Raw genomic sequence first — 57,382 nt, 5'->3', positions numbered from 1 at the left:
GCGTTGAGTCGCGGCCGCGATAACCACCGGCTGAACGGGCATGACATGAGCAAGGTGAGCTTTCTGGGGCACGACTTGTTCAAGTCATGGGGTAAGGTCAAAAGCATGGGGCCTTACGATCTGGTCATCATTGATCCGCCTTCCTTCCAGAAGGGCAGTTTTTTGCTGACCAAGGATTACCAGCGTGTGGTACGCCGCTTGCCTGAGCTGCTCAGTGAGAACGGCACGGTATTGGCGTGCATGAATGATCCGTCATTGGGGGCGGATTTTCTGATTGACGGCGTCACCCTGGATGCCCCCAGCCTGCGTTTTGAGCGGCGATTGGATAACCCGCCGGAGTTCCCGGACGCTGATGCTGAGTGCGGTTTGAAAGCCCTGGTGTTCAAGCAAGGCGTTTGATGGGCGAAAAAAAGCCCGCGGGGGAGAGTGCGGGCAAAGGGTTCATTGAATGAGCGCGGCCAATATACAAGTCGCTGTCTGTTATGAGGGTGAAAAAAAATTCATGTGTGGGAGCTTGCTTTTGTGTGTCAAGCGCGACATGTGACTATTTGGTGCGCGAGGACTCAAACAGGAACCAGACGCGACGTTCGGCTTCGTCGATCCAGTTTTCCAGAAGGCTGGTGGTCGCTACGTCGCCCAGTTCAGAGCACATGTCGTGGGTGGTGCGCATGTAGGCCGCCAGCTGGATGTTGTCTTCTCGCAGCTCTGCCAGCATGTCCTCCGGCGTCACGAAGTCAGCATCGTTGTCCAGCAGGCGCTGCAGCTTCTTGATGTGGCCGATCGAACGAATGGTGGTGCGCCCCAGCTTGCGTACGCGTTCGGCAATCGCATCGGTGGTGGCAAAAATCTGATCGGATTGTTCGTCCAGCAGCAGGTGGAAGTCGCGGAAGTGCGGACCGGACATGTGCCAGTGGAAGTTCTTGGTTTTGATGTAAATGGCAAATGTGTCTGCCAGCAGTGCATTCACTTCTGCCGCAATGTTGTTGCAAGCTTCTTCGCTCAGCGCCGAAGGTGTCCGCAGATCGGCCTTTCTGCTTTCCTTGGCGGATTTCAGATCTTTCATGATCGTTCCTCGTGTTGGCTGTGGATGGGCTAAAACGAATGAATTCTGGGGCTGACTAAAGACCACGATCGGTGCTCCGTCAAACCCGACGAGTCGCTCAACAGGGCGGCTAATAGTTGCGACCGGGAGAAGAGCAAGATCGTTCAAGACATTTCCCGATCAAGTTGCGACTCTTTGTCGCTGTTGACTGCCGGGATATTTTTTGATGTCTACTTCGATTCCTCGCGTCGCGTTTGTACGCGGCGCGATTGCTTGCCTGCCACTGACGCTGGCGTGCGCGCCCTGGGGGGTGCTGGCCGGATCGACAGCGATTGATGCTCAGTTGACCCCGCTGCAAAGCCAAGGTTTGTCGTTGTTTGTGTTTGCCGGTGCAGCCCAGCTAGTGGCCATTGGCATGATCAAGGGCGGCGCCAGTGCGCTGTCTATTTTGCTGACGACCTTGCTGCTCACCTCGCAGCACTTGCTCTATGCGATGCATTTGCGACCGCTGGTATCGCCCCTGGAGCCTAAGTGGCGCATGGGGCTTGGCTTTTTGCTCACGGATGAGTTTTTTGCGCTGGTGAGCCCGTTTGATCGCCAGACTTTCAATCGGTGGTACGCGCTGGGCGTTGGTTTGTGCATGTATGTGGGCTGGAACCTGTTTACGTGCGTGGGGGTCATTGTCGGAAAGAGTATTCCGGGGCTGGATCAATTGGGGCTGGAATTTTCGATTGCCGCGACGTTCATTGCCCTTATCACGCCGATCGTGCGCGATGTGCCAACTGTGATCTGCGTAGCCGTTTCGCTGTTGAGCGTGGCGCTGTTCAGTGAGTGGCAGTGGGAGTCGGCGATTGTGCTGGCCGGGCTGGCCGGCATGGCGGCCGGGTATCTTTGCAAGCGAGTGGGAGCGTATTTCGCATGATGATATGGCTGATTATCAGCGGGATGACGCTGATTCTGTTTTTCAACCGCTACCTGTTTCTGGAGCCGCGCTTGCCGATTCGCCTGAATCGTGGGGTACGGGAGTTTCTGGGGTTTGCGGTGCCGGGCATGTTGACTGCGATTTGCGGGCCGATCCTTTTTATCAAGGATCACACACTCGATTTGAGTCTGGCCAACCCCTACTTGCTGGCGGGTTTGTGTGCCGTAGGGTTGATGCTCTGGACCCGCAATGTCTTGCTCAGTGTCGTGTTAAGTGTGGCGTTGTTTTATCTGTTTCGCTGGTGGCTCTGAGTTGGGCTGCGGCGCGTGAAGTAAAAGGGCCGCTGACGGGAACGCCGTCATTGACCACGTACCAGCACGCCAACAGGCCGTCCGCGCGAAGCGGTGCGGGAACTGCGCTGCCGATAACAGACATGATATGGACCTTGGGCATAGGAACCTCCTGCAAACAATGTGGACACCTTACGGCCTGAGCCACAGCGCAAAAAATCATTACGCTTAATAGTCGCCATTGATGCAGATGAGGCTATTTGTGCACTGCTTAATCGACGACTTGATCGAGCATGTGCATCACTTGCTGGTCGCTCAAAAGGCCCTCGTTGACGAGGTGCTGGGCCAAGAGCGAGACGAGCTTGGCTGTGCGGTGACCTTCGAGCTGCTTGAGTTCGGTCAGCGTGTTGTACACCTTGCTCGATGTGCACAGTCCTGCAGTGCGGTGCGGGTTTTGTGTCGGCATACAGGTCGTCCTTATTTTTATACAGTGCAAATGGTGACGATGAGAGCATCAAATGTTCGTGCATGGGTGATGCCGTCGTTTGAGTCAATACTGTGCATCGGCCGTGACATTCGCAACCTTTAATAATCAGACCTGCCGGCAGCTGTACAAGCCTGCCGGTGAAGCATGGGGGTGTTTACCAGCGCGGCGGGCCGTAGTAACCGCGTGGCGGGCCGTAATACTCAGGGTGCGGCCGGCCGTAATAGGCGGGTGCATAAACGGGGTGCGGCTGCACGTACACCGGCTGCGGCTGGTAGTACACCGGTGGTGCTTGTACATAAACCGGTTGTGGCTGCACATAAACGGGCTGTTGAACGTAAACCGGTCGCTGTTGGTTGGCAACGATCGAACCAACAACCGTAGCACCGACCACTGCGCCTAATATCGCCGGGCCAGCACCCCAACCGCCACCATGTGCGGATGCCTGGCCAGCGACTGCCAGGGCGCCGATAAGCAAAGCAACTTTGGGGAAGGTAAGCATCATGGGAATCCTCTGATTTCAACCCCACGTCTTGGCCTGCACCAGGCCACATAAATAGCGGGGATAACACTAAGACAGTCGTTTTCGAAAAAATTGCAAAGTGTTTCGGTAAAGTTTGTGTAAGGTCTTGCGGCCGCTGACACGTTTCAGCAGACCCACTCAGGCTATGATCCAGCAAAACAACCTTGGCGGCTTGAGCCGTTTATCTAAAAGCACATTGCGAGGAGATGAATATGCAAATGAATCCGAACAAAGACACCCGCCTGTGTATCTCGTTGTCAGGCAGACCCGGAAATTTCGGACTGCGTTTTCATAATCATCTGTACGAACAACTGGGCCTGAACTTTTACTACAAAGCCTGCACCAGCAAGGACCTTGCAGGGGCGGTGACCGGCATTCGGGCTCTGGGGATTCGCGGTTGCGGGGTGTCGATGCCCTTTAAAGAAGCCTGCATGGCATTGGTCGATGAGCTAGACACTTCGGCTCAGGCCATTGCGTCGATCAACACCATTGTCAACACCGACGGCCACCTCAAGGCTTACAACACTGACTACATCGCCATCGCGCAATTGCTGCGCGATCACAACGTGGCTCTGGACACGACATTTGCCGTGCTCGGCAGTGGCGGTATGGCCAAGGCGGTTGCATCGGCCTTGCGTGATGGCGGTTATCGCAACGGCCTGATCGTGGCGCGCAATCAGGTGACAGGCTCGGCACTGGCTCAAAACTGTGGCTATCAATGGCAAGCAGAGTTGGGCCAACACAGGCCGCAGATGCTGATTAACGTAACGCCGGTGGGTATGACGGGCGGGGCAGAGGCGGATGACCTGGCGTTTTCAGAAGCGGCGATCGATCAGGCCGAGATTCTCTTCGATGTGGTGGCGATTCCGGTCGAAACCCCACTGATCATTCGCGGTCGTGCACAAGGCAAGCGGGTGATCACCGGTCTGGAAGTCATTGCGATTCAGGCGCTGGAGCAATTTGTGTTGTACACCGGAGTTCGCCCGACCCCTGAGCAGTTCCAGTCTGCGGTGGCGTTTGCGCGCAGTTGAGTGGCGGGCAGGGCGATGGAGTTCGCCCTGCCCAGCGTTTATTCGAGTTCTGCCAGGCGGGCCTCGAGGGCTGCGATACGCGCCTCCAGCGCTTCAAAGCGTTCCAGCGACACCCCGGACGCGCTGTTGCGTTCGGTTGGTTGCTGGCGGGCTGCCATGATTGCATCGAGGTCTGCCGGGTCGCCCAGCGCGTGGGTGTAGCGATCTTCACGCTGGCCTGACTGACGCGGTATCAGCAGCGCCAAATCGCGCGCAATCAGGCGTTCGAGCTGATGCCGGACTTGCTCCGTGTCTTCAAAGTCATGCATGCGGCTGCTGCGGGTCAGCAGCTCGCTCAAGGTTTGTGGACCACGCAGAAACAACAACCCCAGCAGCACCACCTGTGCAGGCACCAACTCCAGTGCCTTGTCGACCTTATGTTCCCAGCGATCAGCGCGACTGCCCATGACCAGTCGGGTAAAGCCACGGCCTTCGAGGGCACGCAGGCTTTGGCCGACTTGACCTTGGGTGAGGCTCATGACTGGCTCGCGGCTGGTCTTCTGATTGCAGGCCAGCACCAGTGCATTAAGGGTCAGTGGATAGGTTTCAGGGTGGGTGGCTTGCTTCTCGATCAAGGAACCGAGGATACGGATCTCGGTGCTGTTGAGCTGAGGTCCTGTGTCGGTATCGTGTTCAGTGCTCATCACGCTTTCCTTGTGCGTTGTATAGGTGGCTAGCCTAGGGTCTGTTCCCGTTTCATTGCAAGCCGCGTCGCTGGGTCAAATCTAGCCAGGCAAGGCGCAGAGCGAAGGGATGGTTGTTCCCTTCTCAAACTCTGCAATCAAACGGGAACAGACGCTGGGCTCATCTGTTGTTAAAAGACAAGCCGCTTCGTGCGCGCTGTATGCCTATAATCTGCGCGTATCAACTTCCTGCCCACAGACTGTCGAGACTTTCATGACTATCTCTCTGTACGCTGCTTCCATTCCTGTCTTCAAGCAAATGCTCACCGCCCTGAGTGGAGTCCTGAGCAAAGCCGAAGCCCACGCGAGCGCCAAGAACATTGACCCGAGCGTATTCCTGCAAGCGCGTTTGGCGCCGGACATGTTCTCGTTGGTACGTCAGGTGCAAATCGCCGTTGATTTTGCCAAGGGTGTTTCGAGCCGTCTGGCTGAAATCGAAGTGCCAAAATACGAAGACAGCGAAGTCACTTTTGCTGACTTGCAGGCGCTGATCACCAAGGTTCTGGCCCATCTCGATGCGATCAAGCCTGAGCAAATCGATGGTAAGGAAGGCATCGAAATCATCACCCGTGAAGGCACCCCGAAAGAAAAACGCTTCACTGGCCAGGCTTACCTGTTGACCTACGGTCTGCCGCAGTTCTTCTTCCACGTGACCACCGCTTACGCCATTCTGCGCCACAACGGCGTTGAAATCGGCAAGCGCGACTACATGGGCGCGTTCTGATTGGGTTGATTGGCTGCGCGTTATAGCGCGGCAGATTACAGCTTCAGGAGCCGCCCGCCCGGGCGCTCCTGAATCTGCCAAGGCTTAGCCTTGTTGGGTGGGTGCTTGGTCTTCCTTGGCCAGGCAGGCCGCAGCAGTGAACAGCACGTCGGTGGAGGAGTTGAGCGCGGTTTCGGCCGAATCCTGCAGGATGCCGATGATGAAACCCACAGCCACAACTTGCATCGCAATTTCGCTCGGGATCCCAAACAGGCTGCACGCTAGCGGGATCAACAGCAGTGAACCGCCGGCAACACCCGATGCGCCACAGGCGCACACGGCTGCCACCACGCTGAGCAAAATAGCGGTTGGCAGGTCAACTTGAATGCCCAGCGTGTGAACGGCTGCCAGGCTCAAGACGGTGATGGTGATTGCAGCACCCGCCATGTTGATGGTTGCACCCAGCGGGATCGACACAGAGTACGTGTCTTCATGCAAGCCCAAACGCTCGCTCAACGCCATGTTTACCGGAATGTTGGCTGCAGAGCTGCGGGTGAAAAACGCGGTAATCCCGCTTTCACGCAAGCACAGGAACACCAGCGGGTATGGGTTTCGACGCAGCTTCCAGAACACAATCAGTGGGTTGATCACCAGCGCGACGAACAGCATGCAGCCAATCAGCACTGTGAGCAGGTGCAGGTAGCCCAACAGGGCGCCAAAGCCCGAAGTTGCCAGTGTCGAGGCAACCAGGCCGAAGATGCCCAGCGGAGCAAAGCGAATGACCACGCGCACAATCAAGGTGATGCCGTTCGATAAGTCGCCCAGTACGGTGCGGGTGGTGTCGCCTGCATGGCGGATCGCAATGCCGATGCCGATGGCCCACGCCAGGATGCCAATGAAGTTAGCGTTCATCAGCGCGCTGACCGGGTTGTCGACCACGCTCAGCACCAGGCTTTGCAGGACTTCGCTGATGCCGCCGGGCGCGGACACGGCGATGTTTTCAGTGACCAATACCAGGCTTGAAGGGAACGCCATACTGGCGATTACCGCCACGACGGCGGCGGCAAAGGTGCCGAACAAATACAGCACCAGGATCGGGCGGATGTGAGTTTCTTGCCCGTGTTTGTGGTTGGCAATGGAAGCCATGACCAACACAAACACCAGAATCGGTGCAACGGCTTTCAAGGCGCTGACAAACACTTTGCCGATAAAGGCCACTGAAAGTGCCGCAGCAGGGAAAAGCCAGGCCACTAGAATGCCGGCGATCAGGCCAATGACAATCTGGGTCACCAGGCTGGTGCGTTTGAGCTTCTGCAGCAGAGTAGGCGGAGCGTCAGTCATTAAAATGTCTCTAGTTGTTGTGGGGGCGCATTCAAGACTCTGGTTAAGCCAAAAGTGTGCGCAAACCTAATGAGTCAAGCCGAGTGGAAGAGTCGAGTTTAGTCATGCGTGCTGAGCACGCCTATCTGACTAAGACCTGAGCGGGGGGCGGACTTTACCATACACAAGTAGGTGCTTTCCCATCACTCAGGCTGCATTGTTTTGCGTCAGCTTCGTGCGACTGATGAAAGCCGCGCCCCACGCACCGGCGTTTGCTGCGTCACTGAACATTGCCGGGGCAACGCGGGGGTCGGCCTGGGGGCTTGTTCGGTGGGCATGTGATTGACACCAGAGGCTTGAGCAGTCTCGGTGTTGCCGCTGTCGGTTTTAGTCGGGTGCCGATCATGCTGGCGCTGTTGTTGATGACGCCGCGTGTGGCCAGCGTCTAGTCGCTGGCGTCGCTAAACAACTCGCGTCGGGCTCCCTCGGTGATCGCCATGATGCCGGGGTGGCGGCTCTTGCGCTCCACGGTAATGGCATAAAACGACTCGGTGACGGCCTCAGTCTGGCCGATCAGCTCAACGTCAAATTGGCGCATGACTTCCTGGGCGATCACGCTGGGGGCAATGAACACCCCGATACCAGACTGACCAAAGGCCTGCATCAAGGCGCTGTCATCGAATTCGCCGACAATGCGCGGCTGGATTTTCAGTTCTGCCAACCAGCGCAGCAAGCGACTGCGGATCACCGTTTCAGGCCCAGGGATCAGCAATGGCGCGTTTTGTAGGCACTGCGGAAAATTCTCTGAATATCCTTGGGCCAACCCTGAGGTGGCAAAAAAACTGATGCCGCATTCGCCCAGTTTTTGGCTCAAGCCTTTGATGTCGAGATGAGGTGGCATCGGGCTGTCGGAAATCACCAGATCAAGGCGCGCAATGGCCAGATCTGCCAGAAGCCGATCCAGCTTGTCTTCGCGGCAGGTGATACGAATCGGCTTGTCCAGTTCCATCGTTGGGGCGATCAAGCGGTAGACAATCGACTTGGGAACCACATCGGCAACGCCTACCCGGAATAAAACCTGCTGCTCCTTGGGCGCCATGCGCAGCATGCTTTCCAGGTCGCTGCCGACCTGGAAGATCTGCTCGGCATAGGGCAACACTTGGCGCCCAGTTTCGGTCAGCTCCAATTGCCGCCCGACCCGGCGAAACAACGGCAAACCATAGGTTTCCTCCAGCAGGCTGATTTGCCCGCTGATGGTCTGCGCAGTGAGGTTCAATTGCTCGCAGGCACGAACGATGCTGCCTGTTTTGGCAACGACCCAAAAATAATGGAGCTGGCGGTAATTAAGCATCAGGTCTGTAATACTTCGTAAAAATCGAAGTATAGCGCTTATAAAAACGAATTTTCCTGAAGTGTTTGCTTCTCTAGAATCCCGCGTTATTCGCTGGTTACTGGTTTTAAAAAGGGCAAATCACCATGAACATTAAAAACTCAGGTTATGTAGCGCTGCTTGCGTCGGCCCTGTTGCTGATGAGCGGTTGCGATCAAGCTGAAAAAGCGGCGCAGCAAATGCTCAGCAAAACGGCTGAAACTGCCAAGCAGGCGATTGATGACACGCGCAAAGCAGCCGAACAGGCACTTACTGACGCCACAGGGTTACGCTTGATCGAGAAAGAAAAGCCAGCGCAAGATAACCAAGATTCTTCGCATACTATTTAAATTGTCTTACTGCAGAGTCAGAACGCACTTATGGAATACCTTTTAGAACTGGCTGCCAGCCCTACCGCCTGGATTGCCCTGGCTACACTGATCGTGATGGAAGTTGTGCTCGGTATAGACAACCTGATCTTTATTTCCATCTTGACCAACAAGTTGCCAGCGCAATTTCGCACCAAGGCCCGACGCATCGGTATCGGCTTGGCGCTGATTCTGCGTTTGGGCTTGCTCAGCACCATCGCCTACATCGTGCAACTGACGACGCCGGTATTTGAAGTGTTGGGTCAGGCTTTCTCCTGGAAGGACATGATATTGATCGCCGGTGGCCTGTTCCTGGTCTGGAAAGCCACCAGCGAAATTCACCACAACATGAGTCCGCATGCAGAAGACAAAGCTGATGATGTGTCGTCCAAAGTGGCCATTGGCTTTGCGGCTGCGATTGGACAGATTTTGATGCTGGACCTGGTGTTTTCCATCGACAGCATCGTTACCGCAGTCGGTATGACCGAGCACTTGCCGATCATGGTCATCGCTGTCGTGGTAGCGGTGTTGGTGATGCTGCTGGCTTCGGAGCCTCTGGCCAAGTTCATCAATGAAAACCCGACGGTGGTGATGTTGGCATTGGCGTTCCTGATCATGATCGGCATGACCCTGATCGCTGAAGGCTTCGGTGCTCATGTGCCAAAAGGTTATGTGTATGCGGCCATGGCGTTCTCCGCCACGGTAGAAACCCTGAATATTCTGGCGCGGCGGGTACGGGAAAAACATCAGACGGCGCTGACGAAATAATCGCGGGCTATTACTGAAAACCGTCCATCCTATCTGGGGTGGACGGTTTTTTTTGGTAAGGGCTTTAGTGGGCGCTGGCTGTCGTAGCGGCCGGTTGGTCGGGTGTTGCTTCCTTTTTTGGCTCTGCCTGCGGGTGATGATGGCGGCTAATGCGCATCAGCCCCCAAAACATGGCGGCGGCGACGGCTAACCAGCCAGTGATCAGCAGGATTATGGTCAATGTAGGGCTCATAAGTGCCTCCTTTGCCCGTGGCGGGCATAAACACTCTGTAGGTGACAGTCTAGCGTTAGCCGTGTTGCAGTCTATTGACCAAAGGTCGGGCTTAACCAACTGATTGGCTCTATGGGGGGCGTCTTAACTGTGGTTTAAGGCTATACCTTGCCTGATGGGCGTCCTATGATCGACGGCCGGGTCGGACCTCAAGGTTTGGCGCTCATTCAAAGCGAGGGAGTATGCAGGGAGTGACTGTATTGAAAACTGCGCGACTGTGCCTGATGGCTGCGCTGGCCTTGGCCGTCGTGGGCTGTGCCAGTGTTGATCAGAGTGAAATGCGCCGTTTGCCAGAAAGAGTCGAGCTTAATGGTGTGCCCTTTTTTCGGGGCAATGCGCATCAAAGCGGTCCGCAAGTATTGGCCAGCATGCTGGGTGAACAACACATCAGAATCACGCCGGGCCTTTTGACCAAACCCTTGAAGCTGCCTGAAGCCCAAGCGACTGTGCAAGGCAACATGGAGCAATTGGCCGGACAGTACGGGCTCATGGTTTACCCGCTGGACTCATCGCTTTCAGCATTATTGACTCAGGTTGCGGCAGGGCATCCGGTGATGGTGCGTTTCATGGACGGCATCGTCTGGACCGAGCCTCGCTATGCGGTGCTGGCGGGCTATGACCGTACCAAGCAGACCGTGTTACTGCGGGCGGGGATGGAACGCCGTCGGCTGATGGACTTCAAGAATTTCGAGTCCCGCTGGAAAGAGGCGGGGAGCTGGGCGGTGTTGATCCTGTCCCCGGAGCAATTGCCGGCCAATGTCGACAAAGCACGCTGGTTAAAAGTCGCTAACCAATTGTCTCGCTCCGGGCAGGAGCTGGCGGGCAGCAAGGCCATTCAGACGCTGGAAGCGCACAAATAATCGGATGCAGGCTGCGTCAGTAAAGACCGCAGCCTGCATCAACGCCTGCGTGCGTCAAACAGGTGGGCTATCAGGCCGCATCGAATACCTTAGACGCCGAATTTGTCCCGCAGGCTGTAGTACCAGGCGCCCAGCGCAGTCAGTGGGGTGCGCAACAACTGCCCGCCCGGGAACGGATAGTGCGGCAGATCAGCAAACGCATCAAAACGCTCAGCCTGTCCACGCAGAGCTTCAGCTAATACCTTGCCGGCCAAATGGGTATACGTGACCCCGTGCCCACTGCAACCTTGCGAATAATAAATGTTGTCACCGATGCGCCCAACCTGAGGCAAGCGTGACAGCGTCAGCAGGAAGTTACCCGTCCACGCGTAGTCAATTTTCACGTCCTTGAGTTGCGGGAACGCCTTGAGCATTTTCGGACGAATGATTGCCTCAATGTTGGCCGGATCACGTGCGCCATATACCACCCCGCCGCCGAAGATCAGGCGCTTGTCGCCGGACAAGCGATAGTAGTCGAGCAAATAGTTACAGTCCTCGACGCAATAGTCTTGTGGCAGCAACGTTATGGCCAGCTCATCACTCAGCGGTTCGGTGGTAATGACTTGCGTGCCGCACGGCATCGATTTAGAGGCGAGTTCCGGTACCAGATTGCCAAGATATGCATTGCCCGCAACGATGATGAACTTGGCCCTGACCTTGCCTTGCGGTGTATGCACCACCGGGTTGGCGCCGCGCTCAATACGCACGGCCGGCGACTGTTCGTAAATCGTGCCGCCCAGTGACTCGACCGCCGCTGCTTCGCCCAGCGCCAAATTAAGCGGATGAATATGCCCACCGCTCATGTCCAGTAGGCCACCCTGATATAGATCGCAGGCCACCACCTCACGAATCCTGCGTTGATCGAGCAACTCCAGCTGAGTGTTGCCATACCGTTCCCAAAGCTTTTTCTGCGCTTCGAGATGGCCCATCTGCTTGCTGGTGATCGCTGCAAATACGCCGCCGTCTTTCAAATCGCACTGGATCTGATACTTGGCGACACGGTCGCGGATAATCTTGCCGCCTTCAAACGCCATCTGGCCTAACAGTTGTGCCTGTTTGGCGCCGACAGTGCGTTCAATCACATCAATGTCGCGGCTATAACTGTTAACGATTTGCCCGCCGTTACGTCCTGAGGCACCAAACCCGACTTTGGCCGCTTCCAGAACGGTGACTTTAAAACCGTTTTCCAACAGAAACAGAGCACTCGACAGCCCGGTATAACCCGCGCCGATGACACAGACATCCGTTTCAACCTCATCCTGCAGGGCAGGGCGCTCCGGGGCTGTGTTAGCCGAAGCGGCATAGTAAGACTGGGGATAAGGTGTGTTCGCCATTCTGGAACCTCTGTTTTATATTTTTTACGAGTGCAGTCGATGCTACCTGAGTTGAAATCCACCCGCTAGCCAGCGCCTGCAGCGTATTTTTAGGGTCCAAATAAATAATTCGACTATTCATAGGGTTAGCTGCAAAAAAGGTGTTGACACCCCTCCGCAAATCTATAGAATGCGACCCCACAGCAGGCACGTAGCTCAGTTGGTTAGAGCACCACCTTGACATGGTGGGGGTCGTTGGTTCGAGTCCAATCGCGCCTACCAAACAAAATCCGCTCTGCTGGGCGGTCTAGAAGGGCTCACCGAAAGGTGGGCCCTTTTTTGTTGCCTGCGATTTATTAACCCCTGCCTGAGAGTGGCAAGCTAGCGCTTGAATCGATGTGCTCGCTATCGTTCTTGTCGAGGTGGGGCGTATGTCTATGTTCAGCATGCCAAAGCCCGTGTCTGCAGGCGTCAAATTTTTGCGGTAGTTCTCGATTGAGGCTGCAGCAAGTGCTGGCGCGTCTTTCCATGAGATTCTTCCGGCGTAATGTGGGCGACTTTGCCGGCTGCGCTACGTGGATCAGTTCGAATGTTCGCCTGCCGTGATGGCTCTGGGAGTGTTGAATGCGTATCGCAGTATTCTCGCTGTCCCATTCAATGCAGAGTGAATAAATGATTTTCATCTGCTTATGAGTTGTGGCGAGTTGTATCGCCTTGCAGTGCCCCGCTCATTCTTTAATTGCTTTACGGTCTTAGTGATATGCAAAGACTGACAAATGATAACTGGGCTTGAGTTCGTCGACTTCCAGGGTGTTTAGGGTGGGCAAGATCATGGCGCGTGCATTCGTGTGATCTCGGTCAGCTATATGAGTGGTGCGTGGCAGATGTGATTAAGCAACAGCTGATAGGGCTGGTAAGACGGGTCGGTGAGGATCATGGGGTTTAGCATGCCATTAACCAGTGGCTGAAGACGCTGGAGGTCAACATCCCGAATGCATAGGTCATGTGATTTATTCGCATCTAATTGTCTGCGTTGCAGGTGATCTTGGTTGCGCTGCAAGACGCGCAAGCGCCTTCATTCCAGTATCGCGTGCCTTATCAACCCGCTTCGTCGGGTTTTCAATGCCGGGAGGAAGGGTGGGGGGGCGCAAGCCAATTGATTTCGGTGCCCGAATCTGTGAGTCGGCTTTGTCCAGGGTCAAGTCTATGTGGTTGGATTTGCTGTAGAACGAGTCGCGATGTATGGGTTCGCAGAAGTAAATAATCTCTAGGGCTGTGGTGTTTGGTGATTACCAGCTAGAGTCTGATGTTAAAGGTGCTATTAATAGTGTGTGCATTTAACGTTTTTGGGCGGTGTTGTTCGCTTGGTTATTAGGGTAATGATGTTCAAATGAATTTTATTAAGCGTACCTAACCTCTTTTCGGGGTTGTGGTCTGGGAATTGCTTTGTGCAGATGATTAGGGCGAAGTGTGTGGCCCGTGAGTTCAGTGCCGGCATGTATAACGATCATGTAAACCCTTTGGGTTTTATGCACAATCCGCGGTTTTTTTGCAGTGAGACCTGTAGATCGGGGCTTGCAGCTCGGCGGGCAGAGGTGGTTGAGCTGAATCGACTTAATGGCGTCAATGATGAAAGCGCTCAAAACGCCAAAATCATGACGCTACATAGGGTTTTTTTAATTGGAACAAGGATTTTACGGCTGGTGTATTCAAAATATTGACGATGTCATTTTGATAGCTTATTTTGGCGGTCGTAATGTGTCGAGGCATATGCCCTTAACAAAAAGTCAGCGTCACGGGAATTCTCTATGAATCGTACAGACGACATATCGAATCTTTTTAGTAGGTTCGGAGCTAGCTCGGACAGTTATCACGAGTTCGAAAGTCAGTTCGATTACAAAGAGAAGCAAGAGACGCCGGCGCTCGAGAAGACCGCGGCCACGTCTGATGATATGCCTGAGCCTCAAGGAGTGGCTGCGCCTGAAGTTGTCGCCGAGCCCGCGCCTGTGCCAATGATCAAAGCCGTCGAAGAGATCGTAGAGATTGCGCCGGTTGAGCCGCAAACGACTGTCGAACCGATCCCTCTTGCGTTGTCCGCCCGTACGCAGGTCGTAGAGCCTTTGCTTGTTCCAGAGATTGAACTGACCCTGCAAGCCCAAGAACTCCCGCTCGCCTCGCAAGCCCATGCCATCTCGGCGCTCTTGCCTGCTTTGCATGAGGTCACCACTTCAACGCGCCTGCATGTTGCAGACGCTGAGCCAATCGCAGAGCTTCCAGAGGCCATTGAATTCCTGGAATCCCCAGCAGCTCCTGAACAGTCCCCGCAGCACATTGGCGCAACGGCTCCGGCCAAACTGCGTAACTTACTCGCCGAAGTGATTCAGGCGCGACAGGTTCAGGCGCACGTCTTGAGCGAGGATGCATTGCGTCAGGCGGCTGCCAAGGCGCGTCCGGCGAAGTGCAAGGCGCACATTGTGGTGTTGGTTTCACTCAAGGGCGGCGTGGGCAAAACCACGCTGAGTGCCGGGCTTGCCAGCAGCTTGCGGATGGGTGGCGGTCGAACGCTGGCCATCGACCTTGATCCGCAAAACGCTTTGCAATTTCACCTTGGCGTCGAGCACAGCGTGTCGGGTATCGGCAGTGCCAATATGGCCGGGCGCAACTGGAACGACAGGTTGCAGCATGGTTTTGATGGTTCGCTGTTGCTGCCTTACGGCGTGTTAAGTGACGACGAGCGTCGCTCTCTGATTAGCGAAATGACTGAGGACCGGCATTGGCTGGCGCGTCAGTTGGATCGCATGAATCTGGGGGAGCAGGATGTGGTGATCATCGACACGCCGACCGGCTCTACGCAGTATCTGGAGCAGGCGCTGGATGTGGCCGATGAAGTGATTGTGGTCACCACCGCCGATGCCGCCAGTTTCATCACTCTGGATCAAATAGATCGCGTGCTGGGGGCCACTGATGTGCGTCCGGCGTATTCGCACTGCAATTATGTGGTCAATCAGTTCGATGCAAGCCGTGAGTTTTCCCGAGACATGCTCCAGGTACTCAAGCGACGTCTGGGGGAGCAACTGATGGCAGTTGTTTCTCTGGATAACACGTTGGGTGAAGCGCTGGCTTATGGGCGTAACCCATTGGCCACTGCTCAAGCTTCGGTTGCGCGTGAGGACGTGCTGCTGCTGGGGGAACAACTCAAGGCCCGATTCGAAGCCCCGAGCGCTCAAGGGATTGAAGCCCAGTGATAAAAACTACCCCGGAATCTGAAGCAGCAGCCGAGCCCACTCGCGTCCAGCGTTTGGCTCAGGCTTTTTCCGATCGCATTGAGCAATGGCCGGATGCGGTACGCCGCACGTTCATTATTGGCACCGCGCTGGTTTGTAGCGTGCTGGCAATTTTTATCATCATGGCGCCGTTTGAGTTGTACGCGCAGTGCATCTTCGCGCTGGGCTGCTTCACGGCGGCGATGATTTTGCGCAAGATTCCGGGGCGTCTGACCGTGCTGATTATGATCGGCCTCTCGCTGACTGCCTCGTTGCGTTACATGTACTGGCGTTTGACCTCGACCTTGGGGTTCGAAAGCTGGGTCGACATGGCGTTTGGTTACGGCTTGGTACTGGCAGAAATTTACGCGTTGGTGGTGCTGGTGTTCGGCTACCTGCAAACGGCGTGGCCGCTGCGTCGGCAACCGGTCCTGCTCAAGGGGCCGCCGAGTGAATGGCCCGTGGTTGATGTGTTTATCCCGTCCTACAACGAAACCCTCGACATCGTAAAACTGACGATTTTTGCCGCTCAGGCCATTGACTGGCCCAAGGACAAATTGCGCGTCCACGTACTCGACGACGGCCGTCGCGAAGACTTTCGCGAGTTCTGCGAGCAGATCGGCGTCAACTACATCACCCGTGACAACAACCGCCACGCCAAGGCCGGTAACCTCAACGAAGCATTGAAGATCACCAGCGGCGAATTCGTGGCCTTTTTCGACGCCGACCACGTACCGACCCGTTCATTTTTGCAAGTCAGCATTGGCTGGTTTCTGAAAGACCCCAAGCTTGCGATGTTGCAAACGCCGCACTTCTTCTTTTCTCCGGACCCGTTCGAAAAAAACCTCAATACCTTCCGTTCAGTGCCGAACGAAGGCGAGTTGTTTTACGGCCTGGTGCAAGACGGTAACGATCTGTGGAATGCGACCTTCTTTTGCGGTTCTTGTGCAGTGTTGCGCCGCGGGCCGTTGCTGGAAGTGGGCGGCGTGGCAGTAGAAACCGTGACCGAGGATGCCCACACCGCACTGAAGCTCAACCGCGCGGGTTACAACACGGCCTATCTGGCGATCCCACAGGCGGCCGGTTTGGCAACAGAAAGCCTCTCGCGCCATATCAGTCAGCGGATCCGCTGGGCTCGGGGTATGGCGCAGATTTTCCGTACGGACAACCCGTTGTTTGGCAGGGGGCTGAACATGGGGCAGCGTTTGTGTTACCTCAACGCCATGTTGCACTTTTTCTATGGGTTGCCGCGTCTGGTGTTCTTGACTGCGCCGCTGGCCTTCCTGTTTTTTGATGCGCAAATCTTCCATGCGTCGGGGCTGATGATCAGTGCCTACGCGCTGCCGCACATCTTTCATGCCAGTTTGACCAACTCCAGCATTCAAGGGCGTTTCCGGCATTCGTTCTGGAACGAGGTCTACGAGACAGTACTGGCCTGGTACATCATGGGCCCGGTATTGGTTGCGCTGGTCAATCCCAAGTTCGGTGGTTTCAACGTAACGGACAAGGGCGGCATCATCGATGAGACCTTTTTCGACTGGAAGCTGGCCCGTCCGTACATCATTCTGCTGGCGCTCAACCTGGCAGGGATGATTTTCGGCCTCGTGCGGCTGGCACAAGGCGATGAGAACGCCGTCACCACGTTGCTGATCAACCTGGCCTGGACTATTTACAACCTGATTATCACCAGCGCCGCCGTGGCGGTTGCGAGTGAAACCCGTCAGGTACGCTCGGAACCACGGGTTGCAGCTGAGTTACCAGCGCTGTTAACGCTTGCTGATGGTCGCGTGGTGCGGGGCGTGACCCAAGACTTCTCGCAAAAAGGGATGGGCGTGCGTTTGCCGGAAGGCGTCAACGTGCCTCAAGGTACACGGGTGCAACTGTCTTTGTTCCGTAATGACCAGCCGAGTGTCTTTCCGGCCGTTGTCGCCTTTAGCCGTGGCTCGTTGCTGGGTTTGCAGTTCAATCATTTGACCTTGCGTCAGCAAAGCGACTTGATACGCCTCACGTTCTCGCGCGCCGATACCTGGGCATCAACCTGGGGGCACGGTCAGGTCGATACCCCGTTGACTGCCTTGCGTGCGGTCACCCGTATCGGTTGGCGAGGCATCACCGCACTCTTTAAAGCCACGGCCATGGAAGTGAGCAATCATCTGCACCGTCGTCGTGTCGCCCCATCCACTCTAGAAAACGTAATGGACAAGTGATGAACTCAAAGTCTTTCGCTTTCAGTAATCTGCGCGACTCGCGTCGTGCACTGGCAGGCCTGACATGTGCCTGGCTGGCGTTGAGTGGCGGCACTGCATTCGCCGAGACGGCTCCTGCGCCTGCAGCTTCCGCAGCCTCGCCTAACAGCTATACGGTGACGCTCAAGCAATTGGGGCGCAATTACCCCATGACCTTGCGCGGTGTTGAATCGACCGACAGCGTCAACTTCAACGTGCGTGCCGACTCTATTGTCACCGGGGCCAAGCTTAACTTGCAGTACGCGTATTCGCCTGCATTGCTGGCGGATTTGTCGCAGATCAACGTGCTGATCAACGATGAAGTGGCAGCGAGCCTGCCATTGCCCAAAGACAAGGCCGGGCAACCTCAGCAGCAGACCATTGATATTCCTGCGCACCTCATCACTGAGTTCAACCGTTTGAGCCTGCAATTTATCGGGCACTACACGATGAATTGTGAAGACCCGCAGCACTCAAGCTTGTGGGCCAAAATCAGCAATGACACCAACTTAAAGATCGATGTGTCGCCTTTGATGTTGCCGAACGATCTGTCGATCTTGCCGTTGCCGTTCTTTGATCGTCGCGATGCGCGCCCGCTGAACCTGCCGTTTGTGTTTGCGACCTCGCCCGATAATGTCACGCTGGAGGCTGCCGGTGCGTTGTCTTCCTGGTTTGGCGCCATGGCCAGCTATCGCGGGGCCCGGTTTTCATCGAGTTTGAATCAAATCCCCGCCACGGGAAATGCCGTGGTTTTGCTTAGCGGTCCGGGTGATCTGCAAGTGGGGGGTGTGACTCTGCCGGCGGCCAAGGGGCCGACCTTGAACATCATCGCTAACCCTAACGACCCGAATGGCAAGCTGTTGGTGATTAGCGGGCGTGACAGTGCCGAACTCAAGCGTGCCGCGACGGCACTGGTATTGGGGAGTCAGGCGTTGTCGGGTAACAATGTGGTCATTGATAGCCTCGCTGTCGTGCAGCCGCGCAAGCCCTATGACGCACCGAACTGGTTGCCAACTGATCGTAAGGTCAAACTCGGCGAGCTGTTGCCTGCCCAGCAATTCAATGTGTCCGGCTTCAACCCGGGTGACATCATTGTGCCGCTGAACTTCCCGCCGGATCTGTTCACTTGGCGCGATGAGGGGGCCCCGCTGGACCTCAAGTACCGCTACACGCCTCAGGAAAAATCCAACAGTTCGTCGTTCATAGTCAGTTTTAACGACGCTCTGATTCAGTCGCAGAGTCTGCCGTCCGAAGACAAGCTCGACAGTGGCGTGCTCAGCGCCTTGAAAGCCAACAATGGCAATCTGGACCGCGAAATAAACGTGCGTCTGCCATTGAACTCGGTTGCCCTGCAGTCACGACTGCAACTGCGTTACATGTTCGACTACATCAAGCAAGGTGAATGCCGCGACATCATCATCGATAACATGCGCGGCTCAATCGACCCTGAGTCGACCCTGGACTTGACCGGCTACGATCACTTTATGGCGATGCCGAACCTGGGTGTATTCAAAGACGCCGGTTTCCCGTTCACCCGCATGGCTGATCTGTCAGAAACCGCCGTGGTATTGCCGGACCATCCTGGTGTCGCAGAGCTGGATGCCTTCTTGACCGTGCTCGGCCGTTTTGGCCAGTCCACCGGTTACCCGGCAGTCGGTGTGCAGGTGATCGAGGCCGCTCAAGTGGCAAGCGTCGCAGACAAGGACCTGCTGGTATTTGCCTCGGGTAACAATCAGCCGTTGCTGACGCAGTGGGCCGACCGCCTGCCTGCCTACGATGCAGATGGCCAGCAGAAATTCCATTTGTCCGATTTGCCAATGCGCGTTCGGGACTGGTTCAGCCCGGATCCGGAGGCCAATCTGCGTAAAACCAAACTGGCCATGGCGTTCTCGGGAGGGGCTCGCAGCTCTTACCTGACTGGCTTTGAATCACCGCTCAAGAACGGTCGCAGTGTGGTCGTGATCGCCAGCGGCCAACCCGAAGGCCTGGCTGACGTAACCAATGCCTTGATTGGCGGTGATGACTACACCCAGTCCATCCAGGGCAGTCTGGTGGTGGTGCGCGGTAAAAACGTCGAGCCACTGGTGGCTGATGAGAGCTATTACGTTGGCAGCATGGGTACCGTTAAATACCTCCAATGGCTGATGTCGCGCCATGTGCTATGGGTGCTGGTGCTGACCGGGGTGGGCGTGGTGCTGCTCAGTGGCTTGGCTTACCTGGCCTTGCGTGCACGTGCCAACAAACGTCTTAAAGGATAAGCCTTCGTGCCTTGGATGACGCGTGTGAAGGGTATGCCTACCCGCTTGCAAGGGATTGCGCTGTTGGCGTTGCTGTTGAGCTGGCTGTTGCCGGTAACAGCGCACGCCGACAGTTGCACGTCGCCCTGGCCGCTATGGCAGACCTTTGTCGAGCACTTTGTACAGCCGGACGGACGCGTCATGGATGCCAGTACGCCACAGCGTCACAGTTCTTCAGAGGGGCAGTCGTATGCCATGTTTTTTGCGTTGGTGGCCAATGATCGCGAAACCTTCGAAAAACTCTGGCGCTGGAGCGAGAACAACCTGGCGCAGGGTGACATCAAAACGCACCTGCCCGGCTGGTTCTGGGGGCTGAACGAGAAGGGCGAGTGGCTATTGCTGGACAGCAACTCGGCTTCTGATGGCGACTTGTGGTTTGCCTACGCATTACTGGAAGCCGGGCGTCTGTGGCATCGCCCCGACTACATAGAGGCGGGGCAACATCTGCTGCGCAACGTTGCGCATCACGAGGTCGCCACTTTGCCGGGGTTAGGCAAGATGTTGATGCCGGGCAGGCTTGGCTTTATCAAGCCGGACCTGACCGCGCCCGATCAATGGCAACTTAACCCCAGTTACATGCCGATTCCGATACTGCGACGTTTCGCTGAAGTCGATCCCAAAGGGCCGTGGGCGCAGATAGCGAAAAATACCGCCACCTTGATCAAAGCCGTTTCTCACAACGGTTTTGTTGCGGATTGGGTCACCTATCGGGCTACCGGGCCTAAAACCGGCGAATTTATTGTTGATCCGACCAAGGGCGACCTGGGCAGTTACGACGCGATTCGCACCTATATGTGGGCCGGTATGATGCCTGCCAGTGATCCCCTGCGCAAACCGCTGCTCGACAACCTGGGCGGCATGCTGCAAGCCACCATTGAAGAGGGTGTACCACCGGAAAAAGTTCAGGTCGTGAGTGGCGAGCGAAGCGGGGCGGGGCCGTTTGGTTTTTCCGCTGCGCTGCTCCCGTATTTCAACGCCCTGGGCAAAACCACACTGCAACAGCAAGAAGCGTTGCGGGTCGAGCAACTTATGGCGCAAAGCCTGACGCCTGAAGCGATCAAGATGGCTCAGCCGCCGTATTACTTTTTTGTATTGAGCCTGTTTTCGCTGGGCTATATGGACAACCGCTACCACTTCCTGGATGACGGGAAGTTGCAACCGATGTGGGAGATGAAATGCCAGCGCGCCCTCACGCAATAGCCTTTGGGATATTTGCTGCCTTGATTAGCAGCAGCAGTTTTGCCGCGTTGGATGACGCGGGCAAGGCACTGCTGCAACAGGGTAAATATTGGCAGACTCAGGATGATCCGACTCGGGCCTTAGAGGTCTGGAAAAAGCTGTTGCTGATTGATCCGCAACAAGTCGATGCGCTTTATGGCTTGGGTTTGCTCGAACTCAAGGCTAAACGGCCTGCCGGTGCCAGCAATTACCTGGCTCAGTTGAAGCAGTCCCATCCGGACGATCCGCTGACTTTGCAGTTGGAGCAGGCTATCGCGTTGCAGGCCGGTAATAACCCGGACCTGCTGGATCAGGCGCGCACACAGGCCCGCAGTGGTGATCTGGAAAAATCGGTGGCGTTGTATCGACAGGCGTTTGCAGGCAAGGCGCCGCAAGGCGAGTTGGGTCTGGAGTTCTACAACTACCTGAGCTACACCCCCGGTGGTGCCAATGAGGCGCGGCAAGGGTTGGAGCGTTTACTGCAACAGAACCCTAACAACGCTCAGGTCAAGCTGGTGCTGGCCAAGTTGCTGATTCGCAATGAAGGCACCCGTGCTGAGGGGTTGAGTCGTCTTGCGCAACTCTCCACGCTGCCTGAGGTGAGCGGCGAAGCCACAGAGAGTTGGCGTCAGGGTCTGGTTTGGCTAGGCACGCCACGACCATCGGATATTCCCTTGTTCGAGGCTTATCTCAAGGCCAACCCGAACGACGCTGAAATTCGTGCGCAAATGCAGCGCCGTGCCACGCCAGGCAGCACCGCCAACATGAACCCCAATCTGGCGCGCGGCTTCAAGGCACTGCAAAACAATCAGTTGAGCGTCGCTGAGCAGGCATTTCAGGCACGTCTTAAAGAGCAATCTCAAGACCCGGATGCGCTGGGTGGCCTGGGGTTGGTGCGCCAGCGCCAGGGGCGTTTAAGCGATGCCAATGAACTGCTGGCCCGTGCGGCGTCTGGTGGTTCAGATAAGCGTTGGCAAGCGGCACTCGACAGCAATCGCTACTGGAGCCTGCTCAGTCAGGCCGAGAAGGCGCAAGCCAGTCAAGACCTGCCGCGTGCGCGCACTTTATTGCAGCAAGCTATTGCCAGCAAACCGCGCCAGCCTGAAGGCTACATCGTCCTGGGCGGCATCCAGGCAGAGCAGAATCAGCTCAACAATGCCGAGACCAGCTATCGCCAGGCCCTGAGTCTGGATAACGACAACCCTGACGCCTTATTGGGGCTGATCACCGTAATGTCGCAAAACGGTCAGGCCAGTCAGGCCATGCAGATGGTCGATCGCATGACGCCGGCCCAACAGGCGCGTCTGGGTGATCTGCGTCCGTTGAAAGCGGCAGTGGCGGTTGGCAAGGCCAAAAATGCCGCTCGCACTGGCGACCTCAAGGGCGCGATAGCGGCTCAGCAAGAGGCCGTGCGCAATGATCCGGGCAACGTCTGGACCAACTACGACCTGGCGCTTTATTACCTGCAAGCCAAGACGCCGGACAAAGCCCGGCAAACCATGGGTGACCTGCTCAGGGCGAACCCGCAAAGCGCTGAGGCTTTGTACGCCAATGCCTTGCTTTCAAGTCAGTTGGGTGATTGGTCTGCCGCGCAGAGCACCCTGGACCGCATTCCCTTTAGTCAGCGAACGGCTCCTATGCAGCAACTGGCCAATGAAGCTCAGGTGCAGTCGCTGGTGAGTCAGGCCTCGGTGCTGGCCAAACAGGGCGACCGCGCCCAAGCGTTGACCTTGCTGCGCCGTGCTGAGTTGGCAGCCAATGGCAAACCTCAATCCATGGGCATGCTGGCGTCGGCATACGTGGATGCCGGTTACCCCGATCACGCGTTGTCTATGTTGCGTAATGCTATTGCGCAAAGCAGCAATCCGCCGATGTCGTTGCGCCTGGCTTACGCCGGTTTGTTGTTGAAAACAGGTGACGATGTGCAGGTCAACCAACTCCTTCACGAGTTGCAGAGCCAGCCTCTGACGGCCGCTGATCAACGGACGTATGACGAAGTGCTGTTCCTGTACACCGTGCGTCAGGCCGACGTATTGCGTGAGAAGGGCGACCTGGTTGCTGCCTACGACACCTTGGCCCCGGCATTGGCCCAGCGGCCAAATGACCCGTTGGCCAACGGTGCTCTGGCCCGCATGTACCTGGCCAATGGCGACAGTGCCAAAGCCATCGCGCTTTACAAACCCTTGCTTCGAAACGCGCCCAATGACCCGCAATTGCAAATCGGCATGGCTCAGGCCTTGAGCAAAGCAGGTGATAAGAGCGGGGCTGCTGACGCGGCGGATAAAGCATTGGAATTGGCGCCTAACGACGCACAGATTCTTGCCAGTGCGGCCGGCATCTTCCGTGCCCAGGGCAAGAATGCCAAGGCTCAGGACCTGTATAGCCGTGCGCTGGCCTTGCAGGCGCCGGTCAATAAGCAAGAAACCAATCCGTTCGCGAGCACGGCGTCTGCCAACCCATTTGTCGGGGCTGCCGGTCAGCGTCGTCAGTCGCGCTTGTCTCAGAGCGCTTCGCAGATTCCAGAGCCTGCACAGGCACAACTTGCGGCCGCGGATGATGTGATCGAGCCAGCCCCGCGCCTTTATGCGGCCAATCCGGGCAATCCTGCGCGTATAGCGCCGGCACCGGGTGCCAGCCCAGGGCGTTATGCAACCGCGCCGCTGGATGATGATTACAGGGATACTCGTCGTGTAGCGTCAGCCCCGCCCACTGATCCACAGGAAGATGCGCGTCAGGCGATGCAAACCGCCTTGAGCGAGATCAAACAGGAGCGTAGCCCGCGTATCACCCAAGGCGTAGCCATTCGCAGCAATGACAGCGAGTCGGGCCTGAGTAAAATGACCGACGTTGAGGCGCCTCTGGAGATCAGCCTGCCGGTGGGCGATGACCGCGTTGCCTTGCGCGTCACGCCGGTGTCATTGAATGCCGGCGGCGTGGGCGACACCGCTAAAACCCGCTTTGGTGGGCCTAACGCTGCACAAATAGCCGCAGTACAAACGGTACTGGCCGGGGCCAATCCAACCACGGCCGACCTGGCGGCGGCCAGTGGTGTCAATGGTTCGACAGGCCGTCAAAAAGACACTGGCGTTGGTGTGGCGGTGGGTTACGAAATGCCCTCCGAAGGCCTCAAGGCTGACATCGGTGTTACTCCGCTGGGCTTCTTGTACAACACCGCAGTGGGCGGCGTGAGCATTGATCGCGCGTTCAGCGAAGACAGCCAGTTCCGCTACGGCGTGACACTGTCGCGGCGGGCTGTTAATGACAGTCTGGTGTCCTTTGCCGGGGCCGAAGATGCTCGCAGCGGGCTTAAATGGGGTGGCGTGACCGCCAATGGCGGGCGTGTGCAGCTAGGCTACGACAATGGTGAGTACGGCGCATACGGCTATGGCGGTTTGTACAAACTGTTGGGCAACAACGTTAAAGACAATACCCGTGCCGAAGGGGGCGCCGGTATCTATTGGTACCTGGTCAAAGACGACACTCGCCAGTTGACCGCAGGTCTGGGCGCCACGGCCTTGAAATACGACAACAACCAGGGCGTTTATACCTACGGCAGCGGCGGCTACTTCAGCCCGCAGAACTACTTTTCCATCGGGGTTCCTGTCAGCTGGTCGCAGCGCACTGACCGCTTGAGCTACACACTGCGTGGCTCGGTGGGGCTGCAGCACATCGAACAGGATTCAACACCGTACTTCGCTAACGACAGTGCTATGCAGGCTGCCCTGGAACAGGCATCAGCGGGTTATGCCGCGGCGGGCTCTTCGTTGCAGACCCAGTACTCTAGCCAGAATAAAACAGGCATCGGGTACAACCTTGGCGCGGCGGCTGAGTACCGCCTGGGCAGTAACATGATTCTGGGCGGCAGCTTCGGGATGGACAACGCCCAGGATTACAAGCAGTGGACGGGAGGTTTATACCTGCGCTACACGCTTGAAGACTTCACCGGGCGCATGCCAATGCCGGTTAACCCGTACCTTTCCCCGTATTCGAATCAGTAAGCAGGAGCTCTTATCGTGGCAGCATCTCTTTTGGCGGGCTTGACGATTTTAATGATTGGCGACAGCCACCTGGCGACGCCTGGGTATTTGATTTCCTCGTTGCACGAAGACCTGGTAGCCAAGGGGGCGAAAGTGCACACCCTGGGCGTGTGCGGTTCAAACCCTGGCGATTGGCTCAAAGCGTCGCCGGCAGGGCAGTGTGGCGCTGCCGAGCGACGTGACTCAGGCAACGTCGTAGTGTTGAGCGACAAGACTGCGACCACACCGATCAGTGAGTTGCTGGCTGCCGAAAAGCCGGACATTGTATTGGTGGTGCTGGGCGACACCATGGCCGGTTATGACAAGCCGATGTTTCCCAAAGCCTGGGCGTGGCAGCAGACGGGGGCGTTGACCAAGGCAATCGCCTCAAGTGGCACGCGTTGCGTCTGGATTGGTCCGAACTGGGGTTCCCCGGGCGGCAAGTACAACAAGACCCCGGAGCGCGTTCAGGCTGTCTCCAGCTTTCTTGCGAGTAACGTTGCGCCCTGCAACTACATCGATTCGTTGACGTTCTCCAAACCAGGGCAATGGGCGACGGTCGATGGCCAGCACATGACCGCGCCTGGCTACAAGGTCTGGGGCGACGCCATCAGCGGCGCCTTGGAAAATGCACCGGTCGTCAAGGAAGTCAAAAAATGATCAAACAGCTTTCGGCGCTAGTGACCGTCCCCGTTTTGACATTCAGCGCCCTGGCGGGCGCTGCTCCCGCGCTGTATCCCACAGGCCCGGCCGCGGACTCGGCGTTCATTCGTTTCGTCAACGCCAGCACGGCGCCGCTGGAGGTGACGGCACAATCCGGTCAACCGCCGTTGCGTCTAGAGACGGCGAAGCCGGTGTCGGATACGTTTTCGGTGGACTCAAGCAAGCCGATTACGGGCACGTTGAGCAGTGGTGGTCAGGCATTGGCCATCGACCTGAAAGTCGGACCGGGTGAGTTTGTCAGTGTGTTTACTCTGCCAGCGAGCGCCGGGATCGAGCAGGTCGTGGTGCGCGAGACACCGGATGACTTCAACGCGAACAAGGTCTCATTGGGGTTCCTGAACGCAGACAAATCATGCGCCGACGCCACCTTGCGTCCTGCCGGGCGTAACGCCGATCTGTTCACGGCAGTGCCGGTCAACAGCGTGCAACGACGCTCGATCAACCCGGTCAGCCTGTCCGTACAACTGGTGTGTGCAAATGCGAATGTCGGTGCGCCGCTGGACCTGGGGACTCTCAAGGCAGGCGATCGTTTCAGCCTGCTGTTGGTGCCTTCAGCCAGCGGGCCGCAGTTGTTGCAAGCATCGGATACTCCATTGCAATCCCACTGATCGGGTTCTAACGTCGCCATGGTCTTCGCCTCCCTTGAGTTCCTGACGCTGTTTCTGCCTGCCTTTTTGCTTATCTACGCATTGGGCAAGCCGCAGTGGCGCAACGTTATTCTGTTGATTGGCAGCTGGTTGTTTTATGGCTGGCTGAACCCAATGTTTCTTGCGCTGCACATGGCGTTGACGGTAGTTGCCTGGGTGGGCGGGCTGTTGATCGACCGCTCTCGGGAGGACTCCAAGGGGCGTGTGCGTCTTTTGATTGCACTGATCGTATTCAACACGGCGGTGCTGTGCTGGTACAAATACGCCAATATCCTGGCCGCCACCTGGATGGAGTGGATTACTTATCCCGGTGCCATGCCGCTGGAGTGGCAGCGCGTTGCGTTGCCGGCCGGATTGTCGTTTATTGTGCTGCAGGCTATTTCCTATCTGGTGGACGTGCATCGGCACACCGTGCCGGTGGAGCGTAGCTTCATCAATTACGCCACCTACATCTCGATGTTCGGCCATTCGATTGCCGGTCCGATCATTCGTTATGACTGGGTACGTCGCGAACTGGTCAAGCGTTACTTTGACTGGCAGAACTTCTCCCTCGGCGCGCGCCGCTTCATGATCGGAATGTGCATGAAAGTGCTGGTGGCCGATACCCTGTCGCCGCTGGTGGACGTGGCGTTTCACTTGGATAATCCGTCCTTTGTCGACGCCTGGATCGGTTGCCTGGCGTATTCGCTGCAACTGTTTTTCGACTTTGCCGGCTACAGCGCCATGGCCATTGGCCTGGGCTTGATGCTGGGCTTTCACTTTCCGGAAAACTTTAACCAGCCGTACCTGGCCCGCAGCATCCAGGATTTCTGGCGGCGCTGGCATTTGTCGCTGTCCAGCTGGTTGCGTGACTACCTGTACATCGCCCTTGGCGGCAACCGCAAAGGCGCCTGGAAAACCTATCGCAACCTGTTTTTGACCATGGCCATTGCGGGGCTGTGGCATGGCGGTGATAGCTGGAACTATCTGTTGTGGGGGTCGGCTCATGGCATCGCGTTGTGCGTCGACCGGTTGTGGTCGCGCTCGACCTTGCCGAGTATCCCGCCCGTGCTGGCGCATACCCTGACACTGCTGTTTGTGTTTATGGCCTGGACCTTGTTCCGCGCACCGGACTTCCATTCGGCGCTGAACATGTATGCCGGGCAGTTCGGACTGCATGGCTTTGCATTGGGTGATGCGCTGGCTGTGACGTTACGTTCGGCGCATGGTCTGGCGGCACTGCTCGGGATCGCCTGCATCCTCGCGCCCGCGTTCAAGAATCGCTATGAACAACGCTTTGGCGGCTCTGTTCTGTATGCACCGATTGCGGCCGTGTGGCCGGTGGCGGGTTTTCTGCTCTCATTCGCGTTGATCGCGAGTCGTGAAGCGGTGCCTTTCCTGTACTTCCAGTTCTGACGGCCGCGCCCATGCCTGACTCATCCCCAAAACCGGCTATGCCGAGTGAATTCACTGCTCGAATCAGCAAACTTTCCGGCTGGGTATTTGCCGCGTTTCTGCTGGCAAGCTTTGCCTCGGCCGTCTGGCTGTTGCTCAGCGGCAAGGTTGAGCTGCTGGCGCCTAATCTGACACGTGACGCGATACTGCATGGTGAAGTGACGCATAAAATAGCCAAGCAATTGTCGATGGCGGCAGTGCCTGAGCGTGCCGCAGACCTGGAGCGCGCAGCGAGTTGGCTGACCTTTCACGACACCGGCGCGCGGGTACGTCCGGGATGTGAGGGCTGGTTGTTTTTGACCGACGAAATGCGCATCAACCGTCACGCGCAAGACAATGCTGACGCCAAGGCCGCAGCGATACTCGACACTCAGCAACGCTTGGCCAAGCGTGGCATTGCCTTACTGGTGGCGGTAGTGCCGGATAAAAGCCGCATTGCCAGTGCGCAACTCTGCGATCTGCGTCGTCCGGCGCAATTGCAAAACCGTGCCGTGGAGTGGGTCGAGGCGTTGAACAAGGCGGGCGTCAAGGCAATTGACCTTGCACCGACACTGCAACCGTTGGGGGCCGAAGCGTTCTTGCGTACCGACACCCACTGGAGCGAAATCGGCGCGTCGGCGGCCGCCAAGGCGATCGCCCAGCAAGTTCAGGCGATGGGCATCAGCGCCACGCCGCACACCGAGTACGATCTGACCGTACAAAGCCCGGCGCGCCGCCCGGGCGACCTGGTGCGCCTGGCGGGGCTTGACTGGCTACCGCTGACCTCGCAACCCGCGCCGGAAACTGTGACGTCGAGCCAGATCAATGCGAAAAAAGTCGACACCCAGAGCGACGCCAACAGCCTCGACGATCTGTTCGGCGATACCAACCTGCCGAGCGTTGCCTTGGTCGGCACCTCCTTTTCGCGCAACTCCAACTTCCTTGGTTTTTTGGAAAAGGCGCTTGGCGCGCCGGTGACTGACTTCTCCAAGGATGGTGGAGAGTTTTCCGGTGGGGCGAATAACTACTTCAAAAATCTGGCGTTCAAAGACACCCCGCCCAAGCTGTTGATCTGGGAAATCCCTGAGCGCGATATCCAGACGCCTTACAGCGAAGTGATTGAGTGGGCGAAGTAGGCCCGCGACGGCGTCGCACAGCGTGAAGGATCTGGCGCAACGTCTACGCAAATTCGGCAGCGCATCGGGGCTGACGTCAACGCCCCGAGCGAAGTGATGGACGCAGGGAGGGGCGCTGCGGCAAAGATGTTGTTCGCATTGTCCTAGGGCCTGAGCCCGGGGTGGGCGCCGACGAGGTGTTGGGCAATGATGTGGCTTGGGTGATCAAACCTGTGATAAATCGACTATTCGATTTGGAGGCGACGGCGCAAGCGTTGAGTGATGCCGAAGAGGCAGGAGCGAAAGGCAGGGTGGTTACTGGTAGGCTGCCTGGCGGCTGAATAACGCGGATTTTAATCTGGAAAATGGCAGGGGCGGCTGGATTCGAACCAACGCATGGCAGGATCAAAACCTGCTGCCTTACCGCTTGGCGACGCCCCTGTATCTGTTGCGAGAGTGCTGGCACTCTATGTGACGCTGCTTACTGCGACGTTTTTGAGGTCTGCTGTAAGAGTGCGCGAGAATTTATCAACAATTTCTCCATCTGGGAACCCCTCAACGAAAAAAATCACGTAAAAACAGCCGCTTACTGCCATTTAAGACCCTCCCGAGAGTATTTTGGCCCTTGAGTCGGCTGCCCCGTGAATAAATGACCTTGCGCGCGTGAAATTAACCGCGTATTTTTTCATGAAATTAAATGTATTAAATTTCATGGCGATCTAAATGTTCAAACTCCTCTTCGGGTTACTGACCGGATTCAGCCCGTGAACAAAGAAGAAGAAATCGCCGCGCTAGCGATCCTGATTCATGATCTGCGCAAGCACAAGAAAATCACCCTCAAGGAACTGGCCGAGAAAATTGGCCGCTCGGTGGGTTTTCTGTCGCAGGTTGAGCGAGGTTTGTCACGGCCCACGGTGGCCGATCTGACAGCCATCAGCGAAACGCTGGATGTGCCGACCACCTATTTCTACAACATGCCCAAGCCTAAGCAATTGTCGTGGGTCACCCGCCCGGACGAGCGCCGCACCTTGTATCTGGCCAACGGAATTACCGACATTCTGGTTTCGCCGAAGATCAGGGCTTCGTTTTCCATGCTCGAAAGTGTGCTGGAGGCGGGTGCCACCAGCGGCGAGCGACACATGCTCGACAGCTCGGAGCAGGGCGGCTATGTGCTTGAAGGCGAATTGACCTTATGGCTGGGCGATGACACTGATCCAGTGACCTTGCGTGCCGGCGACAGTTTTCAATTCGACAGCCACACCCTTTGCCGTTACGCCAACCTGACCGAGCATCTCGCGCGAGTGCTGTGGGTCTACACCTGATTAAGGATGAACCATGATGGATGCTGCCTGCTCTGATCTGCTGGCTGAAGTGCGTGCCTTTCGCCAGCGTTATCCCGATGTGCGGTATGTCGACCTGATCTCCCTGGACATCCCGGGGCATTTCTACGGCAAGCGCTACCCCATCGACATGCTGGAAAAAGTCGCGGCCGGCAGTGTCCTCAAGTTGCCGCAAAACTGTGTGCTGTTAGGGGTGCAGGGCGGGCTGTTCAAGATCGGTGATTATTGCTTTAACGATGGCGACCCGGACGCCGTGCGGCGTTTGGTGCCGGGCACGCTCAAGCCGGTGACCTGGGAAGGGCAGCCGCTGGGGCAGATGCTGATCACCTCGGACGGCACTGAAAAACCCATCGAATTTGAGCCGCGTGAAGTGCTGGCACAAGTACTGAGCCGACTGGCGCGTAAAGGCATTCACCCGGTGGTGGCGTTTGAACTGGAGTTTTATCTGTTCGACAGGCAACTGCGCGAGGGTTTGCCGCAGTTCCCTCGGGATCAGCAGACCGACGATGCCGATGACCAACCCAGTATGCACATCGAGCGTCTGTCGCGTTTTGCGCCGGTGCTTAATGAGATGGTTGAGGCGGCGCAGACCCAGGGCATTGATGCGACGGTAATCACCGCCGAGCTGGGGCCGGGGCAGTTTGAAATCAATTTCGGCCACCTGGATGACGGTTTGCGTGCCGCAGACTGGTCGGCGCTATTCTGTCGCAGCACCCGGGGTGTTGCCTTGAAACATGGCTATCGTGCCAGCTTTATGGCCAAACCCTACTTGCAGCATCCGGGCAGTGGCATGCATGTGCACGTAAGCCTGTACGATGCGGCAGGCAACAATCTGCTCGCGGCAAATCAGCAACAACCGCTGCGCCATGCCATTGCGGGCTGTCTTGAGCTGTTACCGGCGTGCATGCCAATCTTTGCCCCGAACCACAACGCCTTTCGCCGCCTGGGCGGCACCACCAACATCGCCACCCGCGCGAGCTGGGGGTTTGAAGACCGCGACGCCTGCTTGCGGATTCCTGAGTCTGACGCCAACAATCTGCGGGTTGAATATCGTCTGGCAGGGGCCGATGCCAACCCTTATCTGGTGCTGGCGGCGATTCTGGTGGGGCTCGAGCATGGGCTTGAAACCGCTAAAGAACCGATCCCTGCGCTCAACGAAGACCGCAACAGCGGCATCAACTTCCCGCTCGACATGCTTGAGGCGGTGCGTGTGATGCAGCATCAGCCGTCATTGCGTGCCGGCCTGGGGGCGGAATTCGTAGATGTTTATTGCGAAAACAAGCGTCAGGATCATCTGGCCTTCATGCAGGAAATCAGTGCCCGGGAATATCGCTGGTTTCTGTAAATCGGTTTCTTCGCAGGTGCAGTATTGTGGCTAGAATGTACGAAATGTTTCAGAGCGCAGATACATTTCGTGCAGCGCCAGGTTAGCGATCAGGTAAAGACCATGCTCAGCGATGTTACGCGCGCAACCCCCAAGTTTTGGCGGGACGCACAGCTGCCTTTCATCGAGGCACGTTCAATCGACGATGGCCGCAAGGTTCATTATTCCCGGCATTCCCACGAAATATTCTCGATTGGCGCCATCACCTCCGGGCAGTGTGTGTACCTGCACGAGAAAACCCGACAAGCAATCAGTGCCGGTACCGTGGTCTTGATGAACCCTGGCGCAGTGCATGCCTGCAATCCCATTGAAGATAAGCCATGGTCCTACTTGATGCTGTATGTCGACCCACACTGGCTGGCCGGTATTCAGCACGGTGGCGAGTGGGGCGAGCCGCAGGGTTTTCAACCGATTGCGGCCACTTATACGCAGTCGCCTGAACTGTTCAATGGCTTGATCGACGTGTATCAACACCTGACCGATCCGGATCAAGAGGTTTTGGCCAAGCAGCAAGCGGCTGTTGGTTTTTTCTCGAAGGTACAACAGTCGCTGGGCCGCTCGAGATCCACACCCAAGGTTGTCAATCAGCGTGTGGAGCGTGTTGGCGAGTATATCGATGCACATTTCATGCATTCGATTCGCCTTGAAGACATGTGTGCAGTCGCCAGCTTGTCAGAGGCCTACCTGATTCGTGCGTTTGAGCAGCGTTATCACATGACGCCCCACGCCTACCTGACCAATCGGCGGGTTCAGTACGCCCAGGCGCAGCTGCGTGAGGGCGCAACCATTGCCGCCATCGCACAGCAAAGCGGTTTTTCCGATCAGGCGCATTTGCAGCGGGTGTTCAAAAAGCATCTCGCGGCCACGCCCGGTCAATACAAGGCTTAAAACCACAGCAACGAAACAGCGCACCCCGAGAGCATGACCGCCATGCAGCGGTTGAACAGGCGAATACGTGGCGGGTTGTGCAGGTAGCGGTTGAGAAAAGCCCCGGCATAAGCCCAGCAGGCCACCGATAGATAACAGACCACAAAGTAAATCAGCGCGAACGACCAGATCAGCGAGGCTTCGCCGCTGGCCACAAATGCCCCCATGCCCGCGACAGCTGCCAGCCAGGCTTTAGGGTTAAGCCATTGCATGATCGCGCCATTCATGAAAGACGGTTGCAGTGTTGTCGCGCCATCGATATCGATTCGCCCGTTATCGGCGGCCAGCTTCCAGGCCAGATAAAGTAAAAAAAACATCCCGCCCCAGCGAATCAAATCGGTCAGCAACGGCCACTGTTTCAACACCTCATGCAGGCCGAAACCGGTGAACAACAGCAGCACCACAAACCCCACGGTGGCGCCCAGAACATGATTCAGGCTAGGGGCCAATCCGAACTGCCTGCCGCAACTCAACGCCACGATATTCACAGGCCCCGGTGAAATAGAGGCGGCCAGGGCGAACGCGGCCATAGAAATCAATACGCTCATTGCTTGGGCTCCTTGTTGTGAGTGAGCCTCAAGAGTGCGGGTTTGGACCGGGGGCGTATTGAACAAAACTCCCCAATACACAATGCTGCGCCGCGCGTGTGCTTACGTCGCGGCTGCAATGAAACGGGAACAGACCCTGGGGTTGAGGGTGGTCGGCGATATGTGGGGGGGCCGTGGTGTTGGCCACGTCCTTGCTGCTACTGGAGCCGATAGTGGCGGGGTGGCTTGTAGGCGTGAGCGTGTCTCGCGATCTTTTGATCTTTAAAAGATCGCGAGGCATCAGCCCCTCTACAACTAACGCCTCAGAAGGTCTGCCCCAGCGAGAACTGGAAGACTTGGGTCTGAGCATCGGAAGGCTTGCGAACCGGCAACGCCAGGTTGACGCTCAGGGGCCCCATTGGGCTGTACCACGTCACGCCAACCCCTACCGAACTGGCCATCTGGCTCAGGTCAACGCCGTCGCAACCGGTCGTCGTGGTCAGGTAGCACTTATCTGAATAGACACTGCCGACGTCCCAGAACAAGGACGTACGCAGCGATTTGTTGTCTTTGATAAACGGTATCGGGAACAGGTATTCCACGCCACCGGTGATCATGATGTTGCCGCCCAGCGCTTCGGTGCTACGGTCGGAGTAGTACTCTTGTCCCGCACTGGCGTATTTGCCCGTGGCCGGGGTGTTGCGCGGGCCAAGGGTGCCGTTTTCAAAGCCGCGCACCGAGCCTTCGCCCCCCGCGGTGTAGTTTTCATAGAACGGTAAACCATCGGTTGAACCGTAGCCGTTGCCATACCCCAGTTTGGTATGGAAGCGCAGCGAGGTGGTTGCACTGAGCGGCAGGAAGGTCTGGCCGCTGTAATCGATTTTGTAGAAACTCAGGTCGCTGCCCGGTACCGTGACCATCAGGTTGAGGTTCTGCGAGTATCCGCGAGTCGCCAATATCCCTTTGTTGAGTGTCGATTCCGACCAGCCCAGGTTGGCCTTGAAGTTGGTGAACTGCTTGCCCTCACGCTCGATAAAGTCATAGATCTCATCGGCACTGTAAGTGCCGGGTTCAATCGTATCGTGCTGCGCCGTCAGGCCAAAACTCAAGCGTGAGGTTTCATTGATCGGGTAACCCAGGCTGACACCAGCACCGTAACTGTTGATCGAGTAGTACGACACCCCATCGCTGTAGTAATTGTTGTAGTCGGTTTTGTTGTAGAACGCGTTGTAGCCCAGGCTTACCCCGTCTGCGGTGAAGTAGGGGTCGGTGAAGCCGATGTTGTACTTGCTCTGGTACTGGGACCGGGTCAGTCCAAGACTGGCGGAGTTACCCGTGCCCAAAAAGTTGTTCTGGGTGATCGAACCGCCGAGGATCAAACCGGCGTTCTGGGCAAAGCCGACGCTGGCGGTGATCGAGCCCGAAGCCTGTTCTTCAACGGTGTAGTTCACGTCAACCTGGTCATCAACACCCGCCACGGCCGGTGTTTCAACGTTGACTTCCTTGAAGTAACCCAGACGCTCAAGACGAACCTTGGATTGGTCAATCAAGTAAGTCGATGCCCAGCCACCTTCCATCTGCCGCATTTCACGGCGTAGCACCTTATCGTCAGTCTTGGTATTGCCACGAAAATTGATGCGGTTGGCGTACGCGCGCTTGGCAGGGTCGACCACAAATATGATGTCGACCGTGTGGTCTTGATTATTCGGGGTTGGCACGGCATTGACGTTGGCGAAGGTATACCCCTCGTTGCCCAGACGACGGGTGATCAGGTCCGAAGTGCTGGTCATGAGTTTGCGTGAAAACACTTGGCCCTTTTGCACCAGCAGCAACGCTTGGATCTGTTCCTCGGGGATCTTCAAGTCGCCACGCAGCGCGACGTCGCGCACCGTGTACTTATCACCTTCATTAATATTGACGGTGATGAACACCTGCTTCTTGTCCGGCGTGATCGACACCTGAGTCGAGACGATTTCCATGTTGATATAGCCACGGTCCAGGTAATAGGAGCGCAGACGTTCCAGGTCGCCGGACAGTTTCTCGCGGGCATACTTGTCATCGTTCTTGAAAAACGACAGCCAGTTGGTGGTCTTGAGGGTGAACTGGTCGTCCAGCTCGGCCTGATCAAACACGGTATTGCCGACCACGTTGATGTGCTTGATGGCCGCGACTTCTCCTTCGTCGATCTTGATTTTCAGACCCACGCGGTTACGCGGTTGAGCAACGACTTCGGTCTCAACCGAGGCCGAGTAGCGACCTTGCGCGACGTATTGGCGCAGCAGTTCGTTGCGTACGCCTTCCAGGGTGGCTTTCTGGAAAATCTCGCCTTCGGCCAGCCCCGACTGCTTGAGACCTTTCATCAGGTCGTCAGTGGAAATGGCCTTGTTGCCTTCGATATCAATACTGGCCACGGACGGTCTCTCGACCACGGTGATGACCAGTACATCGCCATCGCGACCCAGTTGGATGTCCTGGAAAAACCCGGTTTTGAACAGCGCGCGCGTGGACTCTACCAAACGCTGGTCATCCGCTTCTTCACCGACATTCAAGGGCAGGGCACCGAATACGCTGCCAGCGGAAACCCGCTGTAACCCATTGATTCGAATATCAGAAATTTTGAAACCTTGGGCGTGTGCCAATGTGGCATTGAGCAGCAGTGCAACCGAGCAGAGCAGGCGCGGAAAATTCATCAAGATCTATATTTCCAGGACACATCGACAAGCAGCGTAAGCGGGCGCGGAGATGACTCAACAAGACGGCATGCACCGCGAGGCACGCAGGCTGGTGAAGCACCAGCATAAAAGCTCGGGGCGTTTGGTGCGGTTAACCCAGTGTCAAGTTAGGTAAAGGTTGGCGAGGAGCGATGACTGTGCGCCGTTCCAGTACGATAATGCGTCGATCCCCTTTAAAGAGTTCGCCATGATCCGTGTATTGCTCGTCGACGATGACCAAGAGCTGACAGCATTGCTCAGTGAATACCTTGAGCGTGAGGGCTTTGCAGCCACCGCGGTGCACAGCGGCGAGGAGGGCGAAGTGGAAGCGTTATCCGGTCGTTACAGCATTGTGGTGCTGGACGTCATGTTGCCAAGGCTGTCGGGCATCGAAGTGCTTCGGCGCATCCGTGCACGCAGCCAGGTACCGGTGGTATTGCTCACCGCCCGTGGCGACAACATTGACCGTATCACCGGGCTTGAGCTGGGTGCCGACGACTATGTGCCCAAACCCAGTTCGCCGGGTGAACTGGTGGCGCGCTTGCGGGCCATCATGCGCCGGGTGAATCCTGCCACCGATCAGCCCGCCACCGAGGTGATCAAAACCGGGCGGTTGGTGCTGTGGCCCGGCAAGCGTCAGGCGTTGTGGCAGGGCCATGAGTTGGGCGTCACCAGTACCGAATTCAGCTTGCTCGAAGAGCTGGCTCGCAGTGCCGGGCAAGTGGTGAGCAAGCAGGACTTGTCACTCAATGCCCTGGGCTGCCCGCTGACGCGCTACGACCGGCGCATCGACGTGCATATCAGCAGCATTCGACACAAGCTGGGCCCGCGCGACGATGCTAAAGCCTGGATTCAGAGCGTGCGCGGCCTCGGTTATCTGTTGATTGCTGAATGATCAAACTCAGTCGGTTGTTCTGGAAGCTGTTCCTGGCGTTTTGGCTGGCGACCACGCTGACCTTTTTCGTCGGCATTGCGTTTGTGATCCTCAGCAAATCAAAGCCGGGTGATCCGCACCTGGACACCATTCTCGCCAGTGAAATTCACCTGCTGGAAGAGTTCGGTGTCGAGTCAGGCATGCAACTGCTGACGGTCTGGCGCCATCCTGATGATCAGGCCATTGGCGTGTATGACAGCAACGAACAGTTGCTGGCCGGATCGCCGGTGTTGCACCCGGTGTTTGAACGCACGGTCATCAGCAAGGAAGGCATCGAACTGTCCCTGCGATCCACCCGCGCCCCAGGTGGGCCCAATGGCGGCGGCCCGGGGGGCGGGACAGGAATGGGAGAAGGGCCAGGCCTGATGCCATTGATCATTGGCACGGTGATGAGCGCGCTGTTCAGTGGCTACATGGCGTTTTACCTGACCTGGCCGCTGGCCTTCTTGCGCCGGGCGATGAGTGATGTGGCCCAAGGCCGTTTTGGCACCCGGGTCAAACCGATGATGGGCGGGCGGCGTGATGAGATTGTTGACCTGGCCGAAGACTGCGACCGCATGGCCAATCAGCTCAAATTATTGGTCGACGCCCAGCAGAGCTTGCTGCACGACATCTCCCACGAACTGCGTTCCCCGCTGACTCGCATGCAAGCGGCCATCGGGCTGTTGCATCAAGACCCGGCACGTACGGAAATGGTCGGGCGCATCGAGCGCGAGTCGGTGCGCATGGACACCCTGATCGAAGCCCTGCTTACCCTGGCGCGGGTTCAGGGGCGGCCAGACAGCATCGAGCGCGAATCGGTGGACATCCTCGAATTGCTGACGCTGATTGTCGAAGATGCGCAGTTCGAGGCGGGCATCAAAGACTCCAGGGTTGTCCTGCAGGCATGCCCGCCGTTTGTCAGCCGGGTCAGCGGCGAGTTGTTGTATCGCTGCTTCGAAAACGTGATTCGCAACGCCGTGCGCTACACCCAACCCGGCTCGGTCGTGCGGGTGGTGGCCGAGATGAACCTTGCGTGCACCCGTTTGCGGGTACGCATCACCGATCATGGGCCGGGTGTTGAAGAACAGCGGCTACAGCGTATTTTTCAGCCGTTTGAACGCGGCGCGAGCGAACCCGGCAGCGGATTTGGGTTGGGTCTGGCGATCGCGTTGAGAGCGGTAGAAATGCACGGTGGCACGATCAGTGCGTACAACCAGGCATCGGGTGGCCTGACCGTCGAAATCAATTTGCCTCGCCAGTCCTGACACTCACGGCCCCTGTAGGGGCGAGCCTGCCTCGCGATCTTTTGATCTTTACACGATATTACATAGCCTTGACGGCTCTGTACGCCTTGCCCCAGTAGACTTCCACCTCAAACTGACTTCAGCGCAGGCTGATGTTTTGGTGATGCCATTGAGTGGAGGTGGGCATGTTTCTGGTGCATAAAAAGGGGTTTGTCGCGGGTAAGAAAATGGTCGACGGGCTGGTGCCGTACGATTTTTTTTGCGAAGACAATCCGGCCATAAATCTGTTTGTGTTCACCGGCTCGACCGCACAAGGCAAATCGGTTGCCGAACAGACATTGTGGGGGTTTACCCGTCTTGAGCGTTTTGAAGCGCTGACCGATACCTTGGTCTCGAACAAGAAAAACCAGGACTGGTTCCAGACCGTCAACGTGCTGACCGGCCCGGCTCAGAACGGCACCCAGAGCGTGAAATTCCAGCGTGTGCTGAAAATCATCAAACACGTGAGCGCCTCGAATCGCTTGGCCAGCAAGGCTCAATACGAGATCCTCACGGATGAGGGTGACACCTATTTCACCCTCAAGTCCGTGGCCGCCGACAGCGCGCAAACGGTTATTTATGCGGCGGACCAATAACCGTCAGTTCAGCGCCTCGCGGCTAGGCTGACCGTTGAGCAAGCGCTGAATCCCCAGCGGGTTGGCGTTTTTAAGCGCGTCAGGCAGCAGGCTGTCCGGGTAGTTCTGGAAGCAGATCGGGCGCAAAAAGCGGTCGATGGCCAGGCTGCCCACCGATGTCCCTCGGGCATCGGATGTGGCGGGGTAGGGCCCGCCGTGCACCATCGCATCACACACCTCAACTCCGGTTGGGTAGCCGTTGATCAGCAGGCGCCCCGCCTTGTGCTCAAGCACCGGTACGACGTCAGCGAACGCCTGCAAATCGGCCGGTTCGCTAATCAGCGTCGCAGTCAGTTGGCCATGCAGGCTGTGCAGCGCTTGCAGCAACTGCGCCTTGTCGGCCACTTCAACGACGATGGTGGTCGGTCCGAAGACTTCTTCTTGCAGCACGTGTGCGCCGCCGATCAGCAGGCTGGCATCGGCCTGGAACAATTGCGGATGGGCCTGACTGCCCTGTTGCGGCAAACCTGAGAGATGGCGGATGCCATCGACCGAGGCCAAATGGTTGACCCCTTTGACGTAGCTCTTCAGGCCCCCGGCATTGAGCAGTGTGTGTGCCGGTTGCGCGCTGAAAAACTGGCCCAGTGCGTCGACAAATGCGCTGAACTGTGGCGAGGCAATCCCCAGTACCAGACCCGGGCTGGTGCAGAACTGACCGGCGCCCAGCATCACTGAGCCGCCCACGTCTTTGGCAATTTGTGCGCCGCGTTGTTTCAAGGCTTCTGGCAGCAGCACGACCGGGTTGATGCTCGACATCTCGGCAAACACCGGGATCGGTTGTGGCCGTGCAGCGGCCATGTCGCACAAGGCGCGCCCGCCCGCCAGCGAGCCGGTAAAACCGACCGCTTGAATCAGCGGATGCTTGACCAGCGTTGCACCAACCCCCGCGCCGTAGATCATGTTGAACACGCCGGCCGGCATGTTTGTACGCTCGGCGGCACGCACAATGGCCTGCGCCACACACTCGGCAGTTGCCATGTGCCCACTGTGCGCCTTGAACACCACTGGGCAACCTGCGGCGAGCGCAGCGGCGGTATCGCCACCGGCGGTTGAGAATGCCAGCGGAAAGTTGCTGGCGCCAAACACCGCCACCGGGCCAACGCCGATGCGGTATTGGCGCAGGTCTGCGCGTGGCAGAGGCTGACGGTCGGGCAGGGCCTGGTCGATGCGCGCACCATAAAAGTCGCCGCGACGCAGTACTTGGGCGAACAGGCGCATCTGGCCGCTGGTACGCCCGCGTTCGCCCTGAATCCGCCCGGCAGGCAAGGCTGTTTCACGGCAGACGATGGCCACGAATTCATCCCCCAGAGCGTCGATTTCCTCGGCAATGGCTTCTAAAAACTCGGCGCGGCGGCTGGCTGGCAAGCTGCGAAATGCCGGGAATGCCGCGCTGGCAGCATGGGCGCCAGCCTCTACTTCAGCTTCGGTAGCTTGAATGAATTGATAAGGCAAAGCCTCGCCGGTGGTAGCGTCCAGGCTTTGCAGATGAACAGTGCCAGCGCCGCTGCGCTGGCCGCCAATAAAGTTTTGGCCGGTAATCTGGGTCATGTAGGCGTCCTTAAAAAGTCAGGCATTTAAAAATCACTGCAGTCACTGCCGATGAGTTAGCGATTACTCAGGTAATCGCCCCGATCTGCCACGGCACAAATTCGTTTTGACCGTAACCGTGCTGCTCGCTTTTACTGCGCTCCCCAGAGGCGATGCGCAACATCATGCGGTAGATGTATTCGCCGCGTTCTTCGATGGTCATGCTGCCGTCAGCAATCCCGCCGCAGTTCACGTCCATGTCCTCTTCCTGGGTTTCCCACAGGCGGGTATTGGTGGCCAACTTGATCGAAGGCGAGGGCGCGCAGCCGTAAGCCGAGCCGCGCCCGGTGGTAAAGGCGATCAGGTTGGCGCCGCCGGCGACTTGGCCGGTGGCAGAAATCGGGTCGTAGCCCGGTGTGTCCATAAACACCAGCCCATGGGCACGAACCGTTTCGGCATATTCGTAAACGTCGACCAGGTCGCTGGAGCCTGCCTTGGCCACCGCGCCCAGGGATTTTTCCAGGATGGTGGTCAACCCACCGGCCTTGTTGCCCGCTGACGGGTTGTTGTTCAACTCGGCGTTCATGCGCTTGCAGTAGTCTTCCCACCAGTGAATGCGCTTGATCAGTTTCTCGCCCACTTCGCGGCTGACGGCACGGCGCGTGAGCAAGTGCTCGGCGCCATAGATTTCCGGGGTTTCGGACAGAATCGCGGTGCCGCCTGCGGCCACCAGGCGGTCCACCGCATTGCCCAGTGCCGGGTTGGCGGTGATGCCCGAGTAGCCATCCGAACCGCCGCATTGCAAGCCGATGATCAAATGCTTGGCACTGACCGGCTCACGCTCTACGCGGTTGGCTTCGGCCAACAGCGACTTGACCTGCTCAATCCCGCTGGCAATGGTTTTAGATGTGCCGCCGGTACCTTGAATGGTAAAGGCGCGCAGGAACTCACCTTTTTCCAGCCCTTGTGCCGCCAGCAAATCAGCGATCTGGTTGGTTTCGCAGCCCAGGCCGATCATCAGCACCGAGGCGAAGTTAGGGTGGATGGCATAGCCGCCTAACGTGCGGCGCAACATGGCCAAGGCTTCACCGCCCGGGTCAACGGCACAACCGAAACTGTGGGTCAGGGCCACCACGCCATCGACGTTGGGGTAGTCGATCAGGGCCTGGGGGTTGATGTCGCGACGAAAGTGATCAGCGATGGCCTTGGCCACCGTTGCCGAGCAGTTCACCGAGGTCAGAATACCCACGTAGTTACGGGTGGCCACGCGGCCATCTGCGCGCACGATACCCATGAACGTGTCGTTGGCCGAGGGCTCGATACCGCGCGCATCTACGCCAAAGGCGTAGTCACGAGAAAAGTCACCCATGGCCAGGTTGTGCACGTGCACATGCTCGCCGGCCTTGATCGGCTGGCTGGCGAAGCCAATGATCTGCCCGTAGCGGCGCAGCGGTTCGCCGATCTTCAGGTCACGGGTGGCTATCTTGTGACCCGAAGCAATGGCATTCAGTGCTTCAAGCCCTTCGGCTTCCAGCACCAGCCCCTTGGGGATGGGCTGACGGGCAATCAGCACATCGTCCAGCGGGTTGAGTCGGATCACGGCATTGGCAGCATTTTCGCTGCCTGTTTTAGTTATAAGTTGCATCACAGTTACCTCAATGAAATGCAGAGCCTCAGGCCAGGCCGCGTTCACGATAGTCGATGAGGGAGGAGAACAGCATCAGGCCGAAGGCCATCACCACAAAGAAGATCAGCGCCAGGAAATAGGAACCGGTGAATTGCACGATCAGACCGATCAGGATCGGCACAATCACGCCGACCATGTTGCCGCAGAAGTTCATGCTGCCACCCAGCACACCCGCCTTGGATTTGCCGCCCAGAATGGCCGGCAGGCACCAGTACATACCGCACCAGCGAATGAAAAACAGCGCCACGCACAGCAGTGAAATCACTGTGAACGCATCCGGGGTGTACGCCACCAGCAGGATGCACAGAGCCGCAATCGCAGCCGAACCGCCAAACATGGTGCGCATGACTTTGTTCGGCGCGCCGCCCGCGTCTTTCCATTTGTCGGCCAGCCAACCGCCAAAGATCTCGCCAATAAAGCCGCACATGAAAATCAGGAACGTAGCGCCGCCCATGGCCTTGATGTCCAGGTTGTGGGCTTTGTGCAGGTAGCTCGGCATCCAGGTCAGCAGGCCGTAGAACACGCTGTTGTAACAGGCATAGCCGGCGAACATCGCCAGTACCGAGCGGCTTTTCAGCAGGTCTTTGAGGATCGCTTTGCGCTCGCCGTTGGTTTTCGCCGCTTCGGCGTTGGCGTTGGTGATGTAGGCCAGTTCAGCTGCGTTGACTTTCGGGTGCTCAGCCGGGTTATTGCGGATGTACCACCAGGCCCACACACCGACAATCATGGTGCCGACACCGGCGATCACGAACGCGATACGCCATGAATCGAACCAGGTGATCAGGCCCGCAATGATGATCGCGCCGAACGCAGTACCCAGCGGCGCGCCGCCATCGACCAGGGTTGCACCGCGTCCTCGTTCATTGGGGGTCAGCCAGGCGCCGTTCAGCTTGGCACCGGCGGGCATGATTGGTGATTCGGCCACACCCAGGCCAATACGCGTGGCCAGTAAGGTCATCCAGCTGTGAGCACCGCCTGCGATGGCCTGGAAGAAGCCCCAGCTCACCGTGGCTACACCAACGATATTGCGCACCTGAAAACGGTCCAGCAGCATCCCGCCAGGGATTTGCATGAGGGCGTATGACCAGAAAAACGCGCTGAGCATCAGGCCTTCCAGGGCCGGGGTCATTTCAAATTCGGTTGAAATCAGTGGCATGGCCACCGACAGTGACGCGCGGTCGATGTAGTTGATTGCCGATAACAGCAGCAGGATCAAAAATATGCGCCAGCGCACCGTCGTAGGCCGCGAGGCATCTGCGACTTCAGCGGCTTGGGGCGCAGCTGCGGATGCAGTTTTACTGTTCATGTCTATCTCGCTTTTTTATGTTTTTTATCAAGCGGGGAGCGGGCCCTGTTACAGACCCGCCACGTACATCTACAACGGTGTGACCTTGCCTGCTGGCAGTTCAGCGGCGCCTGCCTGTATGCCGTTGATCAGCGGTGCGCCGAACTCCGGCATGCTGATCTCGAACCGGTCGCCTTCGCGGGTCTGAATATTGTCGGCAACCGACAGCGTGGCGGTGCCGAAAAAATGCACGTGCACATCACCCGGACGCAGGAACTGGGGGTACTTGAAGTGATGGTATTCAAGGTTTTCCAGGCTGTGGCACATGTTGTCCTCACCGCTCAGAAATTCTTTTTCCCAGATCACTTCATTGTCGCGCAGGATGCGGCTCATGCCGGTCAGGTGGCGCGGCAGTTCACCCACGCGCAACTCAGGGCCGAAACTGCAATTGCGCAATTTGGAATGCGCCAGGTACAGGTAGTTGCGGCGCTCCATCACATGGTCAGAAAACTCGTTGCCCAAGGCAAAGCCCACACGATAAGGCTTGCCGTCGTCGCCGACCACGTAGAGGCCGGTCAGCTCGGGTTCTTCGCCAGCATCTTCTGCGAACGCAGGTTTATCAAAGGCGCTGCCGGGGCGTACCACAATTGAACCATCACCCTTGTAGAACCATTCCGGTTGAACGCCCACCGTGCCGGATGTCGGACGGCCGCCTTCAATGCCCCACTGGAAAATACGCGCGGTATCGGTCATGGCGGATTGATCGGCGGTATTTTGCTGGTGCATCTTGTCGCGAGTCGAGGCGCTGCCCAAGTGGGTCAAGCCCGTACCGCTGATCAGGCAGTGGGTCGGGTCTTCATGGTCCAGTGGCGGCAGAACACGGCCTTCTTCCAGTAGCTGGAGATAGCTGAGCGTGCTTTCCTGAGTACCTTGAGCCAACACGTGCTCGACCAGACCAAGGCCTTTACGAATTGCGCTGAGGGCCAGTTCACGGGTGTTTTTGGTGCCCCGCACGATGTGGATCTGGTCGCCCTCGACCACGCCGACATGGCGCTGGCCTTGAGCTGTTTCAAATTGGATCAAACGCATGGCGTGAACTCTTAGCTGCTTATTTTTATGGTGGAGCGCTTGGCTCTATCTGGCGTTCACTTTAATTTTTGTCAGGGATGCTGCCTAATGACAGATGCTGATTGAGCGATAACCAATAGTCATCCCCTATGCTGCCATCCCTCACGACCATCATTTCCCGGCTGCGCCTCAAGCAATTGCGGTTGTTGATTGCGCTGGACGACTTCGGCTCGCTGCACAAGGCGGCCGAGTCCGTGGCCATTACCCAGCCTGGCGCGACCAAGGCGCTGCACGAAATAGAATCGACCTTGGGCTCAACCCTGTTCGAGCGCACGACCAAAGGCCTGACCCCCAATGATCTGGGGCGTTGTGTGATCCGCTATGCGCGCTTGATCCACACTGACGTGGCGCACCTGCGCGAAGAAATGCTCGGCATCATGCAAGGCCATGGCGGGCGGTTATCGGTGGGTGTGATCATGGGCGCAGTGCCAGCGTTGGTGGACTGCCTGGCGCAATTGCGTGCAAAGCAGCCGCAGTTATCAGTCGAAATCGTCGAAGACACCAGCGCCCGGCTGTTGGCCTTGCTCGATGAAGGGCGGCTGGACGTGGCGATCTGCCGGACCAGTGTCAGCAAACACCCGGCCGCGTATGACTGCCGCTTTCGCGACCAGGAACCATTGATCGTGGTTGCCAACCCCGCGCACCGTTTTGCTGACCGGAGCACTTTGGCGTTGAGCGAACTGGCGGACTCGCCGTGGGTAGTGTTTCCGGTCAATATGCCCATGCGCTTGACCCTGGAACGCGAGTTCAGAGAAGCCGGACTTAACTTTCCGACCTACCCGATAGAAACCTCGTCGACCTTCACCACACTCTCGCTGCTGCGCCAAGACCCGCAACTGGTTGCCGTGATGCCCGTAGACGTTGCGCAAATGGCCGTGAGTCACGCCATGCTGACGCGCTTGGCGCTTGAACTGAAATCACGCAGCGAACCCTATCAAATCGTCACTCGGCAGGGTGTAGCGCTTAGCGCTCCGACCCAATTGCTGATTGAGGAACTGACCCGGCAAAAACAGAGCACCTGAACCCTGTAGCCGCTGCCGCAGGCTGCGATGGGGGTGTAGAAGCCCTGTCTTTGGAAGGGCCTGCGCCAGTGACGACACAGGTTGTACCCCTCAAAAACGTACTGCGATGAGGTGTTGGCAAAGCAACAGTTGCTGCGCAGACTGTTGCCCTGACAACTATGCAGGCGCTGCATAAAACATAACCTATTGATTTTAAAGTGAAAAATAGATGGCATAGTTTCTGCTCTACCTCTTGTAACGGTCGCACTTGTTGGCGATCCAACACGAGTAAAGAGTGAGAACTTCATGTCGTACACCCCTGCCGACGCCCCTTACCCACTGTCTGTCGCCGATGCCCATGTCATTGGCACAGACGCAGAAGCCATAGACGTCGCCCATACAGTGGCGGCGTTTTTACTCGAAGGTGACGCTGAGCGCGATCGGCTGCGTGAAGTGCCCGCCGAGGTGGTTGACGTGTTCTCCAACAGCGGTCTGTGGGGCATTACGGTACCCAAAGAGTGGGGGGGTGCAGAGGTCTCGTACGCCACGCTGGCTGAAGTGATCACCATTATTTCTGCCGCCGATGCTTCGCTCGGGCAGATCCCGCAAAACCACTACTGCTTGCTTGAAGACATCCGCCTGCAAGGCACCGACGAGCAAAAAGCCTGGTTCTTCAACCTGGCGCTCAAGGGCAATCGCTTCGCCAATGCCATTTCGGAAACCGGCGGCAAGACGGTTCAAGACATTCAGACCCGTTTTGTCACGCAAGGCGATGAGGTGGTCATTAACGGTCGCAAAGGCTATTGCACCGGTTCGTTGTACGCTCATTGGCTCGGTGTGCTGGCGCTGGATCACGATGAAAAAGCCCACTTGGCGTTTGTACCGCGCAACACCCCAGGGTTGATCGTGGTGGATGACTGGTCGAGCATGGGGCAGCGCAACACGGCCAGCGGCACGGTATTGGCTGAAAACCTGCGTGTGCCGGCGTTTAACGTCTTCAAGACCTATCGCTCCTATGAGAACCCGACCCTGGCCGGGCCTTTTGCCCAAATCACCACGGCGGCCATTGACGCAGGCATCGCCCGGGCCGCCTTGCGCGACACCCTGAGCTTTGTTCGTGATCACGCGCGCCCATGGATCGATTCAGGGTTGGAAAAGGCCAGTGACGACCCGCTGACCGTCATCCAGATCGGCAAACTGAGCATTCAACTGGATGCCTCTGAAGCCTTGCTCGAACGCGCCGCAAACGTCATGGACAGCGTGCGTGCTGACCCCGATGAAGACGGCGTGGCGCGGGCCTCCGTGGCCGTCGCCAAGGCCAAAGTGCTGACCACCGAAATCGCTCTGGAAGCCAGCGCCCGGCTGTTTGAACTGGGCGGTACGCGCTCTTCGCTGGCGCGCCACAACCATGATCGGCACTGGCGTAACGCCCGCGTGCACACCCTGCATGACCCGGTGCGCTGGAAGTACCACGCGGTCGGCAACTGGTTGCTCAACGGTGTTAACCCACCGCGCCATGACTGGTCGTGAGCATGGGGGCGTTGCTGAGCAATATTAACTGGCCAGAAATCGGTCAGGCTTGCCTCGATACCTTGAGCATGCTGGGCATGGCCCTGGGTTTCACTGTGTTGCTGGGGTTGCCGTTGGGGGTGTTGCTGTACCTCACCGGCAAGCAGCTGCACGCTAAACCCGGCATGTACCGAGTGCTGTCGGTGGTGGTGAACATCCTGCGTTCGTTGCCTTTCATCATTTTGCTGATTGTGCTGATCCCGGTGACCACCTTGCTTGCCGGCACCTCGCTGGGCGTGGCCGGGGCTATTGCGCCGTTGGTGGTGGGGTGCACGCCATTCTTCGCGCGGCTGGTGGAAACCGCACTGCGCGAAGTCGATCGCGGGTTGGTGGAGGCCACCCAGTCCATGGGCGCCACCACGTGGCAGATCATTTGGCACACCTTATTGCCGGAGTCGCGCCCGGGGCTGATTGCCGCCGTCACCGTGACCGCCATTGTGCTGGTTGATTACACCGCGATGGCGGGTGTGATCGGCGGTGGTGGCCTCGGGGATCTGGCGATTCGTTTTGGTTATCAGCGTTTTCAGACCGACGTCATGGTGGTCACCGTGGCGCTGCTGGTCATGCTGGTGCAGGGGCTGCAAATGACCGGGGATCGTCTGGTTTCGCATTACAGCCGTCGTTGAGACGGTCCATTTCTAATTGTTTGGAGTTTGTGCAATGAAAAAGCTTCTTGCTCTGGTGGCCGTGGTGGCCGCCTTTAGCGTCCAGGCCAATGAAAAACTGGTTGTGGGCGCAACCCCGGTTCCGCACGCCGAAATCCTTGAGTTTGTTAAGCCTGAGTTGGCGAAGGAGGGCGTTGATTTGCAGATCAAAGTGTTCAACGACTTTATCCAGCCCAACAAACAGCTGTCAGAAAAGAACATCGACGCCAACTATTACCAATACCGGCCGTTTCTGGATGAGTACAACAAGACTCGTGGAACTGATCTGGTGCCCGTCGTAGGGGTGCACATCGAACCGTTTGGTGCCTACTCGACCAACATCAAGAACATCTCCGAGCTCAAAGACGGCGCCTCGGTGGCGATTCCCAATGACCCGGTAAACGCGGGGCGCGCGCTGGTGCTGCTTGAGGAAGCCAAACTGATTACGCTCAAAGAACCGGGCAATCCGCAGGCGACCACCCGTGACATCGTGGCCAACCCCAAGCACCTGAAAATCCGTGAGCTGGAAGGCGCAATGCTGGCGCGCTCGGTGAGCCAGGTGGATTTGGCATTTGTGTTTGCCAACTACGCGCTGGAAGCCGGTATTGACACCAACAGTGCGTTGATTGTCGAGAAGGGCAAGGACTTGTATGTCGAGTTTCTGGTCGCTCGTCCGGACAACATCAACGATCCAGGTATCCAGAAACTGGCCAAGGCGTTGAACTCTGATGCCGTGCGTCAGTTCATCCTGACTCGCTATAAAGGCCAAATCGTTCCGGGTTTCTAACGCGTTGCAGGCGCGATTTTTTGACCTTTTCAACGATCAAAAGATCGCGAGGCAGGCTCGCCCGTACAGGGCCAGTGTTGTTGGGGGGGCAACAGTCGATACACACAGTGCATGACGTTCAACAATGCATCGCACCGCGTGCATGAGTGAATGAACCCATGGCGCGCAGGCGGGCAGTCGTTTGTTATCAGGTGATTGTCGGTGGCATGTTCGGTGCATAAGTCCTTGGCAGTGATAAACACTTCGGGTGTTTAACGTGATTGCATTAACTGCCTAATAAAAGGACTCTCCATGCATTACCGTCAACTGGGCAACAGCGACATAAAAGTCAGCATTCTGGGTCTTGGCACCATGACCTGGGGCCATCAGAACAGCGAACGCGATGCCCATCAGCAGATCGATCTGGCGCTGGCCGAAGGTGTCAACCTGATCGACACCGCCGAGATGTACCCCACGCCCACGCGCGGCGAAACCTGGCGCACCACCGAACGTTACATTGGTAACTGGCTGGCGGCGAACAGGGCGCGTCGTGCGGACATCGTACTGGCGAGCAAAATTGCCGGTCCGGCCCGTGAACCCGGCGGCCAGTTGCACATTCGCGACGGCCTGACCCGCCACGACCGGCGCAATATCGTCGAAGCCCTGGATGGCAGCCTCAAGCGCCTCAACACCGACTATCTCGATCTCTATCAACTGCACTGGCCGGATCGCCCGACCAATATTTTCGGGCAGCGCGAATACCCGTATGTCGAAGACACGCAGAGCGTGGCCATTGAAGAAACCTTGTCGGTGCTGGCCGATCAGGTCAAGGCGGGCAAGGTGCGGTACATCGGTGTGTCCAACGAAACGCCGTGGGGCGTGGCGGAATTTATCAAGCAGAGCGAGCGTCTGGGCCTGCCGCGAATTGTCAGTGTGCAAAACCCCTATAGCTTGCTCAATCGCCTGTACGAGGGTGGCCTGTCGGAATTCACCCATCGCGAAGGGGTGGGGCTGCTGGCGTACTCGCCGCTGGCCTTCGGCACCCTCACCGGTAAGTACCTGGGCGGTGCGCGTCCCGAAGGCTCGCGCCTGGCGGCGGTGTATCGAACCTTCAGTCGCTACGACAGCGTGTTGGCGCAAGAAGCCATCGCCAGTTATGTGCAGATCGCCCAAGAGCACAACCTGACCCCGGCGCAATTGGCCCTGGCGTATGTCATCAACAAACCCTTTGTGGCCAGCGCCCTGACCGGGCAGACCAGCCTGGTTCAACTGCGCGATAACCTCAGTGCGCTTCACGTCACCCTCAATGAGCAGATCCTGGCCCGGATTGAGGCCATCCATCAGCGCATCCCCAATCCAGCGCCATAGGAAGGAGTACGGGCGATGCCCAAGCAACTGCACGTCAACCTTTTTGAAATGAACTGCGTGAGCCATATCGTTCACGGCTTGTGGGTCCACCCTGAGAACAATCGACACCGCTTCAACGACTTGGATTACTGGACCGAGCTCGCGCAACTGCTGGAGTACGGGACGTTCGACGGGGTGTTTCTGGCGGACGTGATCGGCACCTACGACCGTTTTCGCGATGGCCCCGAAACGTCATTGCGCGAAGCCATGCAGATCCCCAGCAACGACCCGCTGATGGTGATTCCGGCCATGGCCGCCGTCACCCAGAATCTGGGGTTTGGTGCGACGTTTTCGACCACCTACGAGCCTCCGTTTGCCTTTGCCCGGCGCATGAGCACCCTTGATCATCTGACCAGGGGCCGGGTTGGCTGGAACATTGTCACCTCCTACCTGCCCAATGCTGCGCGCAATTTCGGGCATGCCAGCGAGGTGGTGCACGACCACCGCTATGAAATCGCCGATGAATACCTGGATGTGCTCTATAAGTTGTGGGAGGGCTCCTGGGATGATGATGCGGTGATCCAGGACCGCGAGCAGCGCGTGTACACCGACCCGCAAAAAGTGCGTTATATCAACCACGTTGGCGAGCACTTTCGCGTGGCCGGCCCCCACCTGTGCCAGCCCTCGCGCCAGCGCACCCCCGTGTTGTTTCAGGCAACCGGTTCACCGGCCGGTATCGAGTTTGCAGGTCGACATGCCGAAGTGGTCTTCACCGGTGGCCTGGACACCCGAGAGGTGCGTGCCAACATCCAGGCCATGCGCAACAAGGCCATCGTCCATGAACGGGACCCGGCGGGTTTGAAATTCATTGTCATGGCCGGGGTCATTGTGGGGCGCACCGATGAAGAGGTCAGTCGCAAACTCGACAGCTATCGCGCGTTGATGAGCGTTGAAGCGTCATTGGCCCATGCGCAGTCGGCGATTGATCTTACGGCCTACCCCAGGGATGCGCTGATCAGTGATTTGATCGAGCTCAAAGTTGAGGGGTGGGAGAACTTGAAACGCTACAAACCCGAGTGGACCGTGGGTACGGTCTTGGCCCAGTTTTCGGGGTTTAACCGGGAGCGATTTTTCGTGGCGGGAACCCCGACGGTTGTGGCGGATGAAATTGAAAAGTGGCTGGATGTCGACGGCATCGACGGGATTAACTTGCGCCAGTACCTGTCGTTCGAAACCGCCCGCGACTTTATCGAGCTGGTGATCCCGGAGCTGCGTCGTCGTGGCCGTTTTCGCGAGCGTTACACCGAAGGCGAAACCCTTCGCGAGCGCTTGTTTGGCGCAGGGCAGGCGCGCTTGCCGGATGACCATTTCGGCGCCCGTTATCGCGATCCTGCCCTGTTACAGCAGCCGGCCAAGCCGCTGCGATTTACCCGCTAAAACCTATCATTTGTGGGAGCTGCCGCCAGTTTCCAACTCTGAGGCAACTGTTGGTTCTCTAACAGTTGCTGCACACACTGTTGCTTTTAACGGTCTTGCCACGCCCATTCATGCCTGTTTAGCGGGCAAAAAACTCGGCATGCCTTGTGCAATAGCCTTATTCCCGGACTTAAGGCAGCAGGCCCTCATGCGCGATAACCCCCCCTCTATTCGATACCTTCCGTTGCTCGGCATCGCGGCCCTGTGCTCTGTGTTGATCGGCTGTGAGCAGCCAACTTCAACCGTCGCGCGCAGCGACAAGCCGGTCAGCGGCGGCACCCTGATTTACGCCACCGATCGCGAACCCACCTGCCTCGACCCGCATGTGTCAGGTGATATGCCGCAGGTATTCATCGGTCAGCAATACCTCGACTCGCTGGTCTCGATGGATGCGCAAGGCCAAATCGGGCCGTGGCTGGCCACGCGTTGGGAGGTGTCTGCCGATGGCCTGGATTACACCTTCCATTTACGCGATGACGTGCACTTCACCGACGGCACGCCGTTCAACGCTGCTGCGGTCAAGGCCAATCTCGATCACATGGCCAACCCCAAGACCCAATCGAGCACGGCAGGCGGTTATATCCGTCAATACCGCAGCACTGACGTGATCGATGAACACACGGCGGTGGTGCATCTGGCCACGCCTTACGCGGCCTTTCTGGAAGTGCTGGCCCAGGGTTTCCTGGGGATTGAGTCGCCCACCGCCTTGCTGCGCTCGCGTGATGAAAACTGTGAAAGTCCGGTCGGCAGCGGCCCGTTCAAGATTGTTCGCTGGGACCGTCAAAGCCAAGTCGAACTGGTGCGCAACCCCGATTACAACTGGGCGCCGCCGACCGCCAAACATCAAGGTCCGGCGTGGCTGGAGCGGATCGTCTGGAAGTTCATTCAAGAACCTTCCGTTCGTTTCGCCTCATTGCAAGCGGGGGAGGTTGATGTGATTGAGGCATTGCCTCCGGAGTCCCACGAGGCTGCGCGGCGCAATCCCGACCTCACCCTGCTGGTTGCGCTGCGTCCCGGTAATCCTACCAACGGTACCCTGAATATCACCCGCGCACCGTTCGATGATCTCAAGGTGCGTGAAGCCTTTGTACGCAGCGCCGATGTCGTGGGCGCACTCAAAAGTGTGTACTTCAATGAGTTCCCGCGTGCAGGGGGAGCGCTGAGTTCGGCAACGCGCTTCTACAGTCCGGACTTTGAGCACGCTCAGGACTACGACCCGGCGCGTGCCGCCCAACTGCTGGATGAAGCCGGTTGGACCGGGCGCGATGCCGAAGGTTACCGGACCCGTGATGGCAAGCGCCTGCAAGTGCACGTGGTGATGGGCAATCGAACGCCGCCCTCGGAAGTCACGCTCTGGGAGCAGGTGCAGGCCACCACACGCCAAGCCGGTTTCCAGCTCATTGTCGAGTTGATGAGTGATGTTCAAGCCACCAAACGCCAGGCTGACTGGGACTACGACATCCGCCTTGGCTACTGGAACACCAATACTGCTGACGTGCTGCGGATCATCTTTGGCTCTGAGTTCATTCGCCCTGCCGGTGTCGGCGGCTATCACCAGAACACCGCGGGCTTCAACGACGCGACCTTTGACAGGCTGATCCAGCACGCCTTGGCCACGCAAGATCCTGAGCAGCGACGTGCGCTGTATGACAAGGCGCAACAGATTGCCTCGAACCAATACCTGCAACTGACCACTTACCCGCAAAGCTCGCGCCTGGGGATCTACAAGACCACCCAAGGCGTGCGGCTGGAGCCGTCCTTGGCAGTCACTTATCTGTATGACGCCTGGGTCAATAAATGAAAAGGGTGAACAAATGAGCCAACTAGAAGCCGTGAATCCACAACGTAAACGCTGGGCACAATGGGGGCGGCGTGCCGTTTGGCGACTGAGCGGTGGGGTGCTGGTGTTATGGGCTGTGGCGACCCTGACCTTTTTTGCCCTGCGCTTGATACCCGGTGACCCGGTGCTGGCGATCCTGGGTGGGCAGAGCGCTAATCCCACCCCGGAAACCATCGCCCAAGCCACCCGCGAATACGGCCTGGACAAACCTTTGGCGGTTCAATACGTGATGTATCTGGGCCGTCTGGTTCAGGGCGATCTAGGGGTTTCTTACTCTCAGCATTTGCCGGTCACCCAGGTGCTTGCCCAGCAGTCCTGGGCGACGCTGCAACTGACCTTTGCCTCGCTGCTGCTGGCCTGGCTGTTGGTGTTGTTGCTGACCGTACTCACTGCGGGACGTCTGCGTTGGGTATCCAGTCTGGCATCGCTGGCCGAAACCGTTTGCGCCGCATTGCCGCATTTCTGGGTCGGTATTTTGCTGCTGGCGGTGTTTGCCTTTGGCTTGCGCTGGTTCCCGCCTGCCGGGAGCGATGGCTGGCGCACGCTGGTGTTGCCGTCTTTGGCGCTGGCGATTCCGCTCGCGGGCTTTATCGCTCAAGTGACTCGCGAGTCATTGGAATTTACCTTGGAACAACCCTTTGTCCTGACCGCCCGGACGCGCGGTTTGAGTGAGACGGCCGTGCGCTTCAAGCACGCGCTGCGGCATGCCGTGTTGCCTGGCATTTCATTGTCAGGCTGGGCCATCGGCGCCTTGATCAGCGGTGCGGTCGTGATTGAAGTGATCTTTTCGCGCAAAGGGCTGGGCCGCCAGTTGTATCAGGCGGTGCAGGCGCAGGACTTGCCGCTGACCATTGGTATCAGCCTGGCGGTGGCTGCGGTGTATGTACTGGCCAACATTGTGGTTGACCTGTTGTACCTGTGGGTCGACCCTCGCCAACAGGGGAAAACAGCATGAGCGCACTGACTTTGGAGACTCAATTGCCGGGTATTCGGGTGCAGCGTGTCGCCCGCAAAGTACGACCGGGCCCGCTGCTAGCGTTCGGATTTTTGCTGTTTGTGATCATCGCGGCGCTGGTGCCGCAACTCTTCGCCCATAGCAACCCCTTGGCGATTGTGCCGAATGACGCGTTTCATCCCCCTGGATGGGGCCACTGGTTTGGCACCGATCAATCGGGGCGCGATATTTTCTCGCGGGTGATTTACGGCACACGCCAGTCGTTGCTGATCGGTTTGGCGGCCACTGTGTTGGCCATGGCGATCGCGATTGTTCTGGGGCTGCTGGGCGGGCTCGGCGGGCCTCGGCTGGATCGCGGGGTCAACGGGCTGCTGGAAATTCTATTCGCGTTCCCCAGCCTGATCCTCGCGCTGCTGTTTGTCGCGGTATTTGGCAGCGGTATCGGGCCGCTGATTGTTGCGACTGGATTGGGCACGGCGCCCGGTTATGCGCGGATGGTGCGTGGTCAGGTATTGGCCGTGCGTAACGCAGGCTACATCGAAGCGGCTGTCGCCCTTGGCCACCCGACGTGGCGCATCATTGTGCGCCAACTGCTGCCCAATGCCATGCGCCCGCTGATCGTGACCCTGACCATGGGGGTTGGCCAGGCAATTGTCTGGGCCTCGGCTCTGAGTTTTCTGGGCTTGGGCGCACCGCCGCCAGCGCCGGAGTGGGGGACCATGCTGTCCATGGGCCGCGACTTTGTGGCCAATGCCTGGTGGCTGACCTTCTTCCCGGGGCTGTTCATCGTACTCACCACGCTGTCGACCACGGTCGCTGGTCGTTACCTGCAACAACGTCTGGAGGGTCGTCTGTCATGAGCGACAAATATTTGATCGTCGAAGGCTTATCCATCGAATTTTCCGGCCAGCCTGTGGTGCGCGATGTGTCTTTTACCCTGGCGCCAGGCAAAACCCTGGCGTTGGTGGGGGAGTCGGGCTCAGGCAAAAGCGTGACCGCCCGCAGCCTGATTGGCCTGGCCGGTGCGGGCGCGCGGGTGACGGCTCGCACCTTGAGTTATGGCGGGCAGGACTTGCTCGCGTTGTCCGAACGCGGCTGGCGCGGATTGCGTGGCAAAGGCATCGGCTTCGTGTTGCAGGATGCGCTGGTCTCACTCGATCCCTTGCGGCCCGTGGGCAAGGAAATTCTCGAAGTCCTCAAGACCCACAACTGGGGGGATCGACGCAGCCGCAGCGAGCGGGTCATCGAATTGCTGGAGAACGTCGGCGTGCCCGAGCCCGAACTGCGTGCTCGCCAGCGTCCCGATCAGTTGTCCGGGGGGCTGCGTCAGCGGGCGTTGATTGCCAGTGCGCTGGCCATGAGCCCTGGACTGGTGATCGCCGACGAACCGACCACCGCACTGGACGCCACGGTACAGGCGCAGATTCTGCAAGTGCTGCAAGAGATCAAGGCTCGCGGCGACTCGCTGCTGATCATCAGCCATGATTTGGCAGTGGTTGCGCAGTTGGCCGATGAGGTGCTGGTGCTGCGCCATGGTGTGGTGGTCGAGCAAGGGCCCATGCAGCAAGTGTTACGTTACCCCAGCCACCCCTACACCCAAGCGTTGCTGGACGCGGTGCCCGCCGAACATGCGCGGGGGACGCGCCTGTCATCACAAGGCAGTGCTCAGGCGCTAGCGCCTCGCCCCGGCGCCACCTCGCCGGTGTTGCTCAAAGCCACCGGGTTGGGCAAACGCTACATCGGCCCCGATCAGCAACCGCGTCAGGTGGTGGATGACGTCAGCTTTGAGCTGCGGGCGGGGCGTACGTTGGGCATCGTTGGAGAGTCCGGCTCGGGCAAAACCACCGTTGCGCGTATCGTGCTCGGGCTGCTGGAGCCGGATGCCGGTCAGGTGCAGTTTCTTGACTCTGCTTGGTCGGGCGCAGGTGCTGAACGGGTGCTGGAAAAAGACCGTCGTGTGCATCGGCGTGACATCAGCGTGATCTATCAAGACCCGCTGAGTTCGTTCGATCCGCGTTGGAGCATCGGCCAGATCCTTGCCGATGCGCTGGATGTGGCGGGGGTGTCAGCAGCGCAACAGCCTGCGCGCATCAGCGAGTTGTTGGAGCAAGTGCGCCTGCCGGCCGATCTGACCGCGCGCAGGCCCTTGCAATTGTCAGGTGGGCAACGCCAGCGCGTGGCCATCGCCCGGGCAATTGCCAGCAACCCGAAAGTGATCATTTGTGACGAGCCGGTCTCGGCACTCGACGTCTCGGTGCAGGCGCAGGTGTTGGATTTGTTGGCAGACCTGCAAGCGGCGCTAGGGCTGGCGTATCTGTTTATTTCCCATGACCTGGGTGTGATTCGGCATGTGAGCGACGAAGTGTTGGTGATGCGTCACGGAAAAGTGGTGGAACGCGCGCCGGTCGAAACGCTGTTTGAAAACCCGCAACACGCTTATACCCAGCGCTTGCTAGGCGCTGTGCCGCGACTGCCGGGCACAGGCAGCGAACTGGTCGTGCCGCCCCTTGAAGCGGAAAGTACGGCGTGGCGGTTTGATGAATCGCAGCTGTGGAAAATCGCCATTTAGGCTTCAATCCCTTTGAGCAATGGTCATCACCAGGCTGTCTCTTTTCACCAAACAGCCTGGGGTGCCGAGCGAGGCATTGGATGCCCGCGACTTCGCAAGGTCGAACGCAGGGGCTGCAAAGTGGGTCAATCGGCCTGGATGCCGGAAGAACCGTGACGGTAAAAACAGGACGTATTCTTGCACTTGCAAGAATACGGACTACATTTATTGCCTCCAAATTCCTACCTAATATTCGCCCAAAGCCTTGGCCGGCATAGATCCGCCCTACATCCAGCTTCTGCACCGCCCTTGCACACTTGCGCACCGAAGGAAACCTGACGTTTTGTTACATCAGGACGACCGCAGCGCAAGGAATCGCGGATGTCACGCTCACAGCCCCCGTTTCGTTTCAGCCTGACCATTGACGCCTTTACCGGCGACTTTCAGGTCCTGTCCTTCACCGGCAAAGAAGCCCTCAGCACGCCCTACGTCTTTGAACTGGAACTGATCAGTGAGCGTTCCGATCTGGACTGGGTGGCGCTGCTGCACACACCGGCTTTTCTGGCCTACGCCGCCGGGGACGTAGGCGTTCACGGGCACGTCTACTCCATTGCCCAAGGCGACACCCATCAGCGCCTGACGTTTTACACCCTGACCCTGGTGCCGCAGCTGGCCTACCTTGAGCACCGCACCAACCAGCGGATTTTCCAGCACCTGACGGTCGAGCAGATCATTGGCCAGCTCCTGGCAGAGCACGGCATCTCCAGCAACGCCTGCAGCTTCACGCTCGACACGACCTATCAGGCCCGTGATTACTGCGTGCAATACCACGAAACCGACCTGCACTTCATACAGCGCCTGTGCGAAGAAGAAGGCATCCACTACCACTTCCGGCACAGCGCCCAAGGCCACCACCTGGTGTTCGGCGACGGCCAGAGCGCCTT

At 57.9% G+C, this 57,382-nt stretch carries 49 protein-coding genes, 2 tRNA genes and 1 pseudogene (1 of these 52 cut by a window edge); 36 read left to right on the top strand and 16 right to left on the bottom strand.

Translation table 11 applies throughout. The annotated features are described in order from the left end of the window. Nucleotides 1-399 carry the final stretch of a class I SAM-dependent methyltransferase gene (locus ACIQYF_RS06280; protein ID WP_402858198.1) on the top strand. 543 nt of this gene lie to the left of the window's left edge, so the window shows 399 of its 942 coding nt (coding positions 544-942); its start codon lies beyond the left edge, outside the window; its stop codon occupies nt 397-399. A gap of 145 nt (nt 400-544) precedes the next feature. On the opposite strand, the gene ACIQYF_RS06275 is transcribed toward ACIQYF_RS06280, so the two are convergent. Further along, complete coding sequence (locus tag ACIQYF_RS06275) at nt 545-1,063, bottom strand: Dps family protein (protein ID WP_402858195.1); 519 nt, start codon at nt 1,061-1,063, stop codon at nt 545-547. A 205-nt stretch (nt 1,064-1,268) separates the two neighbouring features. Here ACIQYF_RS06275 and ACIQYF_RS06270 point away from each other — a divergent pair, with 205 nt between their 5' ends. Next, complete coding sequence (locus ACIQYF_RS06270; protein WP_402858192.1) at nt 1,269-1,964, top strand: AzlC family ABC transporter permease; 696 nt, start codon at nt 1,269-1,271, stop codon at nt 1,962-1,964. Then, nucleotides 1,964-2,275 carry an AzlD domain-containing protein gene (locus ACIQYF_RS06265; protein ID WP_402858752.1) on the top strand — a complete coding sequence of 104 codons (312 nt, stop codon included), beginning with the start codon at nt 1,964-1,966 and terminating at the stop codon, nt 2,273-2,275. The genes ACIQYF_RS06270 and ACIQYF_RS06265 overlap by 1 nt, the downstream gene beginning before the upstream one ends. Here the strand turns inward: ACIQYF_RS06265 and ACIQYF_RS06260 are convergent. From ACIQYF_RS06260 to ACIQYF_RS06250, 3 genes are all read right to left on the bottom strand, one after another. After that, on the bottom strand, nt 2,223-2,417 hold the full coding sequence (locus ACIQYF_RS06260) for a hypothetical protein (RefSeq protein WP_402858189.1): 195 nt from the start codon (nt 2,415-2,417) through the stop codon (nt 2,223-2,225). The genes ACIQYF_RS06265 and ACIQYF_RS06260 overlap by 53 nt on opposite strands. Before the next feature lie 108 nt (nt 2,418-2,525). Beyond that, nucleotides 2,526-2,720, bottom strand: a complete 195-nt coding sequence (locus ACIQYF_RS06255; RefSeq protein ID WP_402858186.1) for a hypothetical protein — start codon at nt 2,718-2,720, stop codon at nt 2,526-2,528. Nucleotides 2,721-2,895: 175 nt separating this feature from the next. Then, nucleotides 2,896-3,243, bottom strand: coding sequence for a hypothetical protein (locus ACIQYF_RS06250; protein WP_402858183.1), 348 nt, complete (start codon nt 3,241-3,243; stop codon nt 2,896-2,898). A 230-nt stretch (nt 3,244-3,473) separates the two neighbouring features. On the opposite strand from ACIQYF_RS06250, the gene ACIQYF_RS06245 reads away from it, so the two are divergent. Continuing rightward, complete coding sequence (locus ACIQYF_RS06245) at nt 3,474-4,292, top strand: shikimate 5-dehydrogenase (protein WP_402858180.1); 819 nt, start codon at nt 3,474-3,476, stop codon at nt 4,290-4,292. A 38-nt stretch (nt 4,293-4,330) separates the two neighbouring features. Here ACIQYF_RS06245 and ACIQYF_RS06240 read toward each other — a convergent pair whose 3' ends face one another. Further along, nucleotides 4,331-4,975 (bottom strand): YceH family protein, encoded by a 645-nt coding sequence (locus ACIQYF_RS06240; protein WP_402858177.1) that lies wholly within the window; start codon nt 4,973-4,975, stop codon nt 4,331-4,333. 253 nt (nt 4,976-5,228) lie between these two features. Between ACIQYF_RS06240 and ACIQYF_RS06235 the strand changes: the two genes are divergently transcribed. Further along, the gene (locus ACIQYF_RS06235; RefSeq protein ID WP_402858174.1) at nt 5,229-5,738 is read left to right on the top strand and encodes a DUF1993 family protein; all 510 of its coding nucleotides are present in this window, start codon (nt 5,229-5,231) and stop codon (nt 5,736-5,738) included. Between the two features lie 84 nt (nt 5,739-5,822). Here ACIQYF_RS06235 and sstT read toward each other — a convergent pair whose 3' ends face one another. Further along, entirely contained in the window at nt 5,823-7,058 is a 1,236-nt protein-coding gene (gene sstT, locus ACIQYF_RS06230) for a serine/threonine transporter SstT (protein WP_402858171.1), read from the bottom strand. 181 nt (nt 7,059-7,239) lie between these two features. Between sstT and ACIQYF_RS06225 the strand changes: the two are divergent. Further along, nucleotides 7,240-7,486: pseudogene (locus ACIQYF_RS06225) on the top strand (MFS transporter); the annotation flags it as partial. Here the strand turns inward: ACIQYF_RS06225 and nhaR are convergent. Continuing rightward, the gene (gene nhaR, locus ACIQYF_RS06220; protein WP_402858168.1) at nt 7,483-8,388 is read right to left on the bottom strand and encodes a transcriptional activator NhaR; all 906 of its coding nucleotides are present in this window, start codon (nt 8,386-8,388) and stop codon (nt 7,483-7,485) included. The pseudogene ACIQYF_RS06225 and the gene nhaR sit on opposite strands and share 4 nt — an antisense overlap. 125 nt (nt 8,389-8,513) lie before the next feature. On the opposite strand from nhaR, the gene ACIQYF_RS06215 reads away from it, so the two are divergent. Both ACIQYF_RS06215 and ACIQYF_RS06210 read left to right on the top strand, forming a co-directional pair. Further along, nucleotides 8,514-8,756, top strand: a complete 243-nt coding sequence (locus tag ACIQYF_RS06215; RefSeq protein WP_402858165.1) for a hypothetical protein — start codon at nt 8,514-8,516, stop codon at nt 8,754-8,756. 30 nt (nt 8,757-8,786) lie between these two features. Then, nucleotides 8,787-9,542 (top strand): TerC family protein, encoded by a 756-nt coding sequence (locus ACIQYF_RS06210; protein WP_402858162.1) that lies wholly within the window; start codon nt 8,787-8,789, stop codon nt 9,540-9,542. A gap of 64 nt (nt 9,543-9,606) precedes the next feature. On the opposite strand, the gene ACIQYF_RS06205 is transcribed toward ACIQYF_RS06210, so the two are convergent. Beyond that, a complete protein-coding gene (locus tag ACIQYF_RS06205) occupies nt 9,607-9,774 on the bottom strand; it encodes a hypothetical protein (RefSeq protein WP_402858159.1) in 168 nt (55 codons plus the stop codon). A 221-nt stretch (nt 9,775-9,995) separates the two neighbouring features. Here ACIQYF_RS06205 and ACIQYF_RS06200 point away from each other — a divergent pair, with 221 nt between their 5' ends. Further along, nucleotides 9,996-10,673: a peptidase C39 family protein gene (locus tag ACIQYF_RS06200; RefSeq protein ID WP_402858156.1), complete on the top strand. Its 678-nt coding sequence runs from the start codon at nt 9,996-9,998 to the stop codon at nt 10,671-10,673. A gap of 89 nt (nt 10,674-10,762) precedes the next feature. On the opposite strand, the gene ACIQYF_RS06195 is transcribed toward ACIQYF_RS06200, so the two are convergent. After that, entirely contained in the window at nt 10,763-12,046 is a 1,284-nt protein-coding gene (locus ACIQYF_RS06195; RefSeq protein WP_402858153.1) for an NAD(P)/FAD-dependent oxidoreductase, read from the bottom strand. A 184-nt stretch (nt 12,047-12,230) separates the two neighbouring features. On the opposite strand from ACIQYF_RS06195, the gene ACIQYF_RS06190 reads away from it, so the two are divergent. The 10 genes from ACIQYF_RS06190 to ACIQYF_RS06145 all read left to right on the top strand — a co-directional run bounded on the left by ACIQYF_RS06190 (nt 12,231) and on the right by ACIQYF_RS06145 (nt 28,963). Next, a tRNA-Val gene (locus tag ACIQYF_RS06190) sits at nt 12,231-12,307 on the top strand. 1,670 nt (nt 12,308-13,977) lie between these two features. Further along, nucleotides 13,978-15,270, top strand: a complete 1,293-nt coding sequence (bcsQ, locus tag ACIQYF_RS06185) for a cellulose biosynthesis protein BcsQ (protein ID WP_402858150.1) — start codon at nt 13,978-13,980, stop codon at nt 15,268-15,270. Continuing rightward, nucleotides 15,267-17,495 carry a UDP-forming cellulose synthase catalytic subunit gene (gene bcsA / locus ACIQYF_RS06180; RefSeq protein WP_402858147.1) on the top strand — a complete coding sequence of 743 codons (2,229 nt, stop codon included), beginning with the start codon at nt 15,267-15,269 and terminating at the stop codon, nt 17,493-17,495. The genes bcsQ and bcsA overlap by 4 nt, the downstream gene beginning before the upstream one ends. Next, nucleotides 17,495-19,771 carry a cellulose biosynthesis cyclic di-GMP-binding regulatory protein BcsB gene (gene bcsB / locus ACIQYF_RS06175; protein ID WP_402858144.1) on the top strand — a complete coding sequence of 759 codons (2,277 nt, stop codon included), beginning with the start codon at nt 17,495-17,497 and terminating at the stop codon, nt 19,769-19,771. The genes bcsA and bcsB overlap by 1 nt, the downstream gene beginning before the upstream one ends. A 15-nt stretch (nt 19,772-19,786) precedes the next feature. Then, nucleotides 19,787-21,010: a cellulose synthase complex periplasmic endoglucanase BcsZ gene (gene bcsZ, locus ACIQYF_RS06170; RefSeq protein ID WP_402858749.1), complete on the top strand. Its 1,224-nt coding sequence runs from the start codon at nt 19,787-19,789 to the stop codon at nt 21,008-21,010. Further along, nucleotides 20,986-25,026 carry a cellulose synthase subunit BcsC-related outer membrane protein gene (locus tag ACIQYF_RS06165; RefSeq protein ID WP_402858141.1) on the top strand — a complete coding sequence of 1,347 codons (4,041 nt, stop codon included), beginning with the start codon at nt 20,986-20,988 and terminating at the stop codon, nt 25,024-25,026. The genes bcsZ and ACIQYF_RS06165 overlap by 25 nt, the downstream gene beginning before the upstream one ends. Nucleotides 25,027-25,077: 51 nt before the next feature. Beyond that, nucleotides 25,078-25,704, top strand: a complete 627-nt coding sequence (locus ACIQYF_RS06160; RefSeq protein WP_402858746.1) for an SGNH/GDSL hydrolase family protein — start codon at nt 25,078-25,080, stop codon at nt 25,702-25,704. Next, a complete protein-coding gene (locus ACIQYF_RS06155; RefSeq protein ID WP_402858138.1) occupies nt 25,701-26,375 on the top strand; it encodes an alginate O-acetyltransferase AlgF in 675 nt (224 codons plus the stop codon). Before ACIQYF_RS06160 ends, ACIQYF_RS06155 begins: the two co-directional genes overlap by 4 nt. Before the next feature lie 18 nt (nt 26,376-26,393). Then, complete coding sequence (locus tag ACIQYF_RS06150) at nt 26,394-27,809, top strand: MBOAT family O-acyltransferase (RefSeq protein ID WP_402858135.1); 1,416 nt, start codon at nt 26,394-26,396, stop codon at nt 27,807-27,809. Between the two features lie 11 nt (nt 27,810-27,820). Further along, nucleotides 27,821-28,963: a cell division protein FtsQ gene (locus tag ACIQYF_RS06145; protein WP_402858132.1), complete on the top strand. Its 1,143-nt coding sequence runs from the start codon at nt 27,821-27,823 to the stop codon at nt 28,961-28,963. Nucleotides 28,964-29,308: 345 nt separating this feature from the next. Here the strand turns inward: ACIQYF_RS06145 and ACIQYF_RS06140 are convergent. Further along, a tRNA-Gln gene (locus tag ACIQYF_RS06140) sits at nt 29,309-29,383 on the bottom strand. A gap of 323 nt (nt 29,384-29,706) precedes the next feature. Here ACIQYF_RS06140 and ACIQYF_RS06135 point away from each other — a divergent pair. The 3 genes from ACIQYF_RS06135 (at nt 29,707) to ACIQYF_RS06125 (ending at nt 32,554) form a co-directional block, all read left to right on the top strand. Further along, complete coding sequence (locus ACIQYF_RS06135) at nt 29,707-30,264, top strand: helix-turn-helix domain-containing protein (RefSeq protein ID WP_402858129.1); 558 nt, start codon at nt 29,707-29,709, stop codon at nt 30,262-30,264. 16 nt (nt 30,265-30,280) lie between these two features. After that, nucleotides 30,281-31,627, top strand: a complete 1,347-nt coding sequence (locus ACIQYF_RS06130) for a glutamine synthetase family protein (RefSeq protein WP_402858743.1) — start codon at nt 30,281-30,283, stop codon at nt 31,625-31,627. 102 nt (nt 31,628-31,729) lie between these two features. Next, nucleotides 31,730-32,554, top strand: a complete 825-nt coding sequence (locus tag ACIQYF_RS06125; protein WP_402858126.1) for an AraC family transcriptional regulator — start codon at nt 31,730-31,732, stop codon at nt 32,552-32,554. On the opposite strand, the gene ACIQYF_RS06120 is transcribed toward ACIQYF_RS06125, so the two are convergent. Both ACIQYF_RS06120 and bamA read right to left on the bottom strand, forming a co-directional pair. Next, on the bottom strand, nt 32,551-33,141 hold the full coding sequence (locus tag ACIQYF_RS06120) for a LysE family translocator (protein ID WP_402858123.1): 591 nt from the start codon (nt 33,139-33,141) through the stop codon (nt 32,551-32,553). The two genes, ACIQYF_RS06125 and ACIQYF_RS06120, sit on opposite strands and share 4 nt — an antisense overlap. 302 nt (nt 33,142-33,443) lie before the next feature. Further along, complete coding sequence (gene bamA, locus ACIQYF_RS06115; RefSeq protein WP_402858120.1) at nt 33,444-35,810, bottom strand: outer membrane protein assembly factor BamA; 2,367 nt, start codon at nt 35,808-35,810, stop codon at nt 33,444-33,446. A 229-nt stretch (nt 35,811-36,039) separates the two neighbouring features. Between bamA and ACIQYF_RS06110 the strand changes: the two genes are divergently transcribed. The 3 genes from ACIQYF_RS06110 (at nt 36,040) to ACIQYF_RS06100 (ending at nt 38,626) form a co-directional block, all read left to right on the top strand. Further along, the gene (locus ACIQYF_RS06110; protein WP_402858117.1) at nt 36,040-36,726 is read left to right on the top strand and encodes a response regulator; all 687 of its coding nucleotides are present in this window, start codon (nt 36,040-36,042) and stop codon (nt 36,724-36,726) included. Continuing rightward, nucleotides 36,723-38,012 carry an ATP-binding protein gene (locus ACIQYF_RS06105; protein WP_402858114.1) on the top strand — a complete coding sequence of 430 codons (1,290 nt, stop codon included), beginning with the start codon at nt 36,723-36,725 and terminating at the stop codon, nt 38,010-38,012. Before ACIQYF_RS06110 ends, ACIQYF_RS06105 begins: the two co-directional genes overlap by 4 nt. 164 nt (nt 38,013-38,176) lie before the next feature. Then, complete coding sequence (locus ACIQYF_RS06100) at nt 38,177-38,626, top strand: hypothetical protein (protein ID WP_402858111.1); 450 nt, start codon at nt 38,177-38,179, stop codon at nt 38,624-38,626. A gap of 3 nt (nt 38,627-38,629) precedes the next feature. Here ACIQYF_RS06100 and ACIQYF_RS06095 read toward each other — a convergent pair whose 3' ends face one another. The 4 genes from ACIQYF_RS06095 to araD1 form a co-directional block, all read right to left on the bottom strand. After that, nucleotides 38,630-40,213 (bottom strand): aldehyde dehydrogenase (NADP(+)), encoded by a 1,584-nt coding sequence (locus ACIQYF_RS06095; RefSeq protein ID WP_402858108.1) that lies wholly within the window; start codon nt 40,211-40,213, stop codon nt 38,630-38,632. Between the two features lie 67 nt (nt 40,214-40,280). After that, entirely contained in the window at nt 40,281-41,837 is a 1,557-nt protein-coding gene (locus ACIQYF_RS06090) for a UxaA family hydrolase (protein WP_402858105.1), read from the bottom strand. A 28-nt stretch (nt 41,838-41,865) separates the two neighbouring features. Continuing rightward, a complete protein-coding gene (locus tag ACIQYF_RS06085; RefSeq protein ID WP_402858102.1) occupies nt 41,866-43,185 on the bottom strand; it encodes an MFS transporter in 1,320 nt (439 codons plus the stop codon). 69 nt (nt 43,186-43,254) lie between these two features. Beyond that, nucleotides 43,255-44,253, bottom strand: coding sequence for an AraD1 family protein (gene araD1 / locus ACIQYF_RS06080; RefSeq protein WP_402858099.1), 999 nt, complete (start codon nt 44,251-44,253; stop codon nt 43,255-43,257). A gap of 128 nt (nt 44,254-44,381) precedes the next feature. Here araD1 and ACIQYF_RS06075 point away from each other — a divergent pair, with 128 nt between their 5' ends. The 11 genes from ACIQYF_RS06075 to tssI all read left to right on the top strand — a co-directional run. Continuing rightward, nucleotides 44,382-45,314: a LysR family transcriptional regulator gene (locus tag ACIQYF_RS06075; RefSeq protein WP_402858096.1), complete on the top strand. Its 933-nt coding sequence runs from the start codon at nt 44,382-44,384 to the stop codon at nt 45,312-45,314. A gap of 285 nt (nt 45,315-45,599) precedes the next feature. Continuing rightward, a complete protein-coding gene (locus tag ACIQYF_RS06070; protein WP_402858093.1) occupies nt 45,600-46,823 on the top strand; it encodes an SfnB family sulfur acquisition oxidoreductase in 1,224 nt (407 codons plus the stop codon). Between the two features lie 2 nt (nt 46,824-46,825). Next, nucleotides 46,826-47,488, top strand: coding sequence for a methionine ABC transporter permease (locus tag ACIQYF_RS06065; protein ID WP_402858090.1), 663 nt, complete (start codon nt 46,826-46,828; stop codon nt 47,486-47,488). Nucleotides 47,489-47,522: 34 nt separating this feature from the next. After that, complete coding sequence (locus tag ACIQYF_RS06060; protein WP_402858087.1) at nt 47,523-48,293, top strand: MetQ/NlpA family ABC transporter substrate-binding protein; 771 nt, start codon at nt 47,523-47,525, stop codon at nt 48,291-48,293. A 291-nt stretch (nt 48,294-48,584) separates the two neighbouring features. After that, the gene (locus ACIQYF_RS06055) at nt 48,585-49,640 is read left to right on the top strand and encodes an NADP(H)-dependent aldo-keto reductase (RefSeq protein ID WP_402858084.1); all 1,056 of its coding nucleotides are present in this window, start codon (nt 48,585-48,587) and stop codon (nt 49,638-49,640) included. 15 nt (nt 49,641-49,655) lie between these two features. Then, nucleotides 49,656-51,056 (top strand): LLM class flavin-dependent oxidoreductase, encoded by a 1,401-nt coding sequence (locus ACIQYF_RS06050; RefSeq protein ID WP_402858081.1) that lies wholly within the window; start codon nt 49,656-49,658, stop codon nt 51,054-51,056. A 187-nt stretch (nt 51,057-51,243) separates the two neighbouring features. Further along, nucleotides 51,244-52,896 (top strand): ABC transporter substrate-binding protein, encoded by a 1,653-nt coding sequence (locus ACIQYF_RS06045; protein ID WP_402858078.1) that lies wholly within the window; start codon nt 51,244-51,246, stop codon nt 52,894-52,896. A 13-nt stretch (nt 52,897-52,909) separates the two neighbouring features. Next, nucleotides 52,910-53,890: an ABC transporter permease gene (locus tag ACIQYF_RS06040; protein ID WP_402858075.1), complete on the top strand. Its 981-nt coding sequence runs from the start codon at nt 52,910-52,912 to the stop codon at nt 53,888-53,890. Beyond that, complete coding sequence (locus tag ACIQYF_RS06035) at nt 53,887-54,750, top strand: ABC transporter permease (RefSeq protein ID WP_402858072.1); 864 nt, start codon at nt 53,887-53,889, stop codon at nt 54,748-54,750. The genes ACIQYF_RS06040 and ACIQYF_RS06035 overlap by 4 nt, the downstream gene beginning before the upstream one ends. Continuing rightward, nucleotides 54,747-56,459 carry a dipeptide ABC transporter ATP-binding protein gene (locus tag ACIQYF_RS06030; protein ID WP_402858069.1) on the top strand — a complete coding sequence of 571 codons (1,713 nt, stop codon included), beginning with the start codon at nt 54,747-54,749 and terminating at the stop codon, nt 56,457-56,459. Before ACIQYF_RS06035 ends, ACIQYF_RS06030 begins: the two co-directional genes overlap by 4 nt. A gap of 360 nt (nt 56,460-56,819) precedes the next feature. Continuing rightward, nucleotides 56,820-57,382, top strand: a 563-nt coding sequence (gene tssI / locus ACIQYF_RS06025) for a type VI secretion system tip protein TssI/VgrG (protein WP_402858066.1), incomplete at its 3' end; no start/stop codon positions are given.

This window comes from Pseudomonas sp. NPDC096917 (assembly GCF_044762555.1).
In the GTDB taxonomy this organism is placed as follows: Bacteria; Pseudomonadota; Gammaproteobacteria; order Pseudomonadales; family Pseudomonadaceae; genus Aquipseudomonas.
The sequence above is the reverse complement of the archived record's forward strand: the minus strand, read 5'-3'. Positions and strand labels throughout refer to the sequence as shown.

Bases quoted from the DNA above. Each gene is read 5' to 3' on its own strand.
- ACIQYF_RS06275 (WP_402858195.1), bottom strand. From the start codon at position 1,063: ATGAAAGATCTGAAATCCGCCAAGGAAAGCAGAAAGGCCGATCTGCGG.
- ACIQYF_RS06270 (WP_402858192.1), top strand. From the start codon at position 1,269: ATGTCTACTTCGATTCCTCGCGTCGCGTTTGTACGCGGCGCGATTGCT.
- ACIQYF_RS06265 (WP_402858752.1), top strand. From the start codon at position 1,964: ATGATATGGCTGATTATCAGCGGGATGACGCTGATTCTGTTTTTCAAC.
- ACIQYF_RS06260 (WP_402858189.1), bottom strand. From the start codon at position 2,417: ATGCCCAAGGTCCATATCATGTCTGTTATCGGCAGCGCAGTTCCCGCA.
- ACIQYF_RS06255 (WP_402858186.1), bottom strand. From the start codon at position 2,720: ATGCCGACACAAAACCCGCACCGCACTGCAGGACTGTGCACATCGAGC.
- ACIQYF_RS06250 (WP_402858183.1), bottom strand. From the start codon at position 3,243: ATGATGCTTACCTTCCCCAAAGTTGCTTTGCTTATCGGCGCCCTGGCA.
- ACIQYF_RS06245 (WP_402858180.1), top strand. From the start codon at position 3,474: ATGCAAATGAATCCGAACAAAGACACCCGCCTGTGTATCTCGTTGTCA.
- ACIQYF_RS06240 (WP_402858177.1), bottom strand. From the start codon at position 4,975: ATGAGCACTGAACACGATACCGACACAGGACCTCAGCTCAACAGCACC.
- ACIQYF_RS06235 (WP_402858174.1), top strand. From the start codon at position 5,229: ATGACTATCTCTCTGTACGCTGCTTCCATTCCTGTCTTCAAGCAAATG.
- sstT (WP_402858171.1), bottom strand. From the start codon at position 7,058: ATGACTGACGCTCCGCCTACTCTGCTGCAGAAGCTCAAACGCACCAGC.
- nhaR (WP_402858168.1), bottom strand. From the start codon at position 8,388: ATGCTTAATTACCGCCAGCTCCATTATTTTTGGGTCGTTGCCAAAACA.
- ACIQYF_RS06215 (WP_402858165.1), top strand. From the start codon at position 8,514: ATGAACATTAAAAACTCAGGTTATGTAGCGCTGCTTGCGTCGGCCCTG.
- ACIQYF_RS06210 (WP_402858162.1), top strand. From the start codon at position 8,787: ATGGAATACCTTTTAGAACTGGCTGCCAGCCCTACCGCCTGGATTGCC.
- ACIQYF_RS06205 (WP_402858159.1), bottom strand. From the start codon at position 9,774: ATGAGCCCTACATTGACCATAATCCTGCTGATCACTGGCTGGTTAGCC.
- ACIQYF_RS06200 (WP_402858156.1), top strand. From the start codon at position 9,996: ATGCAGGGAGTGACTGTATTGAAAACTGCGCGACTGTGCCTGATGGCT.
- ACIQYF_RS06195 (WP_402858153.1), bottom strand. From the start codon at position 12,046: ATGGCGAACACACCTTATCCCCAGTCTTACTATGCCGCTTCGGCTAAC.
- bcsQ (WP_402858150.1), top strand. From the start codon at position 13,978: ATGCCTGAGCCTCAAGGAGTGGCTGCGCCTGAAGTTGTCGCCGAGCCC.
- bcsB (WP_402858144.1), top strand. From the start codon at position 17,495: ATGAACTCAAAGTCTTTCGCTTTCAGTAATCTGCGCGACTCGCGTCGT.
- bcsZ (WP_402858749.1), top strand. From the start codon at position 19,787: ATGACGCGTGTGAAGGGTATGCCTACCCGCTTGCAAGGGATTGCGCTG.
- ACIQYF_RS06165 (WP_402858141.1), top strand. From the start codon at position 20,986: ATGCCAGCGCGCCCTCACGCAATAGCCTTTGGGATATTTGCTGCCTTG.
- ACIQYF_RS06160 (WP_402858746.1), top strand. From the start codon at position 25,078: ATGATTGGCGACAGCCACCTGGCGACGCCTGGGTATTTGATTTCCTCG.
- ACIQYF_RS06155 (WP_402858138.1), top strand. From the start codon at position 25,701: ATGATCAAACAGCTTTCGGCGCTAGTGACCGTCCCCGTTTTGACATTC.
- ACIQYF_RS06150 (WP_402858135.1), top strand. From the start codon at position 26,394: ATGGTCTTCGCCTCCCTTGAGTTCCTGACGCTGTTTCTGCCTGCCTTT.
- ACIQYF_RS06145 (WP_402858132.1), top strand. From the start codon at position 27,821: ATGCCTGACTCATCCCCAAAACCGGCTATGCCGAGTGAATTCACTGCT.
- ACIQYF_RS06130 (WP_402858743.1), top strand. From the start codon at position 30,281: ATGGATGCTGCCTGCTCTGATCTGCTGGCTGAAGTGCGTGCCTTTCGC.
- ACIQYF_RS06125 (WP_402858126.1), top strand. From the start codon at position 31,730: ATGCTCAGCGATGTTACGCGCGCAACCCCCAAGTTTTGGCGGGACGCA.
- ACIQYF_RS06120 (WP_402858123.1), bottom strand. From the start codon at position 33,141: ATGAGCGTATTGATTTCTATGGCCGCGTTCGCCCTGGCCGCCTCTATT.
- bamA (WP_402858120.1), bottom strand. From the start codon at position 35,810: ATGAATTTTCCGCGCCTGCTCTGCTCGGTTGCACTGCTGCTCAATGCC.
- ACIQYF_RS06110 (WP_402858117.1), top strand. From the start codon at position 36,040: ATGATCCGTGTATTGCTCGTCGACGATGACCAAGAGCTGACAGCATTG.
- ACIQYF_RS06105 (WP_402858114.1), top strand. From the start codon at position 36,723: ATGATCAAACTCAGTCGGTTGTTCTGGAAGCTGTTCCTGGCGTTTTGG.
- ACIQYF_RS06100 (WP_402858111.1), top strand. From the start codon at position 38,177: ATGTTTCTGGTGCATAAAAAGGGGTTTGTCGCGGGTAAGAAAATGGTC.
- ACIQYF_RS06095 (WP_402858108.1), bottom strand. From the start codon at position 40,213: ATGACCCAGATTACCGGCCAAAACTTTATTGGCGGCCAGCGCAGCGGC.
- ACIQYF_RS06090 (WP_402858105.1), bottom strand. From the start codon at position 41,837: ATGCAACTTATAACTAAAACAGGCAGCGAAAATGCTGCCAATGCCGTG.
- ACIQYF_RS06085 (WP_402858102.1), bottom strand. From the start codon at position 43,185: ATGAACAGTAAAACTGCATCCGCAGCTGCGCCCCAAGCCGCTGAAGTC.
- araD1 (WP_402858099.1), bottom strand. From the start codon at position 44,253: ATGCGTTTGATCCAATTTGAAACAGCTCAAGGCCAGCGCCATGTCGGC.
- ACIQYF_RS06075 (WP_402858096.1), top strand. From the start codon at position 44,382: ATGCTGCCATCCCTCACGACCATCATTTCCCGGCTGCGCCTCAAGCAA.
- ACIQYF_RS06070 (WP_402858093.1), top strand. From the start codon at position 45,600: ATGTCGTACACCCCTGCCGACGCCCCTTACCCACTGTCTGTCGCCGAT.
- ACIQYF_RS06065 (WP_402858090.1), top strand. From the start codon at position 46,826: ATGGGGGCGTTGCTGAGCAATATTAACTGGCCAGAAATCGGTCAGGCT.
- ACIQYF_RS06060 (WP_402858087.1), top strand. From the start codon at position 47,523: ATGAAAAAGCTTCTTGCTCTGGTGGCCGTGGTGGCCGCCTTTAGCGTC.
- ACIQYF_RS06055 (WP_402858084.1), top strand. From the start codon at position 48,585: ATGCATTACCGTCAACTGGGCAACAGCGACATAAAAGTCAGCATTCTG.
- ACIQYF_RS06050 (WP_402858081.1), top strand. From the start codon at position 49,656: ATGCCCAAGCAACTGCACGTCAACCTTTTTGAAATGAACTGCGTGAGC.
- ACIQYF_RS06045 (WP_402858078.1), top strand. From the start codon at position 51,244: ATGCGCGATAACCCCCCCTCTATTCGATACCTTCCGTTGCTCGGCATC.
- ACIQYF_RS06040 (WP_402858075.1), top strand. From the start codon at position 52,910: ATGAGCCAACTAGAAGCCGTGAATCCACAACGTAAACGCTGGGCACAA.
- ACIQYF_RS06035 (WP_402858072.1), top strand. From the start codon at position 53,887: ATGAGCGCACTGACTTTGGAGACTCAATTGCCGGGTATTCGGGTGCAG.
- ACIQYF_RS06030 (WP_402858069.1), top strand. From the start codon at position 54,747: ATGAGCGACAAATATTTGATCGTCGAAGGCTTATCCATCGAATTTTCC.